Origin of the sequence: Natronosalvus amylolyticus (genome assembly GCF_024298845.1) — an archaeon.
Classification (GTDB): Archaea; Halobacteriota; Halobacteria; order Halobacteriales; family Natrialbaceae; genus Natronosalvus; species Natronosalvus amylolyticus.
The window spans coordinates 1,599,006-1,656,676 of record NZ_CP101156.1 but is presented as its reverse complement, the minus strand read 5'-3'; the positions used below and the strand labels follow the sequence as shown (position 1 = coordinate 1,656,676).

At 62.8% G+C, this 57,671-nt stretch carries 44 protein-coding genes and 1 pseudogene (2 of these 45 cut by a window edge); 15 read left to right on the top strand and 30 right to left on the bottom strand.

The features are described from left to right. Both NLK60_RS07800 and NLK60_RS07795 read left to right on the top strand, forming a co-directional pair. Window positions 1-8,994, top strand: the 3' portion of a protein-coding gene (locus NLK60_RS07800) for a hypothetical protein (RefSeq protein WP_254810319.1). The gene continues 1,146 nt to the left of window position 1, outside the view; only the last 8,994 of its 10,140 coding nucleotides appear in the window; its start codon lies beyond the left edge, outside the window; it ends in the stop codon at window positions 8,992-8,994. Continuing rightward, window positions 8,994-11,321 carry a lamin tail domain-containing protein gene (locus tag NLK60_RS07795; RefSeq protein ID WP_254810318.1) on the top strand — a complete coding sequence of 776 codons (2,328 nt, stop codon included), beginning with the start codon at window positions 8,994-8,996 and terminating at the stop codon, window positions 11,319-11,321. Before NLK60_RS07800 ends, NLK60_RS07795 begins: the two co-directional genes overlap by 1 nt. Here the strand turns inward: NLK60_RS07795 and kdgK1 are convergent, their stop codons facing one another. The 3 genes from kdgK1 to mutL all read right to left on the bottom strand — a co-directional run bounded on the left by kdgK1 (window position 11,322) and on the right by mutL (window position 16,001). Next, window positions 11,322-12,275, bottom strand: a complete 954-nt coding sequence (gene kdgK1, locus NLK60_RS07790; protein ID WP_254810317.1) for a bifunctional 2-dehydro-3-deoxygluconokinase/2-dehydro-3-deoxygalactonokinase — start codon at window positions 12,273-12,275, stop codon at window positions 11,322-11,324. Between the two features lie 215 nt (window positions 12,276-12,490). Then, window positions 12,491-13,609, bottom strand: a complete 1,119-nt coding sequence (rtcA, locus tag NLK60_RS07785) for an RNA 3'-terminal phosphate cyclase (protein WP_254810316.1) — start codon at window positions 13,607-13,609, stop codon at window positions 12,491-12,493. A 142-nt stretch (window positions 13,610-13,751) separates the two neighbouring features. Beyond that, window positions 13,752-16,001 (bottom strand): DNA mismatch repair endonuclease MutL, encoded by a 2,250-nt coding sequence (gene mutL, locus NLK60_RS07780; RefSeq protein ID WP_254810315.1) that lies wholly within the window; start codon window positions 15,999-16,001, stop codon window positions 13,752-13,754. Between the two features lie 207 nt (window positions 16,002-16,208). Here mutL and NLK60_RS07775 point away from each other — a divergent pair, with 207 nt between their 5' ends. The 3 genes from NLK60_RS07775 (at window position 16,209) to NLK60_RS07765 (ending at window position 19,201) form a co-directional block, all read left to right on the top strand. Then, window positions 16,209-17,114, top strand: a complete 906-nt coding sequence (locus tag NLK60_RS07775; RefSeq protein ID WP_254810314.1) for a DUF7351 domain-containing protein — start codon at window positions 16,209-16,211, stop codon at window positions 17,112-17,114. Between the two features lie 321 nt (window positions 17,115-17,435). Continuing rightward, window positions 17,436-18,356, top strand: a complete 921-nt coding sequence (locus NLK60_RS07770; protein ID WP_254810313.1) for an ABC transporter ATP-binding protein — start codon at window positions 17,436-17,438, stop codon at window positions 18,354-18,356. Then, window positions 18,353-19,201 (top strand): ABC transporter permease subunit, encoded by an 849-nt coding sequence (locus NLK60_RS07765; RefSeq protein ID WP_254810312.1) that lies wholly within the window; start codon window positions 18,353-18,355, stop codon window positions 19,199-19,201. Before NLK60_RS07770 ends, NLK60_RS07765 begins: the two co-directional genes overlap by 4 nt. Before the next feature lie 6 nt (window positions 19,202-19,207). Here NLK60_RS07765 and mutS read toward each other — a convergent pair whose 3' ends face one another. From mutS to NLK60_RS07750, 3 genes and pseudogenes are all read right to left on the bottom strand, one after another. After that, the gene (gene mutS, locus NLK60_RS07760) at window positions 19,208-21,892 is read right to left on the bottom strand and encodes a DNA mismatch repair protein MutS (RefSeq protein WP_254810311.1); all 2,685 of its coding nucleotides are present in this window, start codon (window positions 21,890-21,892) and stop codon (window positions 19,208-19,210) included. A gap of 312 nt (window positions 21,893-22,204) precedes the next feature. After that, a pseudogene (thiD, locus tag NLK60_RS07755) lies at window positions 22,205-22,999 on the bottom strand (bifunctional hydroxymethylpyrimidine kinase/phosphomethylpyrimidine kinase); the annotation flags it as partial. Window positions 23,000-23,026: 27 nt separating this feature from the next. Then, window positions 23,027-24,067: an AIR synthase family protein gene (locus NLK60_RS07750; protein WP_254810310.1), complete on the bottom strand. Its 1,041-nt coding sequence runs from the start codon at window positions 24,065-24,067 to the stop codon at window positions 23,027-23,029. 135 nt (window positions 24,068-24,202) lie between these two features. Between NLK60_RS07750 and NLK60_RS07745 the strand changes: the two genes are divergently transcribed. Then, window positions 24,203-25,003: an alpha/beta fold hydrolase gene (locus tag NLK60_RS07745; RefSeq protein ID WP_254810309.1), complete on the top strand. Its 801-nt coding sequence runs from the start codon at window positions 24,203-24,205 to the stop codon at window positions 25,001-25,003. 15 nt (window positions 25,004-25,018) lie between these two features. Here NLK60_RS07745 and NLK60_RS07740 read toward each other — a convergent pair whose 3' ends face one another. Together NLK60_RS07740 and NLK60_RS07735 are read right to left on the bottom strand one after the other, a co-directional pair. Further along, a complete protein-coding gene (locus tag NLK60_RS07740) occupies window positions 25,019-26,434 on the bottom strand; it encodes a hybrid sensor histidine kinase/response regulator (RefSeq protein ID WP_254810308.1) in 1,416 nt (471 codons plus the stop codon). A gap of 304 nt (window positions 26,435-26,738) precedes the next feature. Next, window positions 26,739-27,848 carry an OBG GTPase family GTP-binding protein gene (locus tag NLK60_RS07735; RefSeq protein WP_254810307.1) on the bottom strand — a complete coding sequence of 370 codons (1,110 nt, stop codon included), beginning with the start codon at window positions 27,846-27,848 and terminating at the stop codon, window positions 26,739-26,741. 136 nt (window positions 27,849-27,984) lie between these two features. On the opposite strand from NLK60_RS07735, the gene NLK60_RS07730 reads away from it, so the two are divergent. After that, window positions 27,985-28,188, top strand: a complete 204-nt coding sequence (locus tag NLK60_RS07730; protein ID WP_254810306.1) for a VNG_1110C family protein — start codon at window positions 27,985-27,987, stop codon at window positions 28,186-28,188. A gap of 24 nt (window positions 28,189-28,212) precedes the next feature. On the opposite strand, the gene NLK60_RS07725 is transcribed toward NLK60_RS07730, so the two are convergent. After that, on the bottom strand, window positions 28,213-29,544 hold the full coding sequence (locus NLK60_RS07725) for a tRNA(Ile)(2)-agmatinylcytidine synthase (RefSeq protein WP_254810305.1): 1,332 nt from the start codon (window positions 29,542-29,544) through the stop codon (window positions 28,213-28,215). A gap of 161 nt (window positions 29,545-29,705) precedes the next feature. Between NLK60_RS07725 and NLK60_RS07720 the strand changes: the two genes are divergently transcribed. Next, entirely contained in the window at window positions 29,706-30,674 is a 969-nt protein-coding gene (locus NLK60_RS07720; RefSeq protein ID WP_254810304.1) for a transcriptional regulator, read from the top strand. 138 nt (window positions 30,675-30,812) lie between these two features. Next, window positions 30,813-32,219 carry a pentapeptide repeat-containing protein gene (locus NLK60_RS07715; RefSeq protein WP_254810303.1) on the top strand — a complete coding sequence of 469 codons (1,407 nt, stop codon included), beginning with the start codon at window positions 30,813-30,815 and terminating at the stop codon, window positions 32,217-32,219. Window positions 32,220-32,365: 146 nt separating this feature from the next. Here the strand turns inward: NLK60_RS07715 and NLK60_RS07710 are convergent, their stop codons facing one another. Together NLK60_RS07710 and NLK60_RS07705 are read right to left on the bottom strand one after the other, a co-directional pair. After that, window positions 32,366-32,620 carry a glutaredoxin family protein gene (locus NLK60_RS07710; protein WP_254810302.1) on the bottom strand — a complete coding sequence of 85 codons (255 nt, stop codon included), beginning with the start codon at window positions 32,618-32,620 and terminating at the stop codon, window positions 32,366-32,368. Between the two features lie 253 nt (window positions 32,621-32,873). Next, window positions 32,874-34,358 (bottom strand): NCS2 family permease, encoded by a 1,485-nt coding sequence (locus NLK60_RS07705; RefSeq protein WP_254810301.1) that lies wholly within the window; start codon window positions 34,356-34,358, stop codon window positions 32,874-32,876. 219 nt (window positions 34,359-34,577) lie between these two features. Here NLK60_RS07705 and NLK60_RS07700 point away from each other — a divergent pair, with 219 nt between their 5' ends. Beyond that, window positions 34,578-35,228 carry a potassium channel family protein gene (locus NLK60_RS07700; RefSeq protein WP_254810300.1) on the top strand — a complete coding sequence of 217 codons (651 nt, stop codon included), beginning with the start codon at window positions 34,578-34,580 and terminating at the stop codon, window positions 35,226-35,228. 268 nt (window positions 35,229-35,496) lie between these two features. Here the strand turns inward: NLK60_RS07700 and NLK60_RS07695 are convergent, their stop codons facing one another. Continuing rightward, window positions 35,497-36,618: a site-specific DNA-methyltransferase gene (locus tag NLK60_RS07695; protein WP_254810299.1), complete on the bottom strand. Its 1,122-nt coding sequence runs from the start codon at window positions 36,616-36,618 to the stop codon at window positions 35,497-35,499. A gap of 125 nt (window positions 36,619-36,743) precedes the next feature. Between NLK60_RS07695 and NLK60_RS07690 the strand changes: the two genes are divergently transcribed. Then, a complete protein-coding gene (locus tag NLK60_RS07690) occupies window positions 36,744-37,748 on the top strand; it encodes a glutathione S-transferase family protein (RefSeq protein ID WP_254810298.1) in 1,005 nt (334 codons plus the stop codon). A 46-nt stretch (window positions 37,749-37,794) separates the two neighbouring features. Here NLK60_RS07690 and msrB read toward each other — a convergent pair whose 3' ends face one another. From msrB to NLK60_RS07675, 3 genes are all read right to left on the bottom strand, one after another. Continuing rightward, complete coding sequence (gene msrB, locus NLK60_RS07685) at window positions 37,795-38,193, bottom strand: peptide-methionine (R)-S-oxide reductase MsrB (RefSeq protein ID WP_254810297.1); 399 nt, start codon at window positions 38,191-38,193, stop codon at window positions 37,795-37,797. A gap of 135 nt (window positions 38,194-38,328) precedes the next feature. Beyond that, window positions 38,329-38,490 (bottom strand): hypothetical protein, encoded by a 162-nt coding sequence (locus NLK60_RS07680; RefSeq protein WP_254810296.1) that lies wholly within the window; start codon window positions 38,488-38,490, stop codon window positions 38,329-38,331. A 122-nt stretch (window positions 38,491-38,612) separates the two neighbouring features. Beyond that, window positions 38,613-39,971 (bottom strand): cobyrinic acid a,c-diamide synthase, encoded by a 1,359-nt coding sequence (locus tag NLK60_RS07675; RefSeq protein ID WP_254810295.1) that lies wholly within the window; start codon window positions 39,969-39,971, stop codon window positions 38,613-38,615. 182 nt (window positions 39,972-40,153) lie between these two features. Between NLK60_RS07675 and NLK60_RS07670 the strand changes: the two genes are divergently transcribed. After that, window positions 40,154-41,383, top strand: a complete 1,230-nt coding sequence (locus NLK60_RS07670) for an ornithine cyclodeaminase, nickel-pincer nucleotide-dependent (RefSeq protein ID WP_254810294.1) — start codon at window positions 40,154-40,156, stop codon at window positions 41,381-41,383. Between the two features lie 282 nt (window positions 41,384-41,665). Here the strand turns inward: NLK60_RS07670 and NLK60_RS07665 are convergent, their stop codons facing one another. Next, window positions 41,666-42,694 carry a hypothetical protein gene (locus NLK60_RS07665; RefSeq protein ID WP_254810293.1) on the bottom strand — a complete coding sequence of 343 codons (1,029 nt, stop codon included), beginning with the start codon at window positions 42,692-42,694 and terminating at the stop codon, window positions 41,666-41,668. A gap of 97 nt (window positions 42,695-42,791) precedes the next feature. After that, the gene (locus tag NLK60_RS07660; protein ID WP_254810292.1) at window positions 42,792-43,721 is read right to left on the bottom strand and encodes a hypothetical protein; all 930 of its coding nucleotides are present in this window, start codon (window positions 43,719-43,721) and stop codon (window positions 42,792-42,794) included. Between the two features lie 306 nt (window positions 43,722-44,027). On the opposite strand from NLK60_RS07660, the gene NLK60_RS07655 reads away from it, so the two are divergent. Continuing rightward, window positions 44,028-44,978: a phytoene/squalene synthase family protein gene (locus tag NLK60_RS07655; protein ID WP_254810291.1), complete on the top strand. Its 951-nt coding sequence runs from the start codon at window positions 44,028-44,030 to the stop codon at window positions 44,976-44,978. A gap of 147 nt (window positions 44,979-45,125) precedes the next feature. On the opposite strand, the gene cruF is transcribed toward NLK60_RS07655, so the two are convergent. From cruF to NLK60_RS07640, 3 genes are all read right to left on the bottom strand, one after another. After that, on the bottom strand, window positions 45,126-46,007 hold the full coding sequence (gene cruF / locus NLK60_RS07650) for a bisanhydrobacterioruberin hydratase (RefSeq protein ID WP_254810290.1): 882 nt from the start codon (window positions 46,005-46,007) through the stop codon (window positions 45,126-45,128). 85 nt (window positions 46,008-46,092) lie between these two features. Then, entirely contained in the window at window positions 46,093-46,965 is an 873-nt protein-coding gene (locus NLK60_RS07645; protein WP_254810289.1) for a prenyltransferase, read from the bottom strand. A 129-nt stretch (window positions 46,966-47,094) separates the two neighbouring features. Further along, entirely contained in the window at window positions 47,095-48,576 is a 1,482-nt protein-coding gene (locus NLK60_RS07640) for a phytoene desaturase family protein (protein ID WP_254810288.1), read from the bottom strand. Window positions 48,577-48,708: 132 nt separating this feature from the next. Here NLK60_RS07640 and NLK60_RS07635 point away from each other — a divergent pair, with 132 nt between their 5' ends. Then, window positions 48,709-49,413 carry an SDR family NAD(P)-dependent oxidoreductase gene (locus NLK60_RS07635; RefSeq protein ID WP_254810287.1) on the top strand — a complete coding sequence of 235 codons (705 nt, stop codon included), beginning with the start codon at window positions 48,709-48,711 and terminating at the stop codon, window positions 49,411-49,413. A 137-nt stretch (window positions 49,414-49,550) separates the two neighbouring features. Here the strand turns inward: NLK60_RS07635 and NLK60_RS07630 are convergent, their stop codons facing one another. The 10 genes from NLK60_RS07630 to NLK60_RS07585 form a co-directional block, all read right to left on the bottom strand. Further along, window positions 49,551-49,721, bottom strand: coding sequence for a hypothetical protein (locus NLK60_RS07630; protein ID WP_254810286.1), 171 nt, complete (start codon window positions 49,719-49,721; stop codon window positions 49,551-49,553). Between the two features lie 102 nt (window positions 49,722-49,823). Further along, window positions 49,824-50,414 (bottom strand): YkgJ family cysteine cluster protein, encoded by a 591-nt coding sequence (locus NLK60_RS07625; RefSeq protein ID WP_254810285.1) that lies wholly within the window; start codon window positions 50,412-50,414, stop codon window positions 49,824-49,826. 64 nt (window positions 50,415-50,478) lie between these two features. Next, window positions 50,479-50,955, bottom strand: coding sequence for a DUF8009 family protein (locus tag NLK60_RS07620; RefSeq protein ID WP_254810284.1), 477 nt, complete (start codon window positions 50,953-50,955; stop codon window positions 50,479-50,481). A gap of 59 nt (window positions 50,956-51,014) precedes the next feature. After that, complete coding sequence (locus NLK60_RS07615) at window positions 51,015-51,854, bottom strand: adenosylcobinamide amidohydrolase (protein ID WP_254810283.1); 840 nt, start codon at window positions 51,852-51,854, stop codon at window positions 51,015-51,017. Continuing rightward, the gene (locus tag NLK60_RS07610; RefSeq protein WP_254810282.1) at window positions 51,847-52,875 is read right to left on the bottom strand and encodes a threonine-phosphate decarboxylase; all 1,029 of its coding nucleotides are present in this window, start codon (window positions 52,873-52,875) and stop codon (window positions 51,847-51,849) included. Before NLK60_RS07610 ends, NLK60_RS07615 begins: the two co-directional genes overlap by 8 nt. Beyond that, the gene (gene cobT, locus NLK60_RS07605) at window positions 52,862-53,962 is read right to left on the bottom strand and encodes a nicotinate mononucleotide-dependent phosphoribosyltransferase CobT (protein WP_254810281.1); all 1,101 of its coding nucleotides are present in this window, start codon (window positions 53,960-53,962) and stop codon (window positions 52,862-52,864) included. The genes NLK60_RS07610 and cobT overlap by 14 nt, the downstream gene beginning before the upstream one ends. Next, on the bottom strand, window positions 53,953-54,594 hold the full coding sequence (locus tag NLK60_RS07600) for an NTP transferase domain-containing protein (protein ID WP_254810446.1): 642 nt from the start codon (window positions 54,592-54,594) through the stop codon (window positions 53,953-53,955). Before NLK60_RS07600 ends, cobT begins: the two co-directional genes overlap by 10 nt. Beyond that, window positions 54,594-55,409: an adenosylcobinamide-GDP ribazoletransferase gene (gene cobS / locus NLK60_RS07595; RefSeq protein WP_254810280.1), complete on the bottom strand. Its 816-nt coding sequence runs from the start codon at window positions 55,407-55,409 to the stop codon at window positions 54,594-54,596. The genes NLK60_RS07600 and cobS overlap by 1 nt, the downstream gene beginning before the upstream one ends. Next, the gene (gene cbiB, locus NLK60_RS07590; RefSeq protein ID WP_254810279.1) at window positions 55,409-56,464 is read right to left on the bottom strand and encodes an adenosylcobinamide-phosphate synthase CbiB; all 1,056 of its coding nucleotides are present in this window, start codon (window positions 56,462-56,464) and stop codon (window positions 55,409-55,411) included. Before cbiB ends, cobS begins: the two co-directional genes overlap by 1 nt. Further along, window positions 56,461-57,141 carry an HAD family hydrolase gene (locus NLK60_RS07585; protein WP_254810278.1) on the bottom strand — a complete coding sequence of 227 codons (681 nt, stop codon included), beginning with the start codon at window positions 57,139-57,141 and terminating at the stop codon, window positions 56,461-56,463. The genes cbiB and NLK60_RS07585 overlap by 4 nt, the downstream gene beginning before the upstream one ends. 198 nt (window positions 57,142-57,339) lie before the next feature. Between NLK60_RS07585 and NLK60_RS07580 the strand changes: the two genes are divergently transcribed. Further along, on the top strand, window positions 57,340-57,671 hold the beginning of the coding sequence (locus NLK60_RS07580; protein WP_254810277.1) for a DUF6159 family protein. 574 nt of this gene lie beyond the right edge of the window; the window shows 332 of its 906 coding nt (coding positions 1-332); it begins with the start codon at window positions 57,340-57,342; its stop codon lies beyond the right edge, outside the window.

The window sequence follows — 57,671 nt, the reverse complement described above, 5'->3', positions numbered from 1 at the left end:
CAGTCCTGGACGAAACAGCCCATCGCCCGACTCCTGCCCGACCGGTGGATCGCCGTCCTCGAGTGGACGAATGCCGACGGTCAGACTGTGCGAAAGACGGTCGCCGGGCACTCGATACCCGACCCGCTGCCGGTCGGGCCGCGGGCGGAACTCGAAGCGGAGCCCGAGGAAGCGGGCGAAACCGACGCCGCTGAGGAGAGCGACGAACCCGACAGAGACGGCACGGAGTGGACCACTGACATCGAGACGGCGTTCGAGGTGGGCATGGCGATTCGGATCCCGCTAACGGAACTTTCGGGCTACGACCACACACGAGGGATCGATCGCCTCACCGTCGTCGGTGCGAAAGCGTCGATGGACGCCGCGGAGACGGCGTCGGCGCTGACGGCCCAATTTTCGAGCCACCAGTACACCGACGGGCTCTCGTTGCTCCCGGCAGGGACGCCGACGAACGTCGAATCGGCCGATCCGACGGGCGCACTCGAGGAAGACCCCGAGGCGATAACGCCGCCGCGCGTGGCTGATATGGATTTAACCGACGGCGATTTGCTCGCACGCGGACTCGGCCTCGATACGAGCAACGGCCATCCGTTCGCGCACGTACCGGGTGCCGACGAGACGGGACAACTCGACGCGCGCCACGCCAACTCGGCGCTCTGGCCCGCGACGCTCGGTTACGCGCTGACGAACCTCTTGCTGCCGAACGAGAAACTCGGCCTGGAGAGCATCTGGGGTGACGATAGCGGTTCCGACGCGAACCAGTTGCCGTTCGACCCGGACAACGACGGCATTTTCGGAGACGGCGACTCTCTCGAGAGTAGTCTGGCCTGGCTCGACGCTTACAGACGACACTTCATTCGATACGTCCGCTCGAGGGGACCGTTTCCGACGGTTCGAGTCGGGAAGCAGCCCTACGGCGTGTTACCGGTGACGGCGACCCACGACCCGGAGACCGCGATTCCCGCTGTCGATCCGAGCATCGTCCAGGCGATCCAGACGGCAGAGTTAACGGTCGAGGAAGCGGAATCCATGGGCGTTTCGACGGCTGCCCTCGTCGACACCCCAGAAATCGAAACGAAGACGCTGCTCGAGGCCGGCGCGCCGGCGAAGACCCTGTACGATCACGGGATCGAAGCCGTCGAACTGGCCGAGAGCGGCGTCGAAGCGCCGGAACTGCGCGAGATGGGGGCGACCGTCGAGGATCTGGCCGAGCGCGGGGCACCGTTGTCGACGCTGGTGCAGGCCGGTTTCGAGGTCGTCGAACTCGAGGCGGTCGGTGCAGCGATAGAGGACGTTCTCGAAGCCGGGGCCAGACCCCAACAGTTGGCGCGGGCGGGTCTTTCGGTGGCCCAGATTGCAGGTGTCGACGTTCCGGCCGACGAGATAATTAGGGCCGGGTTCGCCGCCCGTGACGTTGTCGAGGCCGGGTTTTCGGTCGTCGACGTGATACGCGGTGGCGCACCGCCGAGTACGCTTCGAGACATCCGACTCGATCAGTCCACGCTCAAAGCCCTCGAGGCTCCGGCGGGGAGTTTGCGGTTCGCGGGCGTGTCAGCAGCGGATCTGTTGCAGGCGGGGTACACGGCATCGGAACTGCTCAACGGCGGATTCGACGAGAAAGAACTCGCCGACACGGGCATCTCCGTCGGCGACCTCAGAAACGCCGGGCGGACGGCGGCCGAACTCGCGACCGAAGGCGTGACCGTCGAGCAACTGCGTGAGCGTGGATTCGGACCCGACCAGTTACTCGAATCGGGGTACGGACAGGGGATGTTGCTCGAGGCCGGCTACACGGCCGGTGAACTGTTCGATGCCGGCGCTTCGGTGGAAGCGCTCGTCGAGTCGAGCGCCGACCTCGGTGCGTTGAAGACGGCTGGCGTGTCGGTATCGAAACTGGTCGATGCCGGGGCGGATCTCGAAGCGCTTCGGGAGGCAGGGACCAGCGCGGACGCCCTCGCTGCGGCCGGAATCGGCGCCGAGCGACTGGCTGAAGCTGGCTACGCACCAAAGGAACTCGAGGCGGCCGGGCTGGCGGTCGGGTCAGTCGCCCAGACGATGGGTGCGGATACCGAAGACGAAGGGGCTGATGAATCGAAGTCGTCGGTCCGCTCGGTTTCGGTAACCGAAGCGGTGACGCGGGCCGAACGCGATCTGTACGGGTTCGGGTTCGATCCGGCGACCTCCCGAACGCTCCGGGCGCGGTCGGCAGCGGCACCGAAAACCGTCCCAGAAGCGACGGATGGTTTCGAGCCTCAGACGCGCGAGGACTCGAGCGTGGACGCCGTCTCGGCGTCGGCGCGGAAATCCGCGTCGCCGACGAAGCGCGAAGCGGAGTCGGATGGAACGGAGCGAAAAACGTCGAAATCACCGACGGACGAGCAGCCAGACGTACCCGCCGACGGAGACGAACCGGCAGAGACGCACGAGAAACCGAATCGCGAAGCGAAGACGGGGTCCGAACCGACGGACGAGCCGAACGCCGAAACAACGGCTACCGAACGATCGACTGCTGTCACGGATACGGGTGCGACGTCGACGCCACCGGTCGACGGCACCACCTCGAAAACGATCACGGGCTACTCGAGTGAAGCCGCTGGCATCTCCTCGGCTAACCAGTTCGTCGCCGGTGAGACCGTTATCGAGGCTGCCCCTGGGGTTCTCGAGGGGACGGTGACGATTCCCCGATTGACGCCGACCGACGAACGAATCGCGGATCGAATCGAATCGCTGGTCATGGATCTGCGTCCCATCTGGAGCGACGCCGCCGAAACGCTGCCCTTCGGTGACGGCCAGGACGACTGGTCAGTTCTGGATGCCCTGGAGCGCCACGGCGTCTCCAGGTCGGCCCGCGTCGACGCCTGGATCGATCCGCAGTTCGCTCCGGACGATGCGAAGGCGCTCGAGTCGTTCCTCAAATCGCGTGAGTTGACCCAGTTCGATCCGCGACTCGCGCATCTGGTCCTCGAGCAGGCCGGGGACGGGCCGACGGTCGCTCCCTACGAGATGGTCGACGGACAGATCAGCGTGTTCCTCAACCTTCTCACCGCCGAATCGATCACCGATCTACGGACGCTCACGTTCGAGGTCGATCCGTCGGTCATCGATCCGACCGGGTTCGATGACCCGCTCGCCGGTCACTGGGACCAACTGCCGACAGTCGGCCAGCGGGCCGCCCTGTTCGCCGTTCTCGAGGAAGCGGACGACCCCGTGGGATTGCTCGAGGGACTGTTGGACGACGATGCCGGAGTCTCAGGCGAGAAACTCTCGCTCGCCGCATCGTTCGCGGCGAACCCGGCGTACGGGGAAACCGGCGTCCTGCGATCACTCGCCCGGATGCTGTTCTATCACGGCCTCCAGCGGGAGTATCTCGAGGCACGCCTTCGAATGGGCGTTCTGTTCGACGACCTGCCCATTTCCGGGCCTGACTTTACGGCCATGGGCCATCCGTTTATTACCGTCTTCGAGTCGCCGTACGCCGAGTTACTCGAAACCAATGCGCCCGACGAGCTGGTCGATGCGGTGTGGGGAACGAACCGGACCGACGGTGCTGTCGAAGCTGAGTCGCCAGTGGGTGACGCGAGTGGGAGCGCGCCGATAACTGATCCGGGACTCGGTTCGGACGTCACCGCGAACGACGTCGAATTTTCCTACGACGATTTCTCGGAGACCGAATCGAGTGCGGCTGCGGACGACGGGTCAAGCAGTAGCACGTACCAGGGAACGTCGTTTCAATTCGATACGGTCGGGCAGGCAGCCGTCGACACGAAACTGTCGGAAGCTGCTCTGCAAACGACGATCGCAGAGCCGGCAACGGCGGAGACTTCGACCGGTACCGGAGCCAACAGCTACAACGCAGTCGAACTGGGCGGGCAGCACGAGGAACTGAGCGAGCACACACTCGATACTGACGTTCTATTCGGTGATCCGACGTACGCCGATCTGCTCGAGAAAATCGCCGACGACGACGCGACGACGACGGCACTCGATCCGCGGCTGAGCGAGTTCACCGATAGCCTCGCGCACCTCCAGTCGTGTGAACCGAGCCAAATTTCCACGTTGATCGGGGAGAGCCTCGATCTCGCGAGTCACCGCCTCGACGCCTGGTGGACGTCGCTGGCGACCAAACGACTGTTCGAACTGCGCGAACGCCAGCGCGTGGGCGAAGCGGCCTTCGACGCCTGGGACGTCGACCGGTACGACGCCGACGACGTTCGCTCTCGAGTCGATCCGTCGCTGCTCGGCGGACTCGACCTGGAGGACGGGGACTCGGCAGGCGAGGCGACCGCGTCCGGAGACGAACCCGAATCGGACGATTCGAGTGACGTGTTCGGCGAGGCTCGAGACGATTCGCTGCCGGAGGCCGGCCTTTACGTCGGCGGCTACGGTGTCGTGACCGATCTCAAACCGACGCTCGAGGACTCGCCGACGTACGTTCACACGCCCTCCGAACAGCAGGCGACGACGGCAGCCCTGTTGCGTAGCGGCTACCTGGCGGGTGAAGAAGACGACGGCGAGAACCTCCTCGCGCTGGACCTCTCGCCCGAGCGCACCCAGGACGCAAAGTGGCTTATCGACGGCGTCAAACGCGGGCAATCGCTCGGCGAACTCCTCGGGTACCGTTTTGAACGGAGACTCCACGAGGTGACGGTGCAGCCAGATTCGCCTAACTTGATGCAGTATCGACAGCCCCTCCGCGAGGCGTTCCCCGCCGTACTTGGGGGACTCGAGTACGCCGAAGAGGCTATCGATCCCGCGGAAGCCGGCCGCCGACGCGAACTCGCCAGGAGCGACGTCCTCGACGGCTATCAGCTGATTCGTCACTGGGACGACGACTTTTTCGAGAGCGCGGCTGCAACCGAGTTGCCACCGTCCGACTCTCCGGCCCACGACGAACTGACGAAACTGGTCGAGGAACTCGAGGACGACGTCGATGCCGTCAGCGACATCCTCATCGCCGAAAGCGTTCATCAACTCGGGAAGGGCAACCTCGAGGACGCGAGTGTTTCACTCGAGGCCCTTGCGACGGGCGCTCAGTTACCCGAGCCGACGGTGACCTCGTTGCCCCGAACGGAGACGGGACTGACACACCGCCAGCTCGTCTTGCTCGAGGCCGACGAGGACGTGGCCGACCCGACCACGACACAGTTACGGGCGGTTGCCGAACCGTCGCTCGAGGCGTGGGCGGAAACCCTGCTACCCGACCCGTCGACGGTCGGTTGCCAAGTGCGTTGCCGATGGCGAGCCTTGACGACCGATGCGGTCACCGGCGAGGAGACGACGACCACGGAGACGGCGGAAACGGCGGTGACGATAGCCGATCTCGATCTGGCCGCTCTCGACGTCCTCGCGCTCGCTCAGGACGCCGAACAGGAGGGCAACTCCGAACTCGAACAGCGGATCGCGTACTACGTTCGGCGACACGCCCTCGACGTGCCCGCCGATGCGACGCTCGAACTCGCGCTCACCGAACCGGGCGAGGCAGCGGTGAGCGTCGCCGCGCTGATCGAAGCGGGTCGGAGCCTCTCGTCGCTGATCGACGGCGGGCGGGCCGCCGACGGAACGGACCTCACGCATCCAGCCGAGACGCCAGCGGCGGGCTACGACGAGGCCACACTCGAGACGTTGACCGACCGCGGGAACGCCGTTCACGACCGCCTCGAGTCGATCGGCGGACTGCTTCTCGATCGGCTTCCAGCCGTTGGCGTTGACGGCGAGGCACTCGTGAACGCGCCGGGTCTCGAAGCGGTCGAGGATACCCCTGCGCCGACGGAACCGAACGGCACTGCCGATCCGGGCGGCGATGACTCGGCAACCGACGATCCGATCGACGAGGATCGGGCGCTGACGACGCGCGCCGACGCCGTTTCGGTGGCCGTCGAGACGGTCTTCGAGGAGAGCTACGTGGCCGAGATCGACGAGGCCCTCGCTGCCCTCGAGGCCGCCGATATCACGGGGGCGTTCGATGCGCTCGCGAGTGCGTTACCGGCCGGCGTCACGGACGAGGAAGCGGTGGCCGCCGATCGGATCGTCTTCGCCGACACGGGGCAAACCATTCGCGGTTCGATCGGATCGATTGCGGTACCGCCCGGAGTCGCGGGGAACGGTGATGGCAACTCGAGTGATGATGACGGTTCGAGCGATGGCGATGACGAGGATGACAGCGACGATGGAAGCGGGGACGACGACGGATCGGGAAGTGGAGACGATGGGAACTCGGGCGATGACGACTCGAGCGACAGTGACGACTCGGACGGTGACGACTCGACTCTCACGGCCACCGCCGAACACGATTACGGACTCGGGACGCCGTCCTGGATCGGGGCACAGGACCTCGACCTCCGCGAACCGCGGACGTCGGTCGATCTCGATGAGCTGACTGGCCCCGGCGGCGCCATGTTCGGGGAAACAGTCGACATTGACGACTCCCTCGGAACTGACCTGCAAGATAGCAGTTTCATGACCACGATGATGGCGTCCGAGCCAGACGTCGATAACGGGGATTCGAGCGACGACAAAGGTTCGAGCGACAACGGTGGTTCGAACAGTGACGAGAACTCGAGCGATGACGACGCAGGTAGCGACGCTTCAGGATCCGATGATGGTGCCCTCGAGACCACCTTCGACGGTTCGACCCTCGAGGTCGTCGTCTGGGGAGTTTCTGGGATCGAACCGGTCTGGAAGACGGCGACGGCGACGGTCGAGAACGGACGGTTCACTGTCACGATTGACTTCGACGACGTCGAACCCGGTACCTCGCTCTCGATCGCTGGCTTCGTCGACTCGACGCTCGTCTACAGCGCGAGCGGTCACGTCCTCGAGGTGACCGAGAGCGGCGTCATCGACGACAGCAAAGACGTTCTCGAGGCCAATCGCGACAGTCTCGGGGCGCTGTGCTGGCTCGCGGCCGTCCGCGAAGCGGTGGTTCTTGCGGACGAATCGGGAGCGGGTGGGGAAGACGGCGACGCTGCGGCCGGGAAACCGCTTGCGACGCTCGCTACAGCACTCGAGCGGCTCGATTTCGACGCTGTCGCTACAACAGCCGCTGAAACCGAGACGGTCTCGCCAGCGAGCGCCGACGCCATCGCCGCGCTCGTCGACCTCGAGTCGGTCGACCTCGCCGCGTTCGTCGACGCGATCGAACCGGTGATCGACGTGGCTCGCGTACTCGGTCTCGACGAAGCGTTCGACGTGATCGGCCGGGACGACGGCCATCTCGAGGCGCGAATCGCGTCGGTTCGACGCTACCGGGCGGTCGGTGACGTTCGGCGACGGCTCCGACGGGTTGCCGACGACGCGAGCGCCCTCGGGGCCGGGGTCCCCCCGCGGGCGCTCGCATACGACCAGGGAGTCGCGGCCGCTATCGAGTCGACGCCGGAGCCGACCGTGACGGCTCGAGCGATCGACGCGCTCGTTCACTCGCCAGCATGGGCCGTTATCGCACTCGAGGACGCGGTCGATCGACCGGCGCTGACGCTCGCCCGACTCAGCGCGTGGGTGTTCGACGGCTCGGTAGCCGAACTGGCTCTGGAGGGGGCGAACGGTGAGAGTTCGGACGATGCGGGTGATTCGGGCGAAGGGGATGACAATGGAAGCGACGCCGAAGACAGTACAACACCAACCGAGGGCGTCGACCACCACGCGGCGCTCGTCGCGGACCTTCGGGCCATCGCCGCGGCGAGCGTCGATCTCGAGGGGCTGTTCGACGGCGTTTCCTCAGATGTGACAGCGACCGAAGACGGGTTGAACGCGCTCGCCGACGAGATCGAAGCCAACCCGGTCGACGCCAGTTCGGCCGCCAGCCCCGTCGACGCGACGACGACGATTACGGCCGACGTCGACCCCGCGGCGACGCAGGCGACGACGACGCGAGCGTTGCTTTCCGCCGTCGAGACGGCGGACCCCGATCCGGCGACGGCGCTCAGGGAGGCCGTTCTCGAGGGGCTACGTGAACCGCTGCTGGCAGCGTCGTTCGCCGGCGTCTATGGCGCGGTTCCGTCGGCACCCGTCGGGGCGACCGTGAGCGACGAGCGGACGCTGCGAACACAGGCAGTTGCCGTACTCGGGGAACTCGACGAACGGCTGCTGGCGGCGTCGGCCCTCGATCCGAGACGGAGCGAGTCGCTCACCGGCCAGCCACTTCCCCAGCAAGTCGAGACGCAGCGAGACCGACTCGAGAGATTGCTCGAGGACGTCACCGTGCTGATTCCGTTCACGCCGGATAACGGCCTGACGCTACGGGAGACGTTCTCCGGGACGTCGATGCCGGAGTTGGCCGGTCCGCTGTCCATGGAAACGTGGCTTCAACGGATCGCACAGGTTCGCGACCGACCGGCGACGTTCCGGGACGGGCTCTCCTATGCCGAGGCGTTGACCGGCGAGTTCCACCGTGATCTGACCGTCGGGCAGTTGCCCTACGACCCGGAAGAGCCCTGGATGGGGGCCGATGGCGTCGAACCGAAGCACAACTATCTGTCTTTGGTCGCTCAGTTCGGCCCCGGGCTCGAGCCGGTCGATGCTAACAGTCGACTGACGGCCCTCTTCGTCGACGAGTGGGTCGAAACGGTCCCGTCGTCGACCGAACGAACGGGGCTTGCGCTGCAGTGTGAAGACCCCGGAAATCGGCCGCCGCAGTCGGTTCTGCTCGCGCTCCCGCCGGAAGATGAGTCCTGGTCGCTCGCGTCGCTGGTGGGTGCCGTCACCGAGACGATGACCTACGCTCGGTTGCGAGCGGTCGATCTCGACGACCTCGCCCACCCGGCCGCGGGGGATTCCCGGTCGCTGTTCCCGGCGATATATCTGCCGAACGACGGAGGTATCGATCGGCCCCGGACCCCGTCGGTCAACGTCGATGCGATCGACTGGTACGACCAGGAGTACGATCCGTCGCTGCTCGACAGGCACGTGTTCGAGTCGCCGAAAGCTATCCTCGAGAGCCTCGAAACGCTCGGCGTCGAACTCCACTACGATGCGGAGGCCGACGGGGGTGGTGCCTGATGAACCGAAACCGATCTCACTGGGCTCGACTCGCACCGACGTCCCGGAGTACGGACATCGAGACGGGATTGCGCGCTAGCGTCCATGACCCGCTGTGGCTGTTGAGTCGCCAGTGGCAACTCGCAGAGTTCCGCGGTGCGGATGCGGGCACGCCAGTCGACGTGTCGGTGACGACCGAACGCGATCCGTTCACCGCCGTCCACCTCCACGGTGACGGTGCGGCCGGCGCGGCGGATTCGGTCCCCTACGATGGCGGACCGCTCGAGCCACTGATCGAACGCGAACCGGTCGTCACGGAAGGCGGTTCGCCCTCGGGGCGACTCGCCGCCGAAGCCGGTACCCGGTTCCGGCGACTCCTGATGGAGACAGGTTACGGCGAGTACACTCCCGAGGACTTTCCGGCCGCGCTACACCTCGAAGCGCCGCCCGAGGCGATGGAATCGGCCGACCGCCGCTATTTCCGCGTCATGGATGGCCGGGCGCTCGACGGCCGAGCGATTTACGCGGCGCTCGAGGACGCCTGTCCCAATCTGGATGCGGTCACTGCGGAGGCGGACGCTAGCACCGATCCCTGGACGAATGCGTCGGTCGAGAAGTTACCGCTTCCGACTGGTGGGTCGGCAACGGACAGCTATCAGGAGGCCGCCCTCGAGTTCGCTCGCTGGTATCTTACGCTGTACGACGAACCGAACGCGGAAACGGGGAGCGCGTGGCGGCCGACGCGACTCGAGTACGATGCCTCGGTAACGACCGGCGCTGGCGAGACGGCTGGCGCTTTCGACGTGTCGGCATACCCGGGGGGTCGCCTCGACCGTGACGATTTCGTCCCGGTGGAGGAGACGGACTCGTCGTCGGCGAGTGGTGGCTCGAGCGGCGGTACGACATCGGGGAGCGAAGTCGACTCGAACGACAGCCAGTCCGAGACGCCTGGAGACGGCTCGGCGGAAACGGGGGGTTCCGACGACGAGTCTGTCACGATCACCGAAACCGTCTCCGGCTGGCCGACCCAGATTAACTTCCCGGGGATGCCAAACCGTCGCTGGTGGGAGTTTTCGGACAGTTCGCTGGCTTTCACCGACCTCTCAGCTGACGGCGTCGGCCTCGCGACCGTCATGATCCTCGATTACGCCGTCGAGTTCGGTGCCGACTGGTATCGGTTGCCACTCGAAATGCCCGTGGGCTCGTACGTCCGGGTCATCGACTGTACGGTGACAGATACGTTCGGCATCGAACTGACGGCCGGGCCCGTCGACGACGACTGGCGGTGTTTCCGATCGGAACTCCCCGCCCACGACGAACCGGGATTACTCCTGCCGCCAACCCTGTCGAACGTCACCAGCAGCGATCCAGTGGAGGAAGTCGCCTTCGGCCGCGACGAGATGGCGAATCTCGTCTTCGGCCTCGAGCGCGTCGTCGAGGGTCCCACCGGCGACCCCGTCGACCGGACGGAGTTCTTGGCCCCCGAACTCGAGATCGAATCGGTGCAGATGGCCGCTGATCCCGACCGGGAGTACGTCACCTTCGACAACCCGGGCGAAGACACGCTCGACGTTAGCGGCCACGTCGTTCGCGCAGTGTATGCCGACGGTGATGGCGATACCGACTCGAGCGAGGAAACCGTGACCGACGTATTCGCCTTCGGTGATCTGACGATCGGGCCCGGCGACTCGATCACGCTGTTTAGCGGAACGGCACCGACCGAAGCCGACCTTTCAGCCGGGATGAGTGCCCCCGTCTGGCGCGATGCGGATGCACTCGACGTGTACGCACTCGAGGGTGCTTCAGCAGACGACAGTGACGGTTCGCAGGATGACGGTGCAGAAGACGATCCGCTCGGACCGGTTGACGGGCGGTTGATCCGTCGAAAACTCTTGCAATCACCTGACGCGGACGGTGCCTACCGCCTCGCGACGTCGGTCCCGCCCTACTGGTTCCCGTTCACGATGGATCACGACCCTGCGGATCCGCCGACGGTGGCCAATCCGGACGTCCCCTATCGTCTCCGGCAGGCGCTACTGCTCGATGCCGACTCCCTCGATGCACCGCTTTCGGCGATTCCGCGCCCGGAGGGACAGATTCTCGATCCGGATCCGTCGACGTTACCGGCGTCCGTCGAGGACGTGGACGCCGAGGACCAGCCCTTCTGGCTGTACGAAGAGGAGGTTACGCGAAGCGGCTGTGAAGTCTCCCGTCGCTACCAGCTCGCTCGCTGGACCGACGGCTCGACACATCTCTGGGTGGGTCGACAGGCTACGAACGGGGCCGGTGAACTCGCCAGTGGCCTTCGATTTGACATCCTCGACGACATCGGAAAACCTGACCGCTGATCAGCGCGATATCGACTCGGTGTCTTCTGAGACGACGGCGTCGACCTCTTCTTTGGTGACGAGGGCGACGTCACCGGGAATAGTCCGCTTGAGTGCCGCGGTCGCAGCGGCGTACTCGAGTGCGCGTCCCACGTCGTTGCCAGAGAGTCGTCGGGCGATGAACGCACCGGTGAAGGCGTCGCCGGTACCGATGGGGTCGACGGTTTCGGTCTCGTAGGCGCCGTGGTCGTGGACGACGTTATCGTGCCAGGCGAGTGCGCCCTGGTCGCCGCGCGTGACGACGACCGTTCGGAAGTCGAACTTCGAACCGAGTTTGTGAGCCAACTGTCGTGGGTCGCCCTCGTAGCCGAGGACGGTTCGGGCGTCTCGAGCGGCGATGACGAGAATGTCGATACCGGGGAACAGTTTCGTGAGTGTCTTTCGAGCCTCTTCTGGCGTCCAGAGTTTCCGACGGTAGTTGAGGTCGAACGCCGTCGTTGTATCACCCTGTCGGGCCGCTTTGAGCATCTGGGCAGTCGTCTCCCGCAGCGTTGGCGAGAGCGCCGGCGTGATGCCGGAGGTGAAAAACACGCGTGCGTTCTGGATGAGATCGATGTCGAACTCCTGTGGTTCGGCGGTCGTAATCGCCGCGTTAGAACGGTCGTACACGACGTTCGTCCCCCGCGGTTTGCCACCGTGCTCGAGGTAGTACGTCCCCTGTCGGCCTTCGTCACTCCAGACGATGTCCGTGTCGATGCCGTACTGCTCGAGTTCGCCGACGACGCGTCGGCCGAGCGGTGAGTCCGGGAGCTTCGAGGTCCACGTCGAGACGGCTCCGAGGCGTTCGGCGGCGACGGCGACGTTGCTTTCAGCGCCCGCTGCACGCACTTCGAGTTCGGAGGCGGTCTCGAGGCGTTCGTGTCCGGGCGGCGAGAGCCTGAGCATCGTCTCGCCGAAGGTGACGAGATCGCTCACGCACTGTCCTCCTGGGCCGTTCGATCGGTTCCCTGTGTTTCGGTCATGTGTGTGCCAACGAAGGGGTGCAGTATAAGTTGTGGCGGTCGGTCAATGGTGGCAATTCTTGTGGCGGTTCCCGGAGGGAGGCTCGAGCCTGGGTACGCCGCCGGTGGCGACGGGAGCGGTTGTATCCTCGGGAAAATACCTGACCGCTACTCAGCACGGGGTCGGGGTCAACGAAAGGGAGTACCTGCAGCGTCCAGGTGGACCGAACCATCATCTATCTCTTTACTATCAATAGTGTAGTCAAACGTCTCGAGCAATCGAAGGCTGGTTTCGACGTGTGCCGTTGGGTCCGGTATCCGGAGCTGGCCGCCCCCGATGGCCAGGTGCTCGAGTAACTGGTCTCCGAGGTACCGATCGACCGTTCCTGGTGTCTCGAGTAACTCGAGGGCTTCGTCTGCGGCTTCTTCACCCACGCGTTCTGCCGGCTTGCCCGGTTCTCCAAGTGCTGACGCCCCGGCGAGTGGCCAGAAGTGTTCGGTCGTCGAACTCGATTTTTCGGCGGCTGAACCGACGGCAAACTCGAGGGCGATCACGATCACTGAGCCCGGACATCTGGTCTGGGCTGTGGTTTCGACACGCTCGCGAATCGGGACGGTGTCGTCGCCGTTCCCGTCTTCTTCACTCCATCTCGAGGAAAGCTGCAACCGCTCGAGCGCACCCCCGGCCTGTCGTTCGGCGACGTTCGCATCGGCCAGCGAATCGGCTTCCGTCGAGAAGACGGCAATTCCCGTCAGCGGTCCCCGTCGCTCGAGGGACAGTGGCTGGAACGTCGAGGGAGCCACCTGCAGCCGAAGGCGACCCCCACCGGCGGGATAGAACCCTCTTCGTTCGACCTCGAGGGCGGCCTGCAGACCGTGGCGTCGCAACAGCGGGAGTTTGACCCGTCGAAAGTAATCGACCGACGGTGACCACTTCACGTCGGTGCCACCGGTCGCGGTGACTGCCAGTGGGGCCTCGAGTCGCGCCGCGAGGGACAAGAGGGTATCGAACAGGAGGGTGAGACTGCCGGCCGTGCCGACGCTGACGTGGTACTCGCCGCCCGAAATTCCGCTCGCTGTGGACGGATCGAACTCGACCGTCTGTGACTCGAGTTCCGCACCCGTGACGTCGGCGTCACAGACGTCGGCCATCGTCTCGACGGCAGCCAGATGCTGGTTTGCGAGACCCGGCGTCGGTCGGTCACCGCGGATGTGCTCGAGACGGACTGGCTCGTTCTCCAGTGCCGAAAGCGTGAGCGCCCGGCGAAGAAACTGACCGCCAGCATCGCTGCCATCGAGGGTGTGCATATCGAATCGTCGCTATCGGACGGGAAAATCCTTGTTGTGGAATGCGTTCCGTTCACACCCGAGGTCGCTGATTTCGTTCCCGTTTGAGAGTGTACAATTCGTTCACACACGAGCTATTATCTCGAGTGTTCAGCTGCCGTCATCACCCGCCGTGGCCCGGATAATCCCGCTCGAACCGGTCCTCGAGGTCGCCGTAATCGAACTGGATAATCACGGGTCGGCCGTGCGGGCACGCGTAGGGGTTGGTGCACTCGTCGAGCGCCGCAAGCAGGTCGACCATCGACCCCTCGGTCAGTGAGGTGTTGCCCGTAATCGAGGGGTAACACGCCAGGTCGCCGAGGAAGGCGTCGGCCAGCGCGTCGACCGTTTCCGCGCCCGCGTCGTGGTCGCCCGAGACGAACGAGGCCAGCACGTCTCGAAGCTGGGTCGGCTCGAGCGTCTTTTCGAGGACGGCCGGAACGGTCGTGACGGCAACCGTTCGGTCGTCGGTCCGATCGGCGTAAAAACCGAGTCTCGAGAGCGCGTCCCGATAGGTTTCGAACGCTTCGGCTTCGATGGCCGTCAACTCGAGTTCGACGGGCGAAGCGAGTGCCTGTGCGGTCGGGTCATCGTCGAACGCCCGCTGCAGTCGTTCGTAGTTGACTCGCTCGTCGGCGGCGTGCTGGTCGATCAGGACGAGTCCGTCCGGGCTCTCACAGACGAGGTAGGTCTCCGAGAGTTGGCCGAGTATGCGCAACGGTGGTAGGTTCTCGTAGGCGGTTTCCTCGCCGGTTGCCGTGTCGCCCGAAAGCGTCTGCTGTGTCTCCTCCCCGGTGAACTTCCGGTCGGCTGTGACGTCGGGACCGCCGGCGATGTCGCTCGAGGGTGTGGTTTCGTCGATCGCTTCCGAATCGGTGGTTTCGACCGGTTTCTCCGACGTGGTGCCGGCCTCGTCACCTCCTGCCCATCGCTCGTGCAAATTGCGATCAGGGGTGCTCGAGTCGGAAGTGGCTGAACTCGCTTTTGAACCAGACACACTCGAGTCCGAAGTGGTTGTACCCGAATCCGACGGTGTTGTACTCGAGTCCGACGGTGTTGTCCCTGCTCCCGCCGAGCTGGTATCCGTCTCGGTGGTCGTCTCCGGACTCGATTTCGCACTCGGGGGTTCGGATTCGGTACTCGAGGGCGAAGATTCGGCACCTGAGCGTTTGGGTTCAGCACTCGAGATTGAAGATTCGGCAGCACTGTCCGCGCTCGTCTCGAGGGCGGTCTGGCGGTCCGGCTGGATGTCGGTTTCGTCGGGTGCAGAGCGGCCCCGCGGTGCCCGCGATCGGAGCAAACCGTGCTCGAGCAGGGCGTCTTCGACGGCCGACTGGACCGCCCGTCGGACGGCATCGTCGTCGTCGAAGCGTACCTCGCGCTTTCGCGGGTGGACGTTCACGTCGACGGCGTCGCCGGGAACCTCGAGGAACAGGACGACGAAGGGGTACCGACTCCCGCCGAGTTGCCCGCCGTAGGCGTCCATGATGCCTTCACGGATGGCGCTCGAGGTGACGGCCCGTCCGTTGACGTACGTCGCGAGGTACTCGCGGCTCGAGCGGTTGGTCTCGGGGTGTGATACCGTTCCGGAGATGGACTCGAGGGGGCCGACCGGGAGGTCTTCGTCCGCGTCGACTGCTATCATCGACTGGGCGACGTCCCGTCCGTAGACGGCGAGTATCGCGGCGAGCAGGTCGCCCTGTCCCGTCGTGGCGAACACTTCGCGGCCGTCGTGACTGAGCGAGACGGCGACGTCGGGGTTGGCCAGTGCGTACCGGGTGACGATTCGGTTGACGTGAGCGAACTCAGTGGCGGTCGTCTTGAGAAACTTTCGTCGAGCGGGCGTGTTGTAAAACAGGTCCGTTACCTCGACCGCCGTCCCCTCGGGACAGCCGGTCGGGTTCACCGACATCACCTCGCCACCCTCGTAGACGAGTTCGGTTCCGGTCGGTGGCTCGCCGTCGACGCGGTCGGCTCGCAGTCGGCTTCGAATCGTGAGCTTCGACACCGAACCGATCGTGTGCAGCGCCTCCCCGCGGAAGCCGAGGGTTTCAACCCCCGATTCGAGGTCCTCGAGGTCGGTGATTTTGCTGGTCGTGTGCTGGCGCACGGCGGCTCTGAGGTCGGCTTCGGTCATACCGTGACCGTCGTCGGTCACGCGAATCGAGTCGGTGCCGCCGGCTTCGACGGCGACTTCGACGCGTGATGCACCCGCATCGAGGCTGTTCTCGAGCAGTTCTTTGACGGCGCTGGCTGGCCGCTCGACGACCTCGCCGGCGGCGATACGGGCGACGGTGTTCTCGTCGAGCTGATGAATCCTGGTCCCGCCTGGTCCGCCACCGTCATCCGTCCCGTCGCTCGGTGTCTCCGTCATGGCTCACCCCTCCACTGTGTCCACATCGTTGTACGCGTCCGTTCGGTGAGAGACCGTCGTGTGTGTCCGTGCGGGCTCGAGCACCTGTGGGTCCTCGAGTCGCTGGTGCAGAGTCATGTGCAGTTGTTTCAGAGCGAGCCCAAAAGGGTATCGACGAGGGTCGTCCGAACGGGTGGATGTATCGGTGCTGGGTGCGAACGCTCGTGCATGGACTCGAGCGAGAGTGGAGAGCAGATCGACCCGGCGGTGAGCGACGCGATTCGGACGCTGGGAAACGATTGTCGACTCGAGATACTGTTCACGCTGGCTGAGCAGGAGTGGGAACTCAAACGACAGGGACACACGCTGTCGTTTACCGAACTGTACGAGCGAAGCGACGTGGAGAGTACCTCGCAGTTTTCGTATCACCTCACACAGCTCGTCGGAACGTTCGTCGCGGAAACGTCGGAGGGCTATCGGCTCACTTACGCCGGCGAAAAAATCGTTCGCACGGTTCGGTCAGGACTGTACGAGAGCACGCCGTCGTTCGAAACGGTCGAGGTCGATGGCACGTGTCCGTTCTGTCGTGAATCCGCGCTCGTCGCGGACTCGAGGGACGAACGATTCATTATCCGTTGTTCGGCCTGTGACTCGACGCTGTTGGCAGATGCGTTCCCACGAAGCCAGGCTTCGGGCCGATCGCCTGCCGAAATCGTTGCCAGTTTCGGCACACGTCTCTGGAGTGCCGCTATCTCGGTTAAGGGTGGGGTTTGCCCGGAGTGTTACGGCCCCATCGATATCGACGTCGACACACGGGAAACGGACGATATGGCTTTTCATACGCTGTCGAGCACCTGCCAGCAGTGCCGGATGGTCGTTCACTTCCCCGTCGAAATGCTGGCCACGTTTCATCCAGAAATCGCCACGCTGCGTCGCAACCGAGGTATCACGCTCCTCGAGACACCGCTCTGGGAACTCCTCGGGTACTTTACCGGTGACGACTGGACGACAGAGATTCGATCACGCTCACCACTCGAGGTCGTTTTCGAAATCGACGTAAACGGGGAGCAAGTCCGTCTCGAGGTGGACGACACACTAACCGTACGACGGCGAGGAAATTCCACGACATACTAACCGTACGTCGACAGGGTAGTCCCACGACACACTAACCGTACGTCGACAGGGTAGTCCCACGACACACTAACCGTACGATGGCGAGATAGTTCTACAGTTCCACAGCGTGAGTCACGTGCATGCCTCTCGAGGTTTCAATTACCCCTACTGCTGACACACGTCTCTCGTTTGTACAACTGTTTCACTCAAACAATTTTGAGTAGTCTCACTGCCAATATGTCGCACCAATAACAATATTTTTGAGGGCGCCAGACGAGAGGGATGACATGAACAACAGTGCGCGTTGTATCCGAAGACGGTATTCGGCGGAGGGTAGTTAACATGGCTGCGATAGAACTCGAGGGATTGACGAAGCACTTCGGCGACGTCGTGGCGGTCGACGACTTGGACCTTACGATCGAGGAGGGCGAAATATTCGGCTTCCTGGGACCGAACGGGGCCGGGAAATCGACGACCATCGATATCTTGCTCGATTTCACGCGTCCGACGGCTGGTAGCGCGACCGTACTCGGCCACGACGCACAGGCCGAGAGCCTCGCCGTGCGACAACGAACCGGCGTGTTGCCCGATGGCTACCACGTCTACGACCGACTCACCGGCCGTCAGCACATCGAGTTCGTGTTGGAATCGAAGGCGGTCGACCAGGATATCGACGCCTTGCTCGAGCGTGTCGGCATTCTCGAGGCTGCCGACCGGAAGGCAGGTGGCTACTCGAAGGGGATGACCCAGCGACTCGTCCTCGCGATGGCGCTCGTGGGCGACCCGGACCTGCTCGTGCTGGACGAACCGTCCACGGGACTCGACCCCAACGGTGCTCGTGAGATGCGCGATATTATCCGGAGGGAAAACGACCGTGGCACGACCGTCTTCTTCTCGAGTCACATCATGGAACAGGTCGAAGCCATCTGTGACCGGGTGGCCATCATCAATCGCGGGCAACTGGTCGCGGTCGATACCGTCGACGGCTTGCGAGATGCCACCGAGACGGCCACGACGATGTGGATTTCGGCAGCCGACGTGGACGAGGAGATGCTGGCGACGGTGGCCGACTGCGAGGGCGTCACCAACGCCGTTTACGAGGGCGGGCAGGTCGTGGTGACGCTGTTCGGTGGCTCGAAGTACGACGTGCTGCAAACCCTCGATTCCGCGGGAGCCACCATTGCCGATTTCAGTGTCGACGAATCCTCGCTCGAGGACCTGTTCGTGCAGTACACGATCGAAGAGCAGGAGGTGCGGGCATGAGCTGGATCGCCGTCGCCAAGAAGGACTTCCGCGATGCCGTTCAGTCTCGAGCGCTATGGGCCTTGCTGGCCGTCTTCGTGCTGTTTTCGGTCATGACTACGTACGCCTACGTCGAGGTGCCGGAGGCGTTCGGTGCCCAGTCCGGCGAGGTTTCGTTCGCCGGGATGGTCTTTTTCCTGGCAGGTATTACCGGACTCTTCGTCGCACTTGCGGCCATCGTCGTCTGTTACAAGTCAGTCGCTGGTGAGCGAGAACTGGGGAGCATCAAACTGCTCCTTGGATTGCCCCACACTCGTGGCGAGGTGTTTCTCGGGAAAGTTGTCGGTCGAGCGGCCGTCATCGCGGTGACCCTCGGCATCGGACTCCTGATCGGTGTCGGCTTCGGAGCGCTCTTGCTGGGGACGATTCAGGTCGTCCCGGTCGTCCTCTTCGTCATGACGGCCGTCCTGTTCGCCGGCGTGTACGCAACGATCATCGTTGGCCTTTCGGCGACGACAGGGTCGACGTCTCGAGCGACCACGCTCGCACTCGGCTTTTTCGTCGTGTTCGAACTCGCCTGGGACGTCGTCCCACTCGGTGTCGTCTACGTCGCCAACGGGTTCTCGATGCCCCAGCAGATGCCCGACTGGGTCTTTCTCGTGATGCAGATTCCGCCATCTTCGGCGTACTTCTCGTCGCTCGTCGCGTTGCTACCGGCGTTCGCTGACGAAGCGAACGCCCAGACGCAGGCTGCGGGGTTCGATGCGTTCTACGCGACACCGGAAATCGGCTTCGTCGTCCTCGCACTGTGGCTCATCGTCCCGCTGGCGGTTGGCTACGTTCGCTTCAATTCGACGGACCTCTGATCGCGGTCAGTCGTCCAATGTCGCTTGCCACTCCTGTACCCTGGCCAGTAACTCGACGGGAGACGTCGCGTTCACGTCGACCGACGAAAGCTCCTCGAGGACGGCCTTCGTGTCAGCGTCGATCGTCTCACCGGCGTCCGGTTCGGGTTCGCCGCCGTCGGCGTTCGCCGGCCCGCGAAAGCTCCCGCTCGAGACGTCGAACACTGTCTGGACGGGGTCGCTCGAGCCGCCCCCTTTGGCCTCGATGGCTTTCTCCTCGCGGAGTCGGTCGAGGACGTCTCGAGCGCGGTCGACGACCGGGTCGGGAACACCCGCGAGGCCAGCGACGTGGATACCGTAACTTCGGTCGGTCGGGCCGTCCCGGACGGTTCGCAGGAAGGTGACGTCGCCGTCCCGTTCGTCGGCCGCAACGTGGACGTTGGCGACTCTTGGCAGAGTGTCAGCGAGCCCGGTCAACTCGTGATAGTGTGTCGCAAAGAGCGTCTTCGCCCCGATTTCGTTGTGCAGATACTCGGTGGCCGCCCAGGCGATGGAGATGCCGTCGTAGGTCGCCGTCCCGCGCCCGACTTCGTCGAGGATGACGAGTGACTCCTCGGTCGCGGCGTGTAAGATGTTCGAGAGTTCGCTCATCTCGACCATGAACGTCGAGCGGCCCTGTGCGAGTTCGTCCAGCGCGCCGACGCGGGTGAATATCCCGTCGACGAGCCCGATTTCGGCCTCTCGTGCAGGGACGAAGCCACCGATCTGGGCGAGCAGGACGATACAGGCGACCTGTCGCATGTACGTCGACTTGCCGGACATATTCGGTCCTGTCACGAGCAGGAAGCCCCGGTCGTGGTCCATCGACACGTCGTTTGGGACGAACTCCGTCGTCTGTTCGACGACCGGGTGACGGCCCTGTGTGATCTCGAGCGCGTCGCCATCGTGTACCGTCGGCCGAACCCAGCCGTTCTCGGCGGCGTGACTCGCCAGACTCGCGAGCGCGTCGATCGTCGCCAGCGTTCTCCCGACGTCCTGTAACAGCGTCGCGTGGTCGGCCACGTCGGCTCGAAGCTCCTGGAACAGTTCGTACTCCAGTTCGCCGCGTTGTTCCTCGAGGCGCAGGATTTCACGCTCTTTGGCCTCGAGTTCGTCGGTAGTGAACCGTTTGGAGTTTTTGAGCTGTTTGATCTCCTCGTAGTGGTCTGGGACCTGGTCGGCGACCGAGCGGCCGACCTGGATGTAGTAGCCGTCGGTCTTGTTTCGGTCGACGCTGACGTGGCTCAGATCGTGTTCGCGCTTTTCTCGGTCGGCGAGCGTCTCGAGCCACTCGATGACGGCCTCGTGGCGGTCGATGAGGTCGTCGAGTTCGTCCTCGAACCCTCGAGCGAGCAACCCGCCCTGTCGAACGGTCGAGGGCGGATCGTCGGCCAGCGCCTCGGCCAGACGTTGTTGCAGGGCAGCCGCTTGGTCGCCATCCACCCGCCCGAGGATGTCGGTGAGCGGGGAACTCGCCAGGTCGGGCGTCGATTCGATACACTCGGCGACGCGGGGCAACACCGCGAGCGTGTCTCGCACCGAAAGCAGGTCCTGGGCGTCGGCACTGCCGTGGGTGGCTCGCGAGGCCAGTCGCTCGAGGTCGTATGCCTCGCCGAGTACCTCCCGGAGTTCGTCGCGAGCGAGCGCGCTAGCGGCCAGCGCTTCGACGCTTGCCTGGCGGGTTTCCAGCACCTCGAGCGAGCGCCGGGGTCGCTGGAGCCACTCTTTGAGTAGCCGGCCGCCGGCACTGGTCTCGGTGTGATCGATGGTCGCAAACAGCGACCCCGAGCGGTCGCCGTGCATCGTTTCGGTCAACTCGAGATTGCGCTGGGTGGTGACGTCGAGGGTTACGTGGTCGTCCCCACGGTGGGTCTGGAGGCGTGTCATCGACGCCAGCACACCGGCACCCGTCTCTTCGACGTAGGAGAGGACGGCACCGGCCGCCGACCGGGTCGCCTCGCTCAGTTCGAGTCGGTCGACGGTCTCGTCACCGAACTGCCCCCGGAGACGGTGTGTCGCCCGCTTCGGGGCGAACGATTCGGTGTCGGCGAGCGAGAGCCGCGCGTCGAGTCGGTCACGAAGCTGGGTGAGCAACTCGTCGTCGGTCCGCACGTGCGGGCCGGGGAGGATTTCAACGGGGTCGAACCGGTAACACTCGGTCATCGCCTCGTCGACGTCTTCGGCATTCGCAACGAGGAACCGACCCGTCGTGATGTCGGCAAAGGCGAGGCCGTACATCGCTTCGCCCGCGCTGGAATCGCCGCCCGTACTCGACCGTCCGCTCGAGCCAGTGCCCGCACCAGCGACGATGGCGGCCAGATACTGGGCGTCCGCGTCGCTCGTCTCGAGCAACGTCCCCGGGGTGACGACGCGGACGATTTCCCGTGCGTGGCCGTCGTCGGTTTCGTACTGGTCGGCGACGGCCACGCGATAGCCGCGTTCGACGAGGGCTTTGAGATACGGCGTCAGGTCTTTTAAGGGGACGCCGGCCATCGGATAGGACTGTCCCTGGGAGGATTTGGAGGTCACTTTGAGGTCGAGTTCCTCGCCGACGAGTTCCGCGTCGTCCCCGAAGAACTCGTAGAAATCCCCACACTGCATCGCCAGCACGTCGGCGTCCGTTTCCTCTTTCAACGCAAGAAACTCGCCGACGATCCCCGTCGCCTCGGTCATATACGCTCGAGTGTGTTCCGAGGAGTAAAGTCCTGCGGGTTGGGCGACTGCCCGGGTTGTCTCTCTCGTTCGAAGGTGGCTTGCCCGCGTGTCTCCGCTATCAGGTGGGCGGAATTCGTCGGGTCAGCTGGTTATATACCGTCGGACAGAGGCTTTGATAGACTGTCGCCGGGAACGTCCTCCAGCGAAACTATCAACCGTTCTGTCCGACGGTATCGTAGCCAGTGAATCGATGTACACACCGACCGCGACGCCCGCTTGCGAGAGGGTGTGCACTGACGTTCACTGGCTACTATAGCCGTCTTCTTGACCACTGGCAAGGTGATTGACCGCCCCGGGTCCCTGGCCGACGTCGTAGTATGCCGGGACGGCGGTCTCGAGGTGTTCGCCCCCTCGTTCGACGGCTGTCTCGAGTGAGTCTCCGTTGGCTAACCCGGCGGCGATCGCTGCCGCGAGGGTACAGCCCGACCCGTGGGTTGCCTCGGTATCGACACGTGGATGTGTGAACGCCCGCTCCCCCTCGTCGGTAACGAGCAGGTCCGTAATTTCGGGACCCGGAACGTGTCCGCCCTTGATGAGGGCTGCGCTAGCACCGTCCTCGAGTAACCGCTCTCCGGCCGTTCGTGCGCTCTCGATGTCGTCGACGGTAACCCCTGTCAACACGCCCGCTTCGTCCGCGTTCGGGGTGACCAGTGTGGCGTGTTGGAGCAGGGCTTCGTACGCGGTGATCCCTTCGAGGTCGATCAATCGGTCTCCCGAGGTAGCGACCATCACCGGGTCGACGACGAGTGGGACATCGAGGTCGGCCGCGTGCTCGGCGACGAGGTCGATAATCTTTCCGGTGGCAAGCATTCCCGTCTTCACCGCTCGGACGTCGAAGTCCTCGAGAGCGGCACGAATCTGCGCGTCGATTTCCTCGAGCGGGAGGACGAACGACGAGTCGACGCCGCGGGTGTGCTGTGCGGTGACGGCCGTGATTGCGGTCGTTCCGTAGACGCCGTGAGCGGCCATCGTTTTCAGATCGGCCTGGATGCCGGCCCCGCCGCCGGAATCACTGCCTGCGATAGTGAGACTGACGGGCGGGGAAACCGGTTCGGGTTGTTGCATACTCGGTGTATTCTACGGTGGTATTAATCACTCGTTCCCTTCGCCATCGAGGAGTCGGGCGTAGGCCTCCCACGAGGGGTCGGCAACCGGATGCTCGAGAGGGTCCCCGCTGGCGAGGACGGCGGGCGCGTCTTCGGAGTCACGAGGACGAACCGTTCCAATCTCGGCCACGCGAGTCTCTCGAGCCTCGAGGGCCTCACACACGTCGTTCACACTGTCTGGCTCGACGGCGATAAGGAGCGAGCCACAACTGGTCGCTTTCCAGGGGTCGAACTCGAGGGCGGCACACACTTCGGCCACGCCAGGGGCCAGCGGGACCGACTCACGGTCGACCCGAAACTGGGTGCCCGACCCCGCTGCCATCTCGTTCAGGGCCCCGGCGAGCCCACCCTCCGTGACATCGTGCATCGCCGTCACTGGCCCGGTAGCGGCCGCCGTGAGGGCATCGCGAACACAATAGACGTCCTCGAGTCGCGACTGAGCGGCTTCGAGCGTCGGCCCGGAAACCCCGACGCGGTCGCCAAAGAGCGTGCTCAAGAGTCCGACGGCCTCGGCGGCAGGCCCGGTCGTCAACAGGAGTCTGTCGCCGACTCGAGCCCCATCGGGCCGGATGACGTCCTCGTGATTCCCCACGCCGAGGACGGTCGCACCACCGACCCAGGGGTACGAACAGCCGCTGTAGCGGGCCGTGTGCCCGGTGACGACGGCGACGCCGAGGTCCGTACACTCCGTGTGGATGGTCTCCCAGACCGTGGCGAACGCTTCGTCGCTCATCTCCGGCGGGAGCGTAAAACAGATCGAGAGGTGGGACGGAGGGATTCCGCTGACGGCGACGTCCGCCAGAATCAGATCGAGGGCGAACCGGGCGGCCCGCTCGAGGCCGAGTTCCGGCAGTATCGAAATCGGATCAGTCGCCGTCACCAGCGCCTGTCCACCAACGTCGACGACCCCGAAGTCGACGCCGTGTGTCGGCCCGAGCGCCACGTCGTCGCGGCCAGCACCGAGGCGGGTAGCGATGTGGTCCTCGAAGAAGGAGCGATCTATCTTGCCGAGCGAGGGTTCGGTCACGGACGAGGATTCGAGTGGCGGTCGCTTAGCAGTGCTGTTTTCTCCTTTCGACGGGTTCGGTTACGAGCGACTTTTCCTGCGAGAGGACTCGCGCGAGAAAGGACTTTACCCTGACTCGTGGTGGGGTCCACCGCCATGCCATACCTCGAGTGTAACGGCGCGGAGCTGTACTACGAAACGAACGGCTCGGGCCCACCCGTCGTGCTGTTACACGGTGTGATGGCGAGTTGCCGCTTTTTCGAACCGCAGCTAACCGACCTTTCGGACGCGTTTCAGGTGAGTGCGCTTGACTACAGAGGCCACGGCCGCTCTGAAAAGACGGAGTTGGGGCATACGGTCGCCGAGTACGCTCGTGATCTCGAGGCTTTTCTGGAACAACGCGGTCTCGAGGAGGTCGTCCTCGTTGGCTGGTCGTTGGGCGCGTTCGTCTCCTGGGAGTACGTGGATCAGTTCGGAACTGACCGACTACGAGGGCTGGTCGACGTCGATATGGAGGCGACCCGTTTTCAGTGGGACGACTACGAATACGGGATCATCGACCTCGAGGGACTCACCGAGATCATGTCGCTGGTGCAGACGGATCGCTCGAGTCTCATCGAACGGATTACGAAGCAGGTGTACAAGGAGCCGCCGGACGCCGACCGGTGGGTCCTGCAGGTCGACGAACTCTCGAGAACGCCTGCTCCGATCAAGAGTGCGATCCTCTTCGATGCGAGTCTGTGTGACTATCGGGCGGTCCTCCCCGAAATAGACGTCCCGGCGCTGGTGTGTGCGGGTACCGACGAAAAACGTGGCACCGTCGCCTCGGTGAAAGCCGTCGCCGACGCGATGCCCGATGCCACGTTCGAACGATTCGAAGACAGCGGCCACTGTCCGCATCTCGAGGAACCCGACCGGTTTAACCGAATTCTCACCGAGTTCGTTCAGTCGGTCTGACCGTACGGCACGGTGTCATTCGAGAACCGATACCCCGGTAATTTCGAACCTGGCCCCGCCAGTGGCACTCTCGGTGACTCCAATCTCCCACCCATGTGCCACGACGATCTGTTCGACAATGGCCAAACCGAACCCGGTTCCAGCTGCCGCCGTTGTGTGTCCTCTGTCGAATACCTTCTCGCGCGCTTCCGGGGGGATCCCCGGCCCGTCGTCTTCGACATAAAACCCGTCCCCCTGTCCGAGGATACCGGCTGTGATCGTCACCGACGTGCCGGCGTGTTCGAGGGCGTTTCGTAACAGGTTTTCCAGGGCCTCTCGCGTTCGAGCGGGGTCACATTGAATTACCGCTGATCCCTCGATAACGAGCGTTGCGTCTGTCATTTCGATGTTATTGCTACTTATCTGGAGGAGTTCGTCGAACGAGACGCGCGACTGTTCGTCGATTGTCGCACCTTTTTTCGCCAGCGTCAGCAGTTCGTCGATCAGCACTGCCATCTCGGCGATCGCCTCCGCACTGGTCTCGAGATATGGGCTATCGACCTGTTCTCTGGCCAGGTCGATGTTCCCGTCGGCGACGTTCAACGGGTTTCGAAGGTCGTGTGCAACCGTAGCGGCAAACGATTCTAACTGTTCGTTCTTGAGTACGAGGCTCTCTTCGTGGTGTTTCTCTTCAGTGATGTCACGCGTGAACCCGGTGATGAAGTCAATTTCTCCATGGTCGTCTCGCATCGGCCTACATCGCGATTCGACCCAGAGTTGTATCGCCTCGGATTTGTTGACCCGGTACTCGATCTGCACGGATTCGCCGTTTGAGACCCGCCTCATCGTCTGGATCACTCGATCGCGATCTTCGTCGTGAACCGGGTCGAGGAATGACTGTGGATTCGCTTTGACCGATTCGACCGACTGCCCGAAAACAGTCTCGTACGACGAGTTAACGAAGTGTATCTCCTCCCAATCCGGCGAAAAAATCCAGAGGACGTCGTCCGTCGACTCGGTCAGCTCTCGGAGCTGTTTGTCCATCCGCTCGAGGCGCTGTTTCTCACGCCGGGAATCAACGTACGAGACGATCTTTTGCGCTAACAGCTCGGATGGGTCTCCAATCGTCTGTTTAATTACATAATCCGTTACCCCGGCACTGATACTGTCGCTGGCGACAGTCTCGCTCCCCGTTTCGGTGAACAGTATGAACGGTAGTTCGGCGTCTTCGGCTCGTACCAATCGGAGAAAGTCGAGCCCGGTCTGTTGGGGCATGTGGTAATCGCTGAGAACACAGTCTACAGAATCGGACTGGAAAACCTCCATAGCTTGTTCGACCGATTCGGCGGTGTCGACGTCAAGTCGGCCCTCTTCGCGTTCTAACCGATTGCTGACCAACTCGAGTAACTCGGTGTTATCGTTGACATATAACACGTTAATGTCGCTTCCCATCAGTTTCTTGATTTGCTAGCTCTTTTGCCTCGAATGGCTTACTACTTGTGTCCATATTCTATACATATAGATTGAAAGAAAGTTTACTGCTGGTTCACGTCAGGCCGCCGTAACCGACTTCGGCCGCTAATGCGGGCTGTCGTACGCGTGTGCTGTGATCGTCCTGGCGGCGACCGGCCGTAGCGACACGATAGAGCCACCGCACGTCGAGCGCACCCGATGGGAAGCCAGATCGGCGACCGGTGTGCAAATACTTCAGTTGAGCTGTCGTCTCGTTACTCGCCCCGAAACCGTCGAGCGCTGCTCACCGCCGCAAAATCAGTTTGAGCACGTCTTCGTCCTCGAGGACGTGCTGGTCGCCTACTTGCTGTTTGTCGTGGGTCGCACTGGGCCCCGAAACGCGGGCGAATCGGAAGCGCTCTTGCATCTCGCCGCCGAGTTTCTCGACGGCGTCCTCGATGGTCGACCCGGCCTTGATGACCAGTGGCTCCTCGTAGTCGACCCCGCGACCGGGCTTGTCCATGTAGACGCGGATGAGGTCGAGATTGTCCCACATCCGGTCTTTGAGTGCCTCGAGTCCTTTCTCCTTCTCGGCACTAATGAACGTCACTTCCTCGGGGTCGAGTCCGCGGTCGCGCAACTGTTGGTCGACCGTCTCCTTGTACTCGGGGTTGATCAGGTCGACCTTGTTGACGCAGGTGATAGAGGGGATGTACTCACGATTTTCCATCAAACCGTCGATGAGTCGGTCGATGTCGACTTTTTCGCCCAGGTTCAGGTCAGCGTTGACGTAGCCCTGATCGCGAAGGACTTCCTTGATCGTATCGTCGTCCAGGTCCTGGTCAGCACTCGAGGTGACCTTGATCCCGTCTTTGATTTTGGGACGGACGGTTACCCGTGGTGGTTGTTTGTCGACGCGAATGTTGATATTGTACAACTCCTCCTGAAGGCGGTCGTACTGCTCGATTTCGAACACCGAGAGGACGAAGAGGATGAGGTCGGCGTTGCGGACGACCGCGAGAACTTGCTTGCCGTCGCCTTTTCCGGTGGCTGCACCCTTGATTAGTCCGGGCACGTCCAGTAACTGCATGTTCGCACCGCGATGTTTACACATGCCTGGATTCACGTCGAGGGTCGTAAACTCGTAGTCACCGGTCTCGCTTTCGGCGTTCGTCAGCGAGTTCAATAGCGAGGACTTGCCGACGCTCGGAAACCCGACGAGTGCAACCGTTGCGTCACCCGTCTTCTCGACGGAGTAGCCCGTGCCGCCGCCGGCCGAGGACTGATTCTGTAGCTTCTCTTTTTTCTCGGCGAGCTTCGACTTCAGGCGGCCGATGTGGGCCTCCGTCGACTTGTTGTAGGGCGTGCTGGCGATTTCTTCTTCGATTGCCTCGATCTCCTCCTCGAGCCCCATTCTACCTAGATCCATCCGGTCGCCGCGAAAAACCTTTTCGACCTCGAGTCGCGGACTCGCTATCCAACTGGTCGTTCTCGGCAGAACACACTTCGACAAACATAAACCGAGGGCCAGAGTGCGTCTAGTTGAAACGATGCCACGTCCGTCGAGTTTGCGTGATAGCACCCAGATCGTGCTCCCGAAAGAGGCGCTTTCCGGCCTCGAAAGCCAACTCGACGACGAATTCACGCTGACGATTTTTCCTGAAAACGACACCCACTATCGTCTCATCGGTAGCCCCGTCGAAATCAAAGCCGCCAGCCAGTTTCTGGCTCGTCAGGGTGTCAGCGTTCGATAATCCGTCCTCGAGTAACCGACCGTATTACCGCTCCGGATGTGTCGGTGCGTCGAATCCGCCTCTGATCAGCGGTTTCGCGATATGCCGACGTGCACACGGCGGTACCTCGTACCACCCGGCCTCGAGGTCCCGCTCGAGGGGTCGTTCGACTTTGCTCTCGGTACTCGTATCACAATCCCGACAGCGATAGCCCTGGTTTCGTCCGGCACTTTTCATTCGGCGGCCACAAGAAGGGCAGGTCGGCGTTACAGGTTCGGTCGTCACGAGGTCACGGACGGCGAACTTCTCGAGTTTGACTGTCCCGTCGCTTACCTCGCCACAGACGGTCAACCGGTCTCCGACCTCGAGTGCCCGGACGCGGTCACGAAACCGCTTTGTCGGCTCGAAGGCTGCACAGGTGAGCGTGGTCGGTGAGTCGGCAGTAGTTCTCGAGTCTGTGAACCCGAAAAAGACGTGGCCGCCCCGACGAGTGGTTGGCTCGCTCGAGACCCAGCCGGTGAGTCGGTAGGCGTGGCCGTCACGGACGCGATCGAACCGCTCGAGGGATTCACCCAGATGGGCGTCAGTTCCCTGATTCGTCACGAACAACTGGCGTTCGACGACGGGTTCGCTCTCGATAGCGTTGGCGACGGCTTCGACCGCTTCGGGATCGTCACCGCGAATCCCATAGAGGATGGGGCCGGGGGTGTGTGGAACGCAGACGCCTTCACCTTCCTCCCGGTCGACTGTGTCCCAGACGGTCGGGTATCCCTGATCGGCAGCGACGAACACGGTCTCGAGGTCGACGTCCCGGTCGGTACCCCAGCGGTCGGCGTTCCGATAGGAGATGCACTCGTAGGTCCAGTCCTCGAGGGCGGCCCAGGCACCGACGGCGGCCATCGCACCGATTCGGCCGCGGCCGTTGCCGGCACCCCAGTGGCGGTAACCGTGTTCGTCGGCGAGGGAAACGGCGTCTTCGATGGTGAGGTGGCTGGTGATAGCGTCGACCGCGAATCTCGAAACGGCTGCCGGCGTCTCGTCGGGTTCGTGTCCGGCGACGACGAACCCGGGATTCGTCCGCTCGTCGTCGACGACGGCCAGTTCCTCGAGCACCTCTCGCGTGACCTCGTAGGCCGTCTCCGTGAGTGTCTCGAGCGTGCCGCTATTCACATCCCCGTTGTCGGCCGCGAGGTGGATTGCGAGCGCGGCGTTGCCGCGCGTTTTGAACTCGACGGCGGGATTGAGTCGAACCAGGAGTATACGCTCGACTGACCCAGTCGTTTCCCGCTCGAGGGCGCGAGCGACCTGGACGGCGACGTAGGTGGTACACATCCCGCGGGTTCGTGAGTCGGTATCATCGAGACCGATGACTGCCATTACCATTCCTTGTCAATCGGTCGGTTAACCCGTTTCGCCTCGCCGGTTTTCGGTACGGAACTGGTATATAAGTGTATCGTACAACAATCGGCCAATCACCAGACTGCAGGCTGCCGGGGCTGGGGAAACGCTCATATGGATTGAGTCACTTACTTTCGTCTATGTCCCGATCCGCACTGGTCGGCAACGTGACCGCGATGCTCGAGGACGCGGGCTTTACGGTGAGTGACCGGTGTGCGATTCGCCCAAAGAGCTTCGATATCGCCGCTCGGCGCGGTGAGGACCTGTTGCTCGTGAAGATCCTCGGCAACGTCGACGCGTTCAACCAGGCGACCGGCCACGAGATGCGACGCCTCGGTACCTACCTCGAGGCGACGCCCCTGGTCGTCGGCTTGCGAAGCCGCGACGAGGACCTGAAACCCGACGTCGTTTACTTCCGTCACGGCGTTCCGGTGTTCAGCCCCGATACGGCGTACAACCTGTTCATCGAGGCCGTTCCACCGCTGATATACGCCGCTCCCGGCGGATTGTACGTCAACATCGACGGCGATTTGCTGGCCGACGAACGCAAAGGCCGCGAGTGGAGTCTCGGGCAACTGGCAAACGAACTCGGCGTCTCCCGACGGACCGTTTCGAAGTACGAAGACGGCATGAACGCCTCCATCGAGGTCGCGATGGCACTGGAAGATATCTTCGATGCGCCGTTGACCAGTCCCGTGGACGTCCTCGAGGGAACCGACGACGTTCGCGAAGCGGAGTCACCGCCCGAAGAACCCGACGCGGACCCGGACGACGAGGAAGTCGTCGCGGTGCTGACGCGGGCCGGCTACCGTGTCCACCCCACCCTGCGGTCGCCGTTTAAGGCAGTTAGTCAGGACGAAGCTGACGACGAAGATGTCGTCCTCACTGGCCACTCGCAGTTCACCAAGGCCGCCGAAAAGCGAGCCCGAATCATGAGTTCCATCGGTGAAGTGACCCACACCCAGTCCGTGTACGTCGTCGACCGGGCCAAACGCGATGCAGTCGACGGCACCGCGCTGGTCGAGCGCTCCGAACTCGAGAAACTCGACGACGCGGCCGAACTCAGGAAAGTAATCCGGGAACGGGCCGAGCGCGAAGAAGCGCTGTAGACGGCCGCTCTCCAGTCTCTCGGTTCGGTGTGTTCCTTATTTTCGAGCGACCCGCGAATACGGACCCGCTGACATCCCACAGACCACAAAACATTTTATCGTCGGGTGACCAGTCGATTCACGAACAGGAACGCTCGTATGCACGACGATAACCCGCAGGCTACTCCCTCCAGACGGCGACTCCTCGCGACAGTTGGCAGCGTCGGCGTCGGGGGCGCTCTCGCCGGGTGTCTTTCGATGGTTCGCCGGCAAGGCGCCTCCTGTAATGGCCACACCGTCGCTCCGGAGACCGACCTCGAGGGGGCCGACCTGTCGAACTGTAATCTCCGGGGGACAGACCTCTCGGGAGCGACGCTCACGAACGCTGACCTCACCGGGGCTGACCTCCGGGAGGCCTCGCTCTTTCTTGCAACTCTCGAGGGGGCGACGCTCGTTGACACCGACCTCAGGGATGCCGAATATCTCGTCGTCTCGTTGCTCGAAGCTGCCGACCTCGAGGGAGCGAACCTCTCCGGTGGCACGTTCGCTGGAATCGACCTGACGGGGGCGGACCTCTCGGGGGTTATCCTCGCCGATGCCGACTTTTCGGAGGCGACGGTCTCGGAGGTCGACTTTTCGGATGCGGATCTGACCGGAATCGACTTTTCCGACGTCGATCTGACCGACGTCTCACTCGCAGGCGCAACGCTCTCTCGAGCGCGATTCATGCGGAGTGAGATGACCGGACAGCGACTCGAGAACGCTGATCTGTCGAGTGCGTCCCTGATCCGGGCCGACCTGTCCGGCGCCGACCTGACGGGTGCTGACCTCACCGGCGCGACCTTCGCCGAAGCCGATCTGACCGGGGCGACGGTATCGAACGTTGCCCTGTCCGGAACGAACTTCTCGCGGGCGGATTTATCCGAAGTGATGATTACCGGCGCCGATCTCGCCAGCGGGATTTTCGAGGACACGTCGCTCGCGGAAGCGACGTTTAGCGACGTTTCGTTCGCCGGCGGCACCTATCTCGAAACGGACTTTATCGAAACCGACCTCTCCGGAGTGTCGTTCGCCGACGCTGAGCTAACGGGTTCGATCTTCGCCCGCTGTGATCTGACCGACGTGACGTTCGAGGGCGCAGATCTGACGGGTGGTTCGCTTTTCGAAGCAACGCTCACCGGAACCGAACTCGACGGAGCAATACTCGAGGAGGTTGCCCTGATGGAAGCCGACCTCTCGGGGCGATCACTGCCGGGTGCACGGCTGGCAGGCGCAGGACTGTTTTTGAGCGATTGCAGCGGCGTGGACTTCTCGGACGCCGACTTGTCCGGTGCGGACCTCTGGCGGGCGGACCTTTCGGACGCGGATCTGTCGAATGCAGACCTCTCCGAAACACTCCTCGAGGGTGCCGACCTGACCGGTGCCAACCTCACCGGGGCGACGCTCACGGGTGCGGACTTCACCGGGGCGACGGTCGACGACGTCACGCTGACTGACGTCACCGTCGACGAAACGATCTGGGTGGACGGCTCGAGCTGTTCGACGGTAGCGTGTCTGGACCGCTGAAGTTCCAGGAATGCGGTGACTCTCCAGATCAGCAATCTCGCTATAGGGATTCCCGTCGCCATCTGAGATGGCTCTGTCTCCCCAATTGATACTGTGCGTCGAATGCTCTCGCGGAATCGGTGAGTCTGGAGGCGACGCTCTCTCACTCAGGCCGCGTTTCCGTAGGTTTCCTCGAGGTAGGCGACGATATCGTCGCTCTCGGCCATTCCCTCGACGTCGTGGGCCTCGTCGGTGAGAACTGGAACGCCAGTCTGACCGCTAACGGCTTCGACCTCGGTTCGCTCGCTGTGTGCAGCGGGGACGTCGATTCGGTCGTACTCGAGGCCGAGTTCCTCGAGTTTACTAGTCACTTTCATACAGAACGGACAGCTGGGAAGATTGTACACCGTGATGTCAGTCATACCCCGTCTTGGGATGAACGTCCAAAGAGACCACCGATTGTCGAGGGAGTTGCCGCTATTGGTGACCTGATACGGTTTACCGTAGTGACTTACCGGTGATTGCCCATACCTGGGCGGCAGCCACCGAGAAAAAGTTACAGCAGATCGTCGGAGCGTTCCGTTGAGGAGGGCGATGATAGCGGTGCTCAAGGGCTGCACTCACGCTGTGCTATCGACGACTCGATCGGAACGAAAACGCGATTCGAAACGTTAGTTAGAAGCCGAATTGGCCGGCTTCGATGGCGAAGTAGATGACGAAGTAGCCGATGAACGCGATCGCGAGCACCCACTGTCCGAGCGAGACGTCGCGTTTTTCCCCCATCGCGGCTTTGACGAGCGGATAACTGATGATACCGGCCGCCAGCCCGTTGGCAATCGACGTGGTCAGCGGCATGATCGTAATCGTCAACCCGCCGGCGATTGCCCAGGCGGGATCTTGCCAGTCGATGTCGGCAACGCCCTGTAGCATGATGATACCGACGACCACCAGTGCGAGATAGGTCGCGTACTGTGGAATTGCACTCATCAGCGGGATGAAAAGCAACGAGAGCAAGAAGAAGCCACCGACCACGAGTGCCGTGAAGCCGGTTTTTCCGCCCTCTTCGATCCCGGTCGAGGATTCGATGTACGTCGTCACCGTGGAGGTGCCGATCATCGCACCCGCGGTGGTCCCGACTGCATCGGCCATAAGCGGCTTTTCGATCTCGGGCAGGTCGCCTTCGTCATCGAGGAATCCGCCAACCTGTGAGACGCCGATGAGCGTCCCGGCGGTGTCGAAGAAGTCCACGAAGAAGAACGTGAACACGACCAGCAAGAACACGAGTGGATCCTCGGTGATCATACCGAGGCCCTCGATGAAGCCGAAAAACAGCGGCGTGAAATCGTACTGGACGGACGTCAGTACGGTAACCAGCCCCTCGTTCGAAACCTGTTCGTAGGGTTGTTCGGGAGCGAGTGTACCCGGACGAACCAGCCCTGCAAGCGTGACGACCCACGCGGCAATCGCCGTGGTCAAAATCCCGATGATGATGGAGCCTCGGACCCCACGGGCGTAGAGCAACAGCGTCAGGACGAGTCCAGCAAGTGAGAACGCGGCGACCGGACTCTCGAGGACGTTCCCGAGCGTGATGAGTGTCGCGTCGTAGGCGACCACCACTTCCATTTCCTGAAGCCCCAAAAAGAGCAAGAACACACCGATACCGGCTCCGACGGCGAACTTGACGGGTTCGGGAAACAGTTCGATGATGTACTTTCGTGCGCCGACGGCCGTCAGCGCGATGAAGATGATGCCTTCGACGAACACCGCAGCGAGAGCGACTTGCCACGGGACGCCGAGGGTCAAAACCACGGTGAAGGTGAAAAACGCGTTGAGTCCCATTCCGGGAGCCAGCCCGAACGGTCGGTTGGCATAGAAGGCCATGACCGAGATGGCGAGTATCGATGCCAGTATCGTCACGACGGCCAGCATCTGGAACACCTCGGTGTAGGTGTACATGCTGCCGGCAATCTCGGTTTCCGACCCTGGACCGATTTCACCCGGTGGGAGTTCGAATATGGCCGGAACGAGAATCGCCGGGTTCACCACGATGATGTATGCCATCGCGAGGAAGGTCGTCGCCCCTGCGAGCACCTCGGTTCGAAGGGCGGTGTCGTTACCGTCGAAATCGAAGTAATCCGCGATCGTTTCCTTTGTCCCCATGTTGGATATTCAAGCATAGGTGACAGTCGCCGCTTAAACCTTCTTGTATTCGATGGGCGCTATATCTACATATTGGTGCATACTCGAGGAAAATTCGTGAGTTTCGTGTGAGCCGATTGAATCGTTACGCTCGAGCGTAACATCTCGATGACACCCCAATTCCACCCGGGCCATGACGGAGACTAACATATATCATGGCTCCCGGCATACTATGGACACATGAGGTTCATCATCGTTGGATACGGCCGCGTTGGGTCGCGAACTGCCCGTCTGTTATCGACTGAAGGCCACGACGTCGTGATCGTCGACCGTGACGAAGACCGACTCGAGCGGGCCGCCGGCGAGGGTCTCGAGGGCGTTCGCGGCGACGGGGCAGACGAGGAGGCACTGCTCGAGGCCGGTATCGAGGATGCGGATGCGATTGGGGCGATGACGCCAGACTTAAACGTGAACTTCAGCGCCTGCCTGATCGGTGCTCACCACGGCTGTCGGACGGTGTTGCGTATCGACGAGGATTATCGCGAAGATATCTACGAGAAGTACGCCGAAGACGTCGACGAAATCGTCTATCCGGAACGGCTCGGGGCGGCCGGGGCGAAGACAGCACTGCTCGGCGGGGATTTCAACGTGGTCGCGGATATCGCCCAGGACCTGCAACTGACAGTGCTCGAGATTCCTTCCGACTCGAGTGCGGTCGGAAAACGGATGAGTGAACTCGAGTTGCCAGCGACGGCTCGAATCTACGCCCACGGCCGTGAAACGGAGCCGTTGACGATTCCGCTTCCGGGGACGACGCTCGAGGGCGGGGACGAAGTGGCCGTTATCACCGAGGCGAGTACGATCGATGCGGTGCGGGCAGCGTTGCTCTGATACGATCTGCTGTAACTTTTTATCAGTGATGTCGACTCGGATACCGATCACCGGGACATAGTCACGACCGACCGGATGAGAAACGGATGTACCCGTCGACGATCCCGTTCCGAGAAGGGGTGGGCACGCACGGGGAAGGATGGGAACTGACAGTGTCAGATCTGGTGCGTGCCTCGAGTAGACCATCGACAGCAACCCCAATAAATATCAGTCAGACGAACGTGTGACGGAAGTCAGACAGAGGGGTCAGGTTCACGGCGAATTCGCCTCACCCCTCGAGGCGGAACACCAGCACGTTCTGGTGGACCATCGAGGGGACGAACGAGAACGGATACCCGTAGACGTGCAGATCCTTCGAGGGGTCGTACCAGATCAGGTTGGCGACGAGCGTGAATGCGGTCCCGTCTTCGATGGCTCGAGCCAGGTCAGCCGAGAGAAACTCGTATGACTGGTTCTGGTACATGTCCCCGATGAAAACAACGGCGTATCGGCCCGATTTCAATGGTCGAGTAAACCGGCCGAATGCATCGGTCATCTCCGCCAGCCAGTCGTTTTTCGACTGTCCGGCGCTCTCGGCACCAGTTCCGACCCCGTCGCTTACAGTACCAGCCGCTGGACCGTCGCCGTCGCTTACAGTACCAGTGGCCACACTCTCGGTGACGTTTGCACTATCGGCGGCCGCCCCGCTCACATCGAAATTCCCGAGTTTACTCGCTCGAGTCGCCCGTTCGTTTCGCGTTTGCTCGCGTTCGTCCATGTCCCAGTAGGGGACGTCGGTCAATAGCAAGTCGACCGAGTCGGTCTCGAGATCCCCGGCCAACTCCCGACAGTCTCCGTGTCGCATCTCCTGGGCCGCCAGGGACGGTTCACCTGCCTCGCGACGACGTTCGTTTTCTCGCTCGAGGACGGTCTCGTAGACGTCGACCCAGCGGGCGGTTCGTTCGAAGCCGATTGCGTCCCGACGCCCGGTTCCCTCGTATTCACAAAGGCTCGCTCCGAGCAAGGTGCCGCCAACGCCGGCGAACGGGTCGAGCACCGTCTCACCCGCCTTGCTGAATCGACCGACCAGCTCTGCACACAGCCGTGGGGGTTTCTGGCCGCCGTGTTCGCTGCGCAGGTCGTGCTGGAGGTCCGGTGGATAGGCCTGTGGAATCACCGACTTCGTTGCGAACTTCCACTCCCGTCCAGTCAGGTCGTTGAGCCGGTTTCGCTCGTCGTAGATACCTCGTCCCTCGAGGTAGGTCTGGTGATCACTGAGTGCGTCCGTGTCGACGACCTCGCCGTCTTCGATTGGAAGTGATTTCTCGCGGGCTCCCTCGGCGTCGAACGCGCCATCGTCGTCGGTCACGAGGCGGCTCTGGCGATGTCCGTCGTCCCCGTCGTCGGCCATACCTCGAGTGGTTCGCGCTGGTGTATAAACGTGTTCGCTCGAGTGAGACAGGACGCTCTTCTTGGGGACGCCGATAACACCTGTGTTAGCAGGAGGCTATATGTCTCGCTGCCTTTCGATGGAGCATGAACATGCTCGTCGACGGCGAGTGGCACACCGATGTCGGCCAGTACGCCAGCGATGACGGCTCGTTCGAACGCCAGACGACGACCTTTCGTGACGAGATTCGGGACGACTCGGATGCGCGGTTTCAACCCGAAGCCGGCCGGTATCACCTCTACGTTTCGTACGCCTGCCCGTGGGCACACCGAACGTTGCTCCTTCGGTCGTTGAAGGGGCTCGAGAACGCTATCAGCGTCTCGGTCGTCGACCCGTACCGAGCCGACGATGGCTGGCAGTTTTCGCCCGAGAAAGCCGGCTGTACGGTCGACCACTTACACGGGGCCGAGTACCTGCGCGAACTCTACGTTCGGGCCGACCCGACGGTCACCTGCCGAGTCACTGTCCCGGTGCTGTGGGACAAAGTGGAAAACACCATCGTCAACAACGAGTCGGCCGAAATCATCCGGATGCTCGACACCGAGTTCGACGACGTGGCGAGTACCGACATCGATCTCTACCCGGACGGCTACCGCGATACGGTCGACCGCATCATCGACGACATCTACGAACCCATCAACAACGGCGTTTACCGGGCCGGGTTCGCCACCAAACAGGAACCGTACGACGAAGCTATCGACGACCTCTTCGGCGCGCTCGAGCACTGGGATTCGGTGCTCGCAGACCAGCGTTATCTCGCGGGCGACCGCCTGACAGAAGCCGATATCTGTCTGTTTACGACGCTCGTGCGATTCGATCAGGTGTATCACACCCACTTTATGTGCAACGTCAGGTTCATCCGCGAGTTCGAGCACCTGTGGCCGTACCTGCGCGACCTGTACCAGACGCCCGGCGTCGCCCGGACGGTCGACATGGACCACATCAAAGAACACTACTACACTACCCATCCGGACGTGACGCCGAGCGGTATCGTCGCTCGAGGTCCAGACCTCGATTTCGAAGCCGAACACGCCAGGGACGAACTCGCGGGCGAACCGCCGGTTGGCTCGGTCTCGAGCAGCGGACTGTGATAGCCTGTTGCTTATCGAGAGGCGTACAGTCACGCCCCCCCTTCGCTTACTCGTCGAACTCGAGGGCTGCCGAATTGATACAGTAGCGCTGTCCGGTCGGCTCGGGCCCGTCCTCGAACACGTGGCCGAGGTGACCGCCGCAGTTCGCACACAGGACTTCGGTGCGGCGCATGCCGTGGCTGGTGTCGACTCGCGTCTCGATCACGTCGTCGTCGGCGTCGTAAAAACTTGGCCAGCCACACCCGGAGTGATACTTCGTCTCCGAATCGAACAGCGTCGCACCACACCCTGCACACGAGTAACTGCCGTCTTCCTCGTGATCGACGTATTCGCCGGTAAACGGCCGCTCGGTCCCGGCTTCGCGAAGGATTCGGTACTGCTCGTCTGTGAGTCGTTCACGCCACTCCTCGTCGGTGCCTGGTAACTCGTCTGACTCCTGGCTCATGTCCCTCTCTAGTGGGGCGACGTCAAAGAGTGTGTCTCCCACGATTCGGGTAACAGATTGACTCGAGTGCCGAAACCTACTGGAACCCTGGTACCTACTCGGGGTCTCATCGCCAGCGGCGTTCTGGCCGACGACTCACCGACCCGTGATGACGTTCGTACTCAAACAGTCAGGACACTGGGTCATTCGGCCGAGTCCGGGTACCTCGAGACGAACCCATTGCTCGTCACCGCCGGGGGCTTCGAATCCACAGTTCAGACAGCGCGAGAGCTTCGTGGTTTGCTCCTCGAGTGACATACGATTGCATAGGCTGCCGCCGTTGATAGGGATTTTTGGCGATTCTGCTGACAGTCAACAGCTGACACGAGTTGGATTGTCGTACTCTCTGCCTTTCCGTACCGTCTGGGGAGCTACGGGTATCACTCCACAAGTCTCTCCAGAAACCGGTCGAACGCGCCGCTTTCGGGATGGACGTGGGCGTACGTGCCGAGCGAGCGGTACTCGGTCAGGCCATCGCGGTCGTCGGTGATTCCGGTTCCGCGCTCGACTTCGAACGCAAAGCGAGCGTCGACGTCTTCTCGCAGGGTCGCCCTCGAGTAATGAAACTCGTGGCCGCGAAGCGTGGTTCCACGTCTGGCCGTGAGCGTGTCCTCGAGGGCGACGAGTTCGACGTGGTCGAGTGCCTGGAACCGTTCGTGCATCTGGACGTCTGCAGGGAGGATACCTGCCATCTCGTATCGGTCGCCGTCGACTGTCGTCAGCGACTGGCTCATCGCCATCAACCCGCCACACTCCCCGAGGACGGGTAGGCCATCGGTGGCCAGTTCGCCCAGTTCCTCGAGCGTGCCGCCGGCCGCGAGTTGGGACGCGTGGAGTTCGGGATAGCCACCGGGGAGGTAGACGGCGTCACACGCTGGAACCGGGTCACCGGCAACAGGTGAGAACGAAACCAGGTCGCCGAGTGTGCGAAATCGCTCGAGTGTGGCCGGGTAGCGAAAACAGAAGGCGTCGTCGTCGGCGACCGCGACGGTGACCTCGTGCCGGCCGCTTCGGTCTGTGGACTCCCGTTCGACGCTCGATGGTGGATCCGGCACCCGGGCGAGGGCTGCGAGACCCTCGATGTCGAGCGTCTCCGCGGCTTCCTCGAGCGCATCACTGTCGAGTGACGTTTCTGTCCCCATCTCGAGGCCGAGGTGTCGGTCGGGAATCTCGAGGTCGTCCATCGGCGGAATGCGCCCGAAGTACGTCATCGACTCGGGGAGTGCCTCCCTGATTCCGCGTTCGTGGACACCGCCGTGGGCGCGCTGGGCGACGATTCCGGCGACCTCGATGTCACGGTCGATGTGCTCGGCGTACCGTCGAAATCCCAGCGCTGTCGCCCCAACGCTTTCCATCCCGGCGTTGGCATCGACGACGAGGACCACCGGCAATCCGAGGGTTTCGGCGACCTTCGCGGTGCTCGAACCGTCACCGTCGTACAGCCCCATCACGCCCTCGACGACGCAGAGGTCTCCCTCGCCGTGGGCGTAATTCCGCCTGAGGCCGTCGTCACCACAGAGCCAGCGGTCGAGCGTTCTGGACGGTCGGCCGAGCAGTGCTTCGTGATGGCTCGGATCGATGAAGTCCGGTCCGGCTTTGGCCGGCTGGACGGTGTAGCCGGCGGCCTCGAGGCCACGGGCGATCGCCAACGTGGCGACGGTTTTGCCAGCGTCGGAGCTGACGCCCCCGACGACGAAACCCGGGGGACCTGCGCTCTCGTTGGGTATCGGGTCGCTCATCGATACCACGCCGGAGCTGGATGGAGTGGAAACACGGCTTTTCTCGTCTCGAGGCAATGATCGGGCCGCACATGAGTCTGTGTGGTTCGCCCTCGTTCGGACGACGGGGAACGCAGGCTCTCTGTCCGGCGAAGACTGCATCGACACACAGACTCACGGTCTTCGAGGTCCAACCACGAGTGATGACTGTCAGTCGTACGGTCGAACTCGAGGGACACATCATCGACTCCGGGACGATGGCCCGGTGTTTCGGTGCCGTGATGGATCTCGGTGGCGAGTTCGACGTCGAGGCGTTCGAAGTTGGGCGACACAAACACGAGGAAACGTACTGTCGGATGGAGGTCAGTGCCGAGACTGAAGCCGATCTACGGGCTATTCTTCACGAACTGAACCAGAACGGGGCGACCATTGCCGACCCGCGGGATGCGACGCTCGAGGCAGCGCCGGCCGACCAGGTCGTGCCGGTCGATTTCTATTCGACGACGAACCATCCGACGTCGGTCCGTATCGACGGCGATTGGGTGCCGGTCGAGGAGGCGGAGATGGACTGTGCGCTCGTAGTCGAAAACCGTGACAACGGCGAACCGCGCGTCAAAACGCGGGTACTGAACGCCGTCGAGGAAGGCGATCTCGTGGTCACGGGCGAGACGGGAATCCGTGTCGAACCCCCGGAACGTCCCCGCGGGAAAGGGAGCGCCTTCGGCTTTATGCAAGGTGGGGTCTCGAGCGAGCGCCCCTCGAAGTCCCTGATCGAAGAGATCGCCCAGGAGATGCGCGAAGTTCGCGAGGCCGACGGCACCGTCCTGGTCGTCTGCGGGCCCGCTATCGTTCACGCCGGCGGGCGCGAAGCGCTCGCCGCACTCGTCCGGAACGGCTACATAGACGCCCTCAGCGCGGGGAACGGCTTCGCGGTACACGACCTCGAGCGGGACCTGTATGGGACCTCACTCGGGGTCGATACCGAGACGCTCGAGCACCCACGGAAAGGGCACAAACACCACATCTACACGATCAGCGAAATCGGCCGGGCGGGCGGTATCGAGGCCGCGGTTGCCGAGGGATTGGTGGACAGCGGCGTGATGTACGAGTGTGTGGAAAACGACGTGCCCTACGTACTGGCCGGATCGATTCGAGACGACGGGCCCCTTCCCGACACCATCACGGACGCCATCGAAGCCCAGGACGCCATCCGCGAGCAGGCCCACGAGGCCGACCTGGTGTTGATGCTCTCGACGCTGTTGCACTCGGTCGCGGTCGGTAACTGTCTTCCATCGACGACGAAAACCGTCTGCGTCGACATCAACCCGGCAACGGTCACGCAACTGCTCGACCGCGGCAGCGCACAGGCCATCGGGATGGTCACCGACATCGGGACGTTTCTGCCGATGCTCGCCGACGAGTTGCTCGAGTGAGTCATACGGTCTGTTGTAACCCTCTACCAGTGATTGCCGACGCCGGGAGAACCAGTAAGAGACGACGGTAAACCGTAGCAGCCACCGGTTTGTATGGGTAACGTCGAGTGTCAGAGAGATGGTAACCGAGTGTCACAACCTCCTCCCGTCTCAGTAGTCGACGATACAGTATTCATACGCGACCTGGCTGCTACAGTGTCGATACGCAACCTGGTGCTACATGTCGATACTCGAGCGAGCCGTCTCCTGTTGAGTTGCCCTCACTTCCTTCATGTACTCGATTCAGCCATCGCCTGCCGGCGCCGCCTCTATCCGGTCACGCTCGCTCTGGTCAGCCGCATCCGGGCCGTCCTCGTACGGATCGGTTCGGTCACCAGTAGCGTTACCGTCGTCCCCGTTCTCTTCTCGGTCTGTCACCGGCTCCTGTCCCTGGTCTTTGTCAGTCGAGTTGGTTTCTTCTCGTGCGTTCTCCAGCCAGGCCGGTTCATCGACTGCCGTCTCGTTTTGGGGGCTGTACCAAAGGGTCTCTCGAACAGTTGCCGTTTCCCCATCGTGTGGCATCCGGGTTCTATCGACCGCGATCTCGCCTTCGAGCGAGGCGTACGCGATTCGTCCGTCGTCGGTAAGATAGAGGTCGACCGTGAAGCCGTCGTCGTCGAAGGCACTGTAGTTGACCGGTGTACTCGAGTGGAGGTGATAATATCTGTCGCCGTCTTCCTCGTACACCGTTAGTTCGTACTCGTGGGCTTCGGTAAGGATTTCTCCAGCCGTCGTACGACCACCAGCGAAATAGTACGCCTCCTGGCTGTAACTGACGGTTCCATTCTCGAGTGTGTGCCGACTGTACGCTTCCGTATTATTGTAGAACGTTTCGATCGTCGAGCGGTCACGCAACTCCGGATGTACCCCATCGGGATGCACTAGCGTTCCGTCGAACGATTCACGTATTAGTCCTGTACCGTTTCGATTATCCCACTGGCCGTGTGCGGTGTTGTCAATCGCAACTGTCCCGTTGTCCAGGACGATTGTCGATCGATACTCCATAGTAAACGTGCTGTCATCGAACGCGTCGACATGCATGCGTCTGAGGGTTCCTGTAGCGATTTCAGTGGGCTCCGTCGAGAGTCCGGGCAATAGGTTCTGGCTGGACCCACCGGTCTCTGTTTCGATCGTTTCGGGGTCTAACGGTTGTTCAACCCCGTAGGGTGTGCGGTCGCTCTCACTCTCGAACCCCACAGTAGTGAACCCACTACAGCCTGCTAACAGCGTCAGGCTGACCACAGCCAGAACGAGACTGACGCGTTTGTCCACGTTGGGCTTTCATCCCCGCATAAAATATAGTTTATTAAACCATTCCACGTTCTGTTTTGACCGCCGTTGCTTTCTCTGATCTGCTTTCAGTTTTCGCTTATTCCGACTCGGGTTCGGAATCGTCGGCCTCGGTGTCCGTTTCGGTCTCTTCACGGGCCTCCTCGAGCCACGCAGGCTCCTCGAGGGTCGTCTCGTCGATTCCGGTCACGGCCGCTAACTCGGTGTGGGTTGCCGTCATATTTTCCGCATCGAAATCGGTCGAAATCGCCGCCATATCGAGTTCGCCCTCGAGTTTCGCATAGACGATGACACCATCTTCGTCGAGAATCACTTCCACTTCGAACGTATCCTCGACGAAGGTGTCACTGTCGTGCTCTCGAGGGGTCGTCGAATGCAGTCTGTAGTAGCGCTGGTCGGCATCGTACACCTCGACATCATCATACGATTCAGCCCGAAGGAGAATCGATTCGGCAGGCGAATAGTAGCCGACGAATCCCCTGTCGTCCGCTTCGTACTGCACTGAGCCGTTTGCGTGTTCGTAACGTCCGAATGAGTCAACATCACCCGGGTCCCATTTCTCGACCCGTACTGGCGGATCGAAATCGTCGCCATATCCGCGCCAGGTCGGTTCACTCCCGTTGAGCTGTTCTGTCAAGTGATAGGCGTTCGTCGTCGGGTCGTGCCGAAGTTCGGCGGTATTGTCGGCGAGTGGCGTTCCGTTTTCGAGGACGGTTTCGGTCTCGAACAGGTAGGTCCGAGACTGGTCGCCTAACGCATTTTGATGTTCCTGTCTGAGTCTGTCCGTATCGATTTCGTGGGTCTCGTCGCCCGGCAGGCCGGGCAACAACTGGTCAGTATCGGTCGGCTCGCGCTCGTCGGTTATCTCGTCCGGGTCGATCGGGGCGTCGACGGTGTAGCTATCGCGGTCGACGTCGGTGTCGAAGGGATCTGCGGCGAGACTACTGCAACCGGCCAGCGTGACCAACAGGACGACCGGGAGGGCAACGAGGAGGGCGCGTTGTGTCACGGTCGCGTATTTTATGTCTTCGGATAAATACTTTCTTCAGTGCTATCTCCCTGGGATTCGGACGGTGGAACTCGAGGGAAGTTGGGACGGCTACTCGAGTTAGGGGTTCGTTGCAGAAACTGCTTCGTAGCCATGAACTATCGTCGCGATAGTCATATATAATGCATACAATTGTGTTCTCCTCACGACGGTGTGTGACCGTCGAATCGAAAGCGGAAACCAGCCTGGTGAGGGATGTCTTTTTTATAGTTATCTGACGTACGAGAATACACTCAGTCGCCGCCACTACGGTCGATGAGGGTGATTATGGAACAAGAACACGTACATGCGGGCAAGGAGATTCAGCGTCGAACTGGGAAGACGTTCTATCTCGCAACCCGTTTCCTCCCAAAACGAGTTCGCGACCCGACCCACGTGCTGTACGGCTTTTTCCGTATTGCCGACGAAGTCGTCGACGACGCCGGCGACACGCCACCGGACGAACAGGCCGACCGCCTCGAGACACTCCGCGAGCAGGCACTCGGTAACGAACCGACCGACGATCCGGTGTTACAGGCGTTTTGTTCGGTTCGGGAACGATACGCCATCGCCGATCACGAGGTCAACGAGTTCATCGACGCGATGAAGACCGACATCGACACCGACCGGTACGAAACCTACGACGACCTCGAGGAGTATATGCGCGGCTCTGCGGCGGCCGTCGGCGTGATGATGACGGCGATTATGGAGGCCGACGACCCCGACGCTGCGCTCCCCCACGCCATCAAACTCGGCGAAGCGTTCCAGATGACGAACTTCCTGCGTGACGTCCGCGAGGACGTCGTCGAACGCGACCGCATCTACCTTCCCCTCGAGACGCTCAAGGATCACGGCGTGACCGAAGACCAGGTCAGAAACTTCGAGATGAGCGAGCGGTTCGCGACGGCGATGGCGGAGGAACTCTCACGGACGGAGTCGCTGTATCGCCAAGGGGTTGCCGGTATCAGATATCTTCCGGAGGACTGTCAGCTTCCGGTCTTGCTGGCATCGGTGTTGTACGCCGAACATCACGCACTCATCCGCCACAGCGGCTATGACGTCCTGACGAACGAACCGTCGTTGTCGACGGCCAGAAAACTCTGGTGTGTCGCGAAAACGCGGTGGCACTGGCACTGGAACCGCGACCCTGAGGCTGTGTTCCGCCGAGTTTCTGCGGTTCCCAGCGCCGAACGGCGACAGGCGGGTCCCGGCCCAGGCGACCGCGTACCGACGCGATAGCTGTTCTCGAGGCGCTCCCGCTCGAATTCGCCTCTCGAGAATAGCTACTGATTTAGGATTAAAAACCTATCGACGCTGAACTAAACCAATACTGATACTATAGTCTGTAACTATGCTATTTATAGCAAACCGAATGGTGGCATCTCCTTATCGGTTTCCGACTCGAGTCCGGATCGGTTGGGGCATCGCATCGATGACCAACTCGAGGTCGTAGCGGTCCGTACTGAACAGGCCGAGACAGAAGACGCCGGCGACGGCGGCCGCGATCCAGTTGCCATAGAGCAGGTTGATCGAACCCCAGAGCAGGACGAAGCTGACCAGGTCGTCGAGGATGAACGTACACTCGCGAACGCGCTCGAGCAGGGCTTCGCGGTCGAACGCCAGGTCGACGAGCACGACGGCGACCGTACCCGAAATGACCCAGCCGACGTAGTTCGAGACGGGGACGCCGTAGTAGACGCCGCTATCGAACGCCCAGAAGCCGACGGCGACGGCGGCGGGGTCGAGCACGAGGTCGATGGCGACGACAGCGGCGATAGCCGAGAGGAGTCGCACGACAGGGTTGTCTGCCAACGGGCCCAATACGAGCAGCGTGAGCAGATAGGCGTTGAGAACCAGGGGGATGAAAAACAGCGGCAGTGCCAGCGGTACCTCGCCAAACAGCATCGGGCCCAGTTGGATGGTGTACTCGAAGGCACCGTAGGGCCAGTCGGTCCGGACGCCGACGATTTCGATGGCGTAGGTGTACGCCGTCAGGAGCCCGAGACAGCCGATCGCCCACCAGCCGATCTTCGGGAGCAATCCGACGACCAGTGGGGAGCGCATGACGAGCGTCCCAAAGAGGATCAAGAGCGGATTGTACTCGAGCGGTGCCGGAAGCAGGCCTTCGGCACTGCCGACGAGCGTGAGCGCGCCGACGACCGGAAAGACGACGGCGATGGTGAAGCGATTCTCGCTGATGAGGGTCTCGAGACGGGTCTGGACGGTCGCTCTATCGATTCGCCCGGTTTGCCCGCTCGTCGCTGTCATTGATTGTCAGGTTCGCCTGAACGGTTACCCGTGTTTCGGTCCGTGTGCGCTGTTCGAATCGGTGTGGGTTGTCCGGTCGTCGGCCTCATCCGTGAACCACCATCCAGAGGCCACCCATCGTCAGCGTCGCGCCGACGGCGGTGTTGATCGCGGGGAACCACCAGTAGGCTCGAGCGACACCAACGCTCGAGGTCGCGAGGGCGACGATGAGCAGCGGATAGACGGCCATCACGAGCCCGAGTCGATACTCGAGTGTGCCAAAGGCGACGGCGGCGGCGAGCCACACCACGCCGCAGTAAGCGTAGGTTCGCCTTTCACCGAGGACGGTGGCTGTCGTCCGGATACCTGCGCGGCGGTCGGGATCGATGTCGGGTATCGCGGAGAACGTGTGCATCCCCATCGCCCACAGCCACGCGCCCGCGATGGCGACGAGTGGTGGGTTCGCCCCCGCAATAGCCGCGTACGCAGCGATACCTGGCGTGACGTACAGCCCGTTCGAGACTGAATCGAGTACTGGTGTTGTCTTGAACCGAAGCGGTGGGGCGCTGTAGCCCGCTCCCAGCACGAGGAAGAGTGCGAGCCAGGGCCAGGTGACCGACGGCAACCACGGGAGCAGCGCCAGCGGGGCCACCGCACAGGAGGCGACGACTGCGGGCACGAACCGCTGTCCCTCGTAGCGGGCCTCACGGTCGTCTTTTTTCGGATTCTCGGTGTCGATCTCCCGGTCGTAGATGTCGTTGATACCGTACAGAAACACGTTCGCCGGGAGGAGGAAGTACGCAAACAGCGCGACGGCTGCCGGGGCAAACAACTCGGCTGTCGTCTCGGCCGCGTACGCGACGCCGACCAGCACGGGGCCGGCGAGATACAGCCAAAAGCGCGGCCTCGAGAGCGTGAGCAGATACGACAGGTGCTCGAGGGCGCTCCCGTCGTGACTCGTCTGGCTGTTCGCGGTCATCAGGCCACCGGTTCCGTTTCTTGCAGTGAGTGTCCACGCGGTGGTGTCTCGAGCGGGTCTACAGGTGCCGTTGGCCCGGGCGAGCGTGAACGTGTCGTCGTCTCGAGCGAGTCTCGGTTCATCCTCGAATTAGCCGTGATCTTCGAACACTTTTTCGGCGGTCAGTTCGCCGCTGATGAGACACATCGGGACGCCGATGCCGGGGGTCGTGTACGAGCCGGTAAAGTAGAGTCCGTCGACCGCTTTCGAGCGGTGTGGCGGGCGGAACAGGGACGTCTGACGGAGGGTGTGAGCCATCCCCAGTGCCGTGCCAGCGTAGCTGTTGTAGCGGTCGGAAAAGTCCTCGACGCAGAAGGATTTCTCGTAGACGATACGGTCGCGGAGGTCGGTTCCGGTGTGGTCGGCAATATCGGACAGCACGAGGTCGCGGTAGGATTCGCGCAGTTCGGGGGTATCCTCGAGGCCGGCGGCGATGGGGACGAGCACGAACAGGTTACTGTGGCCCTCGGGAGCGACGGTGTCGTCGGTTTTGGAGGGAACACAGAGGTAGTAGGCCGGGTCGTCGGGCCAGGCGGGGTCGTCGAAAATCTGCTCGAAGTGTTCCTCCCAGTCGGTCGGGAGCACCAGCGTGTGGTGGGCGAGTTCGGGAACGTCGCCCTCGACACCCATGTAGAGCAAAAACGCGGAGGGTGCGTAGGTTCGTGAGTCCCAATAGTCGGCGTCGTAGCCCCGCTGTTCGGGCGTCAGCAGTTCCTGTTCGGTGTGAGCGTAATCAGCGTTACTCACGACGAGGTCTGCGCGGAGCGGCCCGTCGGGCGTTTCGACGAGGAACGCCCCCTCTCGTCCCTTGATCGCCGTGGCAGGCCGGTCGGTATCGTAGGTGACGCCGAGTTCGCTCCCGACCTCGACGATGCCGTCGATGACGCCGCCCAGTCCGTTTTCCGGATACCAGACGCCGAGGTTGAAATCGACGTGACTCATCAGGTTGTACAGCGCCGGCGTGTTTCGAGGCGAGCCGCCCAGAAACACCAGCGTGTACTGCATGATCTGCTGGAGTTTCGGGTGATCGAAGTACTTCTCGACGTGACCCTGCATCGACCCCAAAAGCGAGAGGCCGCGGGCCTGACGGGCGATGTCCAGATCGAGGTAATCGCGCAGCCGCTCCCGATCCTCGTAGACGAAGTGTTCCATCCCGACCTCGTAGTTCTCCTTCGATTTCTCGAGGTAGCGCTCCAGCGCTTCCCCGGCACCCGCTTCGTAGGTCTCGAAGATGTCCTTGGTTCGCTCGAGGTCGGGCGTGATATCGACCTCGTCACCGTCTTTGAAGAAGATTCGGTAGTGGGGGTCCAGATGCGTCAGGTCGTAGTAGTCGGTCGGCGTTCGGTCGAAGTGGCCGAAAAACCGCTCGAAGACATCGGGCATGAGATACCACGATGGACCCATATCGAAGCGAAAGCCCTCGGCCTCGAGACGACTTGCCCGGCCGCCGAGCTGTTCGTTTTTCTCGATGACGTGAACGTCCGCACCCGCGTCAGCGAGATAACACGCCGTCGACAATCCGCCAACTCCGGCACCGATCACGACGACCGACTCTCCTTCCAGCGATTGCATGGTAGAATGTGGTATCGGCTGGGTGATAAACGTGTGTCATACACTGGTAGGGTTTCGTGGTGTTCGGCGCGAAACCGGTAGCCAACAACCGGTTCCGGTGGGTTGGTATCCGTCCCGTTCGTAGACACCCACATGAACGAGTCAACGGTCGTCATTACCGGCGGTACGGGCGGTATCGGGAGTGCCGTCGCCGCGGCGTTCTGTGCGACGGGCGCAACGGTCGTCATCGGCGCTCGAGACGCGGCACGAATCGACGAGACGGTTTCCACCCTCGAGTCTACACACGAGGACGCAACCGTCGACGGGGTCCGAACCGACGTCAGGGACGAGTACGACTGCGAACGTCTGATGGAGACGGCATCGAGAGCCGGTCCGACTGGCGGTATCGACGTGGTCGTCGCCTGTGCGGGTGTCTACCACGGCGACGCGGGACACACGCCGACCGACGGAGAACCCTACAGCCGGTTCGACGACCACCTGGGAACGAACGCTCGAGGCGTCTTCGCGACGATCACCGAAGCGCTCCCCCACCTGAACGACGGGGCTCGCGTGCTGGTTCCAACCGGGCAAATCGCTCGCGAGGCCAAACCGGGCTACGGCTCGTACGCGATTTCGAAAGCGGGGGCCGAGGCCGTGGTTCGCGGATTCGCCGCCGACACGGAGTACGTAGTGGGCTGTCTCGAGCCGGGCCAACTCGCGACGGAACTCACGGGTGGGAAGGGTCGTGACCCCGAATCTGTCGCCGGGATGTTCGTCTGGGCGGCGACCGAGTGTGATGATGATGCGCTCGACGGTGAGATCGTTGGATTACGGGAGTGGAAGCAGGCGACGCGGTAGTGATCAGTAATCGGTAACGAACCCAAACGGAAAGAGACGACAACAACTTCTATCAGTCGACGATGAGCGACGTGTCCGTTTTGCATATCGGCTGTGAGTAGCAGTCGTAGTTTCACCCCGAGGATAGTACCGTAAACTCAAGCTGAAGTCAGAAATCCGTCGACGAACATCAGTACCGACAGGACGATGATCGGAACGACAAGTATCATGATCCCGCGGTTGGGAAATATCCAGATTCCTGTGGGAACGCCGACGAAGGCAGAGATGCCACACAACGCCAGGAGTCGTCTATCAGTAGGTGTACTCACGACTCGAAATGTTTCCACGCAGTGATAAATTTGCCCATCAATGATAGAGCCGAACAGTATCTGCAACGAATCGAACGGCACCTTGCCCATTCTTGAGCCGGATCACAGGACCCGATCGCTATCGGGGTTCTCGAGGTCCCACAACAACTCGGGTAAAAACGCCTCGAGGTTCTCGATCACGCGTCGTTCGCTCACGTTCAGTCCCTCGCAGTGTTCGTGTGCGGACTCCCGAATGTCGACGTGAAGGCCGTCGTCTTCGAGCCAGACGCCCAGGGGGAACACCGAACAGCGGGTCGGTTTCCAGTCTTCCTCGAGATGGAGCGAACACAGTCCGTCCTCGCGCAAAAAGGCACATGCCTGGCCGTCAGGCCCGACGTGTTCCTCTCGGGGTTTCTCCTCGCGGGTGACGAACGGTTCGCCGCGAAACTGGGTCGTGGTGTCGGCGAGGTTCGCTCGCTGGGCCAACTCGAGGAGGTCCCGGTCGTAGAGCAAGACGCCGTGATGACAACACCAGGTGCAGTCTTCGACGCACTCGAAGGTGAGGTCGGGATCGAACTCGACAACTACCTCGCGACCGGGGTAGACTTCGACTCGAGGCGATTTCGTGGTTCCTGTCGCCTCGGTGTGGTCGACCGCCTCGGTGTGGTCGGTCGCCCTCTCTTCGAAGTTCGGTTCGTCTGCTGGCCCGTTCACACACGACTCGAGTGGACGCGGACGGAAAGCGTCTTCGTCACGAGGGGGCGCGCTGGCGAAACGGTTAGTGGCTTGTTTGCCCGTTCTCGGGGCCACCAAGCACGGAAACCGACACTCGATGGTTGTCTGTATCCTCCTGGAACGCGCTCGAGTCGACGAGCGAAACCGAGTCGACGATAGCGCGGCGAGCACGCGTTCGCCAGTCGTTGACGGCGTCGCCGTGGTGCTCGAGGTCGGGGGTGTCATCGTCCATGCTCTCGCTTTCATCGGCCGGTTCCCCACCTGGCTCGAGCGTCGGATACGCGCCGACCACCTCGTCTTCGAGCAATCGGGCTGGCTCGAGGTGGAGTGCGCCGGTTGCACTCGAGTCGTCGTGTTGAAAGACGTGGATTCGGGCCCGCATTCGTCCGTGAAACGGCGGGGTCACGCGCAAAACCGCCGTGGCCGGGTTTTCGCGCGTGTAGACGAACGCGTCGAGCACGTCGTCGGCGGTGACGGCGATCGAACGGATGACGAGCGGGTCGTTCGCCTCGTCGCTCATTGGGGGTGTTTGGGAGCGGACGGAGTTATACTGTGGGCTCGGGGACGAGGCCACCGGATTCAACGATCATCGGGCTCGAAAACCGACGCTTGGACGTCGGTCGACACGCCGTACTCGGCCGTGTCGACGTCAGCTGGAATCGTCGCGTCCGTTTCCTGGTATCGTGACTCGAGGGCGCTCGAGAGTGCCTCCCGGACGCAGGCGCGAGTCCCTGCACCGACCGGAGTGCCGCTGCCGGAAAACGCCTGCTCAGGTCCCGCGGGGTCGTGACCAACGACGAGTGCGTCGGTCGTGGTTCCGGGAAACCCGGTCTGCGCCAACAGGGTGGTCGCCTTCGCTTCGGCGGCGACGGCCAGCAGGTTCTCGAGGGCCCCGGCTGCGAGCCGACAGCTAGTGGTGACGATGAGGTTGACGGTTCCGACGGTCGGGGATTCGCTTTTCGGTGGTGACGTCTCGCCATCGCCAGCAGCTCCATCCTCGTCAGTCTCGAGAGCGCCGTCGGGTAGGTCGCCGCCAGACGGGTCCATCGGGAGTGCGGCAGGGTTCGAGACGCCGGCGGTCGCGTAGACGGTGACGGGCCCACAGCGGGCACCGCGAGCGTGTTGCAGGTCGACGCCGGTGAGCAACACGGGGGCCTCGAGGTTGGTCTCGACGTCGCGTTGGGTGTGGCCCCCCTCTTCGGCCTCGAGGAATCCCGCTCGCTCGAGACGGCCCTCGACGTACGGGGCGAGGTCGGTGCAGTGCCAGCCTTCGGGTACCGAGATGTTGTAGGCGCGATCGCCTCGATAGCGACCGCCGTTCCAGCCCGTCGACAGCCACTCGGCGTCCGACCGCTCGACACACAGGACGCCGTCGGTGCGCGTCCCTCTCGAGCGAGAATTCCCGGCTGACTCAGGCATCACACAGCACCTCGAGTAGCCTGTCGTTCGTCTCGCGCTCGGCCACGGCGACACGGACGTGACGCTCGAGCCCCTGGAAGGTTCGGCAATCCCGGAGGACGACTCCGGCGTCACGGGCTCGCTCGAGTAGATCCTCTACCGGTTCCGTGGACTCGAACAGGAGGTACGGCGCGACGGAGTCGTAGACGTCGTAACGTCCGTCCTCGAGCAGTGCCGTTCGGACGCGTTCGCGCTCCGAATCGACTCGTGCTCGCGTCTCGCGGACGAACGCCCGGTCGCGCATACAGTGAGCGCCAACGGCGGCTTCGGGCGTTCCGAGCGACCAGGCTCGGCGTGCAACCGCGAGCCGCTCACCGAGGTCGCCAGTTGCGACCGCAAATCCGGCTCGGAGACCCGGCAGGCCGAACAGTTTGGTCAGCGAGCGAGCCACGACGACGTGTTCGAAGCCGCGGGAGGCCATCGACGGTCGGTCGGTAAAGCCCAGGAAGGCCTCGTCGACGAGCAGGGTCGTTCCGGCGTCCCCACACCGCCGGGCAAACGCCTCGAGGCGTTCGTTCGAGGGGCAGTCACCGGTGGGGTTGTTGGGCGTACAGCAGACGGCGAGGTCCGCCTGCTCGAGGTGAGGAACCTCGAGGTCGTACAGATCGTCGTGGGGAACGAACGCCGGGGTCGCGCCCTGGAGACGGACTTCTCGGGCGTACTCGCCGAAACTCGGATACGGGACGAGTGCGGTGTCACCCGCTTCGAGCGTGCACTCCAGGCTGAGCCGAATCGCGGCGAGGCCGCCGGGGGTCGCAATCACCGCGTCGGGCGTACAGCCGACGTACTCCGCTGCGGCTTCTCGAAAGACTGGGTACGTATCGTCGGGATACCGGCGGGCACGTTCGAGGGCGTCGGCGTAGACGGTTTCGACTCCGTCGGGAATTTGCGGGTTGATGTTGGCCGAGAAATCGAGAAGTGAGCGGTCCGGTTCGCCGCCGTGGGGAACCCGTCCCGTTTCGGCGATGCTATCGGGATGCATGGTCCTCCGGGTGGTTCGAATTCGCTCTCGACCTCGCGTCGTCGACGGTCGCGGCCGTCGTTTCGGTTTCGTTCTCGAGACTCGAGCCCGAACGCTCCCTCTCGTCTTCGATACCGAGGCGGGTACAGACGGTTTCTATTCGCCCTCGAACCGTCGCCATCTCGCCGGCCGGTACGAGCGAGAGGGCGCCGCCCATGGCAACGCCCTCTTTGGCCTCGCCGGCACAGTACCGTGCCATCGAGACGTGGCCACTTCGCTCGAATTCGGGGTCGGTAACGGTCACTATCAGGTCCAGGTTCTCACTCGCGCTCTCGAGGTCGACGGCCGGGTCGGCGGTGACGAACGACGTGGTCGCCAGTTCGAGCGGGCCGTCGATTCCGGCGTGTCGAACCGCTGCGGCGACGGCTACCAGCTGGGTGCCGCCAGCAAGTGTGACACGGACGCCGCGCTCGAGCGCACCGGCGGCCACGCCGGCGACGGCCGCCTGGACGGGGTCGCCCATCGCCCGTATCGCCTCGAGTGGAGAGCCGGCACAGTCGCCGGGTGCGAGCCCGCTTGCGGTGAGTCCCTCGTTGACGACCGTCCGTTTTCGCTCGAGCGGGTTTTCGGGGAGCGATGAAGAGACCTCGAGCGGTTCGCCGAGTGCTCGCATGACGCCAAGCGCGGTCGTCGTCCCGCCGGGAATCGTTTCGCCGATCAGGACGCGTTCGTCCGGCAGGTCCTGACCGAAGGCGTAGGCTCGTTCGTACAGGTCGGTGGCGTCCGGGACCGCAATGCGCTCGCGGATATCCGTACCGGGATCTGCCTCGAGGTCGACGGTCGGCGCGGCGGTCGGTTCGGCCAGTCCGGCGTCGAGGACGGTCACGTCGAATCCCAGCACCTCTCTGACGGCACGGGTGATCGCCGCGGGCGTCGGACAGCCCGTGGGGCTGACGGGCGTTACGGGGGCGGCGGTCGGCTGCCCGTAGACGAGAATTTCGGCGTCGGCCGAGGGCGTGTGCCCGAGCAATGCTGGGGACGCCCCGGCCGCACTGATGCCGTCGATCAACCCGGTTTCGGTCGCGCCGGCGGCGAGAATTACTCGCATTCGTTTTCCTCCAGTGCCGAACGCAACCGTTCGGTCGCTCGAGCGTCCGTTCGTCTGTTGACGTTACTGGCGAGTCGTAGGTCGTAGCTGGTGTGTGTCATCGTTCGGTGTTCGCTGCCGACGACGTTGACCCCGGTCGGCGCGAGGTGTGGCTGGCCGTGTGCGACCGTCTCGACGGAAAAGCCGAGTCGCCGTTTCACGCTGACGGGGACACAGACGGTCATCGACGGCGTTTCGGACGAATCTGATTTCGCCGTGTTTCCGGCGACTGCAGCCCGATACCTACCGACGGTTCGTTCGACGACGGGTGGCTCGAGCAACGGCAAATCGGCCGTCACCGTCAGGATCGGTGTCGATACGCCCGGTCGCTCGAGGACGGACTGGAGGTCGGTGACGTAGCCGTAACCGGGCGTGTCGACGATCTCGAGAGAGTCGGGTAACTCGTGGCTGTCGGCCACGCGCTCGAGGTGGCGTCGGGTTTCGGGAGCGTTGGGTGAGACGGCGGCGAACACCGTCTCGAGTGTGTCGGTCTCGAGTGCGTCCAGCACCCGGTCTATCATGGGCTGGCCGCCGACTTCGAACAGTGGCTTCTCGAGGTGGGCCTCGAGTCGGCTTCCCTCGCCGCCACACATCACCAGCACGTCCACGCGATCACCCCCAGATGCAGGCCGAGGAGTCGACTCACTTCGTTGGCCGCGCCGAAGACGTCGCCGGTGACGCCGCCCAGTCGCCGTCGTGCCCACCACCAGGTCAGTGCCGTGCCGGTGAGTGCGCCGACGAAGGTGAGGGCTGCAACCGGCGTCGGCCACGAGAGGGCGATGACCGGGAGGCCAACCGCGAGCGGCAAGACGACTTTTTTTGGTGTCAGCGATGCCGTGAATTGCGCTCCAAAGCCCTCGTGGGCTGCCCGGCCGCCACAGGCGAGCAGGGCCAGTCCGGTTTTTGCGCCCACCTCGGCGGCGAGGACGATAGCCACGGCGACGAGGAGTGGGGCTCCCGACAGGGTAAATCCTGCCAGTGCCACCCCGATCAGTACGGCCCCGACGGCCAGCAAAGCACCGACGCCGGTCGTGGTGTCTTTCAGGACGCGTCGACGGCGTTCGCTGTCGCCGTGGACGACCAGCGCGTCGCCGACGTCGGCCACGCCATCCAGGTGGTTGATCCCGGTGACCAGATACACGGCCAGCAGGTAGCCAAACGCGACGGTGGCATCTGGGACGCCGTCGCCCAGGACGAACACCAGTGCCGTCAACCCACCGACGAGCCAGCCCACCAGTGGAAATGCCGCGGGGGTCGTTCGAAACGCGTTCCAGTCTCGTTCGGACGCGTCGGCTCCCGCTCGAGGGACCGGGAGTTGTGTCAGAAACGTGATGGCACCACGGAGTCCCCGAATCGCCGTTTTCCCTCGCTCGAGTGGACGCTGAATCGGACCATCACGACGCGCCATCAGGTTCTCACCCCCTGAAGCCGCCTCCACAGGCGGCCGAGGAAGTCTCGAATCCACTCGAGAACGCCGAACACCGACTCGAGGGCTCCGAACATCATTTCCAGGCCTGCGTGCAGTGGTGGGGCGAGGATGCTCTCGAGCGCGGGTGCGTAGACGGCGGCGACGGCTGCCAGTCCGACGGCGATAACGGCTGCCCCGCCGACGATGGAGACAGCGCGGTTGCCGTCTTCCACCGTCGGCTGCGGTCCGTCCGGATTGAGGACGTATGCGCCCGGTTTCTCGAGTCGAACGTCCAGCCCGCTCGCGAGCGTCGCCATGGGCCACCCGGAGTTCGGCGAGGCCGGGACGCGAGCCCACGCCCGTGCGTGAGCGAGTGCGCCCGGTCGGCGACTCGCCAGGGCGAGACAGCAGGCGCTCACTCGAGCGGGCACGTACATGACGGCGTCGTCGAGTCTGGCACTGGCGGTCCCGATGGGTTTCGACGGGTAGCCGAGCATCGAGTCGAGCGTGTTGACGGCTTTGACCCAGGCGACGACGGCCGCCGCGGTCGGCAGCGAAATCGGTGCCAGCAACGCGAAGGGAAGCAGCGTCGAGACGAAGCCGTCGGCGAGATTTTCGGCCACGCTCTCGATGGCTGCCGAGCGAATTCCGGCCCCGTCCAGGGCTTCGGTATCTCGGCCGACGAGGCTCCGAACCGCTTCGCGCGCGGACTCGAGGTCGCCCGCCGTTGCGTCGACCACTTCGCGGGTGATATCGAGGAGCATTCGAAGGCTAATGGTCAGAAAGAGGACGATCGCAGCGACGATTGCACCGATCATCGGCGCGACCTCGAGTGCCAGCAACACGGCACCGCCAGCAACGAGCGCAGGGAATAGCGGCAACACAGTTGCGATCGCGATGCCGGCCTTTCGCGCATCGAGCAGCGGCCACTCACGGTCGACGGCGCCGACGAGGCGACCGAACCATGCCACCGGATGCAGCGTGGTTGGGGGTTCGCCAAGCAGCAGGTCGAGGCTGAAGGCGAGTCCGATAATCGCCAGCGTCGTGAGCGTCACGGTCGGTCGTCACCTCGAGCGTCTGGGTTGTTGTCTCGAGCGTCTCTCGCCGTCTCGAAGTGTGCTGTCAGTGCGGCTAGCACGTCTTCGAGCGGCGTCCGGTCGAGTAGAAGTGCGGTCCCGCCGAGGGCCTCGATACCGCCGTCGGTCAGTTCGTCATCGCCGACGTGGACGAGAGCAGTCGGGTCCACGCCGAGTTGCTCTGCAGTCGTTTCGAAGATTTCTGGGGCGGGTTTACGCCAGCCACAGCCGACGCTCGTAACGATCACGTCGAAATCGTCTCGCTCCAGGTCGGACCTGACCAGCGTTCGGCCGACCAGTTCCGGCACGCTACAGTTCGAACAGAGGGCGACCGGCCCGTGCTCTCGAGCGGCCTCGACGGCCTCGAGCGCACCGTCCCGGGTGTCGACGACCGGGTCGAACGCGGCGACTACGGCGCGCCTGACGACGTTGCCGTGCCACTCGACGCCAGCGCTCGAGAGGGCTCGGCTTACGTGTGCCGGGAGCGGAACCTCCGCGCCGTCGGGGGCGTCGATATGCGACTGGACGTAGCGGGCCGACCAGTCGTCGGGGACTCGAACGTCTCGTGCCTCGAGTTCCCTTGCGATGGCTGTCGCGGGGTTGGTCGGGCGGTCAGCAGTGACGAGCGTGCCGAACAGATCGAACGAGACTGCCACGTACGTGTGACTTGTACAAGTTGACTTTACCTTGTCGACTGCGGGCGTTTCCCTGCTACCGTCCTCCGGACACTATCGAGCGGAATCGTTCGACTGCTCGAGTATGACTCGCATTCGATGAAGTGCCTATCCCGTGTCAAATATTGTGCCTGTCTGATACGATGACTTTAAGAACCCTGTGTTCCTGTAATGATTCATATGGCATTTGGTACAAAATCTGGAGGTATAGGGGTTATCGACCGGTTCAAAACCGGGTGGACGCTCACGAAAGACAGCTTCAGCGTGATCCGTCATCACCCGAAACTCATGGTGTTTCCACTGCTTGCTGGCATCTCGAGTTTCTTCTTTTTCCTCATCTTTTTCGTTCCACTGTTGATCGCCAATCTGGTCGGAAGCGGCCTCGAGTACATCGTGCTCTTTGCGCTGTACTTCGTCACGACCTTTTTCAGCACGTACTTTTCCGCCGCGCTCGTCTACGGAGCCAACGAAGCGTTCCACGGCCGGGAACCGGGGCTTCGCGACTCGATGAA

Excerpts from the sequence above, each read along its gene's own strand:
- NLK60_RS07795 (WP_254810318.1), top strand. The coding sequence starts at position 8,994 with ATGAACCGAAACCGATCTCACTGGGCTCGACTCGCACCGACGTCCCGG.
- rtcA (WP_254810316.1), bottom strand. The coding sequence starts at position 13,609 with ATGCACACCCTCGATGGCAGCGATGCTGGCGGTCAGTTTCTTCGCCGG.
- mutL (WP_254810315.1), bottom strand. The coding sequence starts at position 16,001 with ATGACGGAGACACCGAGCGACGGGACGGATGACGGTGGCGGACCAGGC.
- NLK60_RS07775 (WP_254810314.1), top strand. The coding sequence starts at position 16,209 with ATGGACTCGAGCGAGAGTGGAGAGCAGATCGACCCGGCGGTGAGCGAC.
- NLK60_RS07770 (WP_254810313.1), top strand. The coding sequence starts at position 17,436 with ATGGCTGCGATAGAACTCGAGGGATTGACGAAGCACTTCGGCGACGTC.
- NLK60_RS07765 (WP_254810312.1), top strand. The coding sequence starts at position 18,353 with ATGAGCTGGATCGCCGTCGCCAAGAAGGACTTCCGCGATGCCGTTCAG.
- mutS (WP_254810311.1), bottom strand. The coding sequence starts at position 21,892 with ATGACCGAGGCGACGGGGATCGTCGGCGAGTTTCTTGCGTTGAAAGAG.
- NLK60_RS07745 (WP_254810309.1), top strand. The coding sequence starts at position 24,203 with ATGCCATACCTCGAGTGTAACGGCGCGGAGCTGTACTACGAAACGAAC.
- NLK60_RS07740 (WP_254810308.1), bottom strand. The coding sequence starts at position 26,434 with ATGGGAAGCGACATTAACGTGTTATATGTCAACGATAACACCGAGTTA.
- NLK60_RS07735 (WP_254810307.1), bottom strand. The coding sequence starts at position 27,848 with ATGGGGCTCGAGGAGGAGATCGAGGCAATCGAAGAAGAAATCGCCAGC.
- NLK60_RS07730 (WP_254810306.1), top strand. The coding sequence starts at position 27,985 with ATGCCACGTCCGTCGAGTTTGCGTGATAGCACCCAGATCGTGCTCCCG.
- NLK60_RS07725 (WP_254810305.1), bottom strand. The coding sequence starts at position 29,544 with ATGGCAGTCATCGGTCTCGATGATACCGACTCACGAACCCGCGGGATG.
- NLK60_RS07720 (WP_254810304.1), top strand. The coding sequence starts at position 29,706 with ATGTCCCGATCCGCACTGGTCGGCAACGTGACCGCGATGCTCGAGGAC.
- NLK60_RS07715 (WP_254810303.1), top strand. The coding sequence starts at position 30,813 with ATGCACGACGATAACCCGCAGGCTACTCCCTCCAGACGGCGACTCCTC.
- NLK60_RS07710 (WP_254810302.1), bottom strand. The coding sequence starts at position 32,620 with ATGACTGACATCACGGTGTACAATCTTCCCAGCTGTCCGTTCTGTATG.
- NLK60_RS07705 (WP_254810301.1), bottom strand. The coding sequence starts at position 34,358 with ATGGGGACAAAGGAAACGATCGCGGATTACTTCGATTTCGACGGTAAC.
- NLK60_RS07700 (WP_254810300.1), top strand. The coding sequence starts at position 34,578 with ATGAGGTTCATCATCGTTGGATACGGCCGCGTTGGGTCGCGAACTGCC.
- NLK60_RS07695 (WP_254810299.1), bottom strand. The coding sequence starts at position 36,618 with ATGGCCGACGACGGGGACGACGGACATCGCCAGAGCCGCCTCGTGACC.
- NLK60_RS07690 (WP_254810298.1), top strand. The coding sequence starts at position 36,744 with ATGAACATGCTCGTCGACGGCGAGTGGCACACCGATGTCGGCCAGTAC.
- msrB (WP_254810297.1), bottom strand. The coding sequence starts at position 38,193 with ATGAGCCAGGAGTCAGACGAGTTACCAGGCACCGACGAGGAGTGGCGT.
- NLK60_RS07680 (WP_254810296.1), bottom strand. The coding sequence starts at position 38,490 with ATGTCACTCGAGGAGCAAACCACGAAGCTCTCGCGCTGTCTGAACTGT.
- NLK60_RS07675 (WP_254810295.1), bottom strand. The coding sequence starts at position 39,971 with ATGAGCGACCCGATACCCAACGAGAGCGCAGGTCCCCCGGGTTTCGTC.
- NLK60_RS07670 (WP_254810294.1), top strand. The coding sequence starts at position 40,154 with ATGACTGTCAGTCGTACGGTCGAACTCGAGGGACACATCATCGACTCC.
- NLK60_RS07655 (WP_254810291.1), top strand. The coding sequence starts at position 44,028 with ATGGAACAAGAACACGTACATGCGGGCAAGGAGATTCAGCGTCGAACT.
- cruF (WP_254810290.1), bottom strand. The coding sequence starts at position 46,007 with ATGACAGCGACGAGCGGGCAAACCGGGCGAATCGATAGAGCGACCGTC.
- NLK60_RS07645 (WP_254810289.1), bottom strand. The coding sequence starts at position 46,965 with ATGACCGCGAACAGCCAGACGAGTCACGACGGGAGCGCCCTCGAGCAC.
- NLK60_RS07640 (WP_254810288.1), bottom strand. The coding sequence starts at position 48,576 with ATGCAATCGCTGGAAGGAGAGTCGGTCGTCGTGATCGGTGCCGGAGTT.
- NLK60_RS07635 (WP_254810287.1), top strand. The coding sequence starts at position 48,709 with ATGAACGAGTCAACGGTCGTCATTACCGGCGGTACGGGCGGTATCGGG.
- NLK60_RS07620 (WP_254810284.1), bottom strand. The coding sequence starts at position 50,955 with ATGAGCGACGAGGCGAACGACCCGCTCGTCATCCGTTCGATCGCCGTC.
- NLK60_RS07615 (WP_254810283.1), bottom strand. The coding sequence starts at position 51,854 with ATGCCTGAGTCAGCCGGGAATTCTCGCTCGAGAGGGACGCGCACCGAC.
- NLK60_RS07610 (WP_254810282.1), bottom strand. The coding sequence starts at position 52,875 with ATGCATCCCGATAGCATCGCCGAAACGGGACGGGTTCCCCACGGCGGC.
- cobT (WP_254810281.1), bottom strand. The coding sequence starts at position 53,962 with ATGCGAGTAATTCTCGCCGCCGGCGCGACCGAAACCGGGTTGATCGAC.
- NLK60_RS07600 (WP_254810446.1), bottom strand. The coding sequence starts at position 54,594 with ATGTGTGGCGGCGAGGGAAGCCGACTCGAGGCCCACCTCGAGAAGCCA.
- cobS (WP_254810280.1), bottom strand. The coding sequence starts at position 55,409 with ATGGCGCGTCGTGATGGTCCGATTCAGCGTCCACTCGAGCGAGGGAAA.